Here is a 40630-nt window from a genome sequence, read left to right on the forward strand (position 1 = left end):
GCGTTAGTGCCATCTGGGTTGTCTGCACTAGTAAAGCTCCCTGCTTTTGCAAAGATATGAAGCACCCCATCTTTAACAAAGGAGTTCACTCTACGCTTGGTGTAACGCAACTGTTCATTGTTACCACCACCGCAACAGTTTTCTAGCGGCGTTTCTGTTGGATCAAACAACTCTTCAGCCGTAAAGTTACGAGACTCGAAAGTCGAAGCACAACCAATTAACATCATCGCAATCACAGAAGACAGGCCAAGCGACGTCAATTTATCCATTATCATTTTTTCCCTTGAATTAAATTGCTAGCAAAACATAACTTCTCGAAACACCACCTGTTTAGAACGACATCAATCCCAACAATATGAAGACAAAAAAGTGAACAGAACAAAGCATTAAAACCACAAAAAGAAACCGGTTCCTTTTTGATGCCAAAAAAAATGCAACCTGTACATCTCTGTTAAAAACTAGACTAACCAATCAGGATTACATCATTTACGATTATCAATCTAAACACATTCATGTGGTTAATTCCTGAACAAACTGAAAGAATATGACTATGATCACGACGAATCTCACCAGAGAAATACATAGCTCACATTAAAATGCAATGAAATATTGGAAGGCTGCATGAACAAAGTTATTGCGTTGACAATGACGATTACTAATCCAATGTAAAACCTTGAACGGAATTTCGGCTATTCCCATTTATAAATCTGGTTTAACCAACAAACTTTGGAACCGGGTTCTTTTAATCTTGTGAACAGCCGCTCACTTAGTAGGAGTTAAGTAACTAAACATAATATCCACTAGTTTGATGGATGCTAGACTTGAAACTAATTGTCGCAAAAACCACTGATTCATCAATACTTGCATACTCTTGCCTACCACAACAATGATGATTGAGCCGATCAACACAGGCGTGATTAAAAATGCCCATCCCTGCCCGGATAACATAATCAGCATCGGGTTGGCCCCGGCAGGTGGATGAGTGGTTTTGGTGAGGAGCATGGCGCTAACGGCAATCCCAGTGGCCAGCGCCAGGGTTAGCGTCGACACACCGATATATTGGGTAAAAACCACCCCGACAAACGCCGTTAACAGATGGCCAAAAATAACATTTTTGGGCTGTGCCAGAGGGCTATCCGGTACACCAAACACTAGTACTGCCGTTGCGCCAAATGGTGCCATCAGCAGCGCAACATCAGTTAACGTCGAATCAAAAAACGAAAGCAACCCTATCGCCAAGAAGGCACCAACCCCGGCCAAGATAGACAAAATCTTATTATTCATATCATCTCCCTTTAAGTAGACCGATCTGTCTACAAATCCAAGGTAGACAATTTGGTCTACCTTTGTCAAGATAGATTTAGAGGAGAAAACTGATGAGCCCAAAACGCCAGTTACTGATCGATACCGCCCTGGACCTGTTTTACCAAAACGGTATTAACTCAATTGGAATCAATGAAATACTTAGCGTATCAGGCGTAGCAAAACGTACGCTCTATACCCATTTTCAAAGCAAAGACGCGCTGGTTATCGCCGCGCTCCAGCAACGGCACGACGTTTTTATTCAGTGGCTGGAACAGAAGCTGTCTGATACACAATCCGATAATGAGACCATCCATCGCCTATTTACAGCTTTAGAAAGCTGGTTTAGCGACAATGAGCCACAACTGGGTCACTTTAGAGGATGTTTTTTTATTAATACTTCGGCCGAATTCAGTGACTTGAACAGCGAAATTTTCCGTTATTGCAACTACCACAAAGATCAAGTCAGGCAAGTGATCGCCAGCCACCTGAGCAATACCGATGGCTCACTGCTCGATGCCATCTGTATTATGAAGGAAGGGGCGATTGTCACAGCACATTTGAGCGGAAACAGCCGTGAAGTGACGGTCAAATGCATTGAGTTACTAGACACCTTTGAGTTACAGAGCCGCTGATACAAGGGTGACTGCTAAGCATTAGCCAAGCTACTCTCCGAACAGAGTACACAGGTCACGCTACCCCAATTACCACAAAAAACCTATCAACATGAAAGATTTAGCCAATGAGTGCGGTCTACTACCATTCTTTAAGCGATCAACTGCGACAATTCTTTACCCGCGACTATGATTGATTAAAGACTAGGTATGGTAATGCTATGAATTTTTTATCAATTCTTACTAAAGAGAGCATGTTCAGTTACTATTTATATGCAGGAAAAGTTATATGCAGCGAAAGATGTCGAAGAACTTGATTTGGCGATTTTTCTGCTTGTTGTTCTCCATTCATATAGCAAACACGGATCGATTATGAAAAAGCTATTAAGCACGTTAGGAATTTTGGCTTCTGTGGTCACCACCCCAACCTTCGCCGACGACTGGCAAGCCATCGAAAAGGAAGCCAACGGCGAAACGGTTTACTTCCACGCCTGGGGTGGCAGCCAGGAGATCAACCGCTATATCCAGTGGGCGGGCCAGCAACTGCAATCACGCTATAACGTGACACTGAAACACGTCAAAGTCACCGATATCGCAGAAACCACCACTCGTCTTATCGCGGAAAAAGCCGCCGGTAAAAACAGTGGCGGTAGCGTTGATATGGTTTGGATCAACGGCGAAAACTTCAAATCAATGAAAGACAATGAGCTGCTGTTTGGTCCGTTTGTAGATAAGTTGCCAAGCTGGCAATACGTTGATAAATCGCTGCCTGTGGACGTGGATTTCTCAGTACCCACAGAGGGGCTTGAAGCGCCTTGGGGTGTCGGACAACTGGTGTTTATTCACGACAGCAAATCTCTGAACAATCCTCCAAACTCTTTCATGGAGATGTTGAACTACGCCAAAGCCTATCCTAACCGATTGAGTTACCCTCGCCCGCCGGAATTTCATGGCACCAGCTTCCTGAAATCGCTGCTAATCGAACTGACGGACAATGATCCGGCACTGGCCAAACCGGTTGATGACGCCAATTTTCAGGCTGTCACCCAACCGCTGTGGAACTACCTGAATGAATTTCATGCCGTTGCATGGCGCGGTGGTAAACAGTTCCCGGCCGGTACCGCAGAGTCTATCCAGCTGCTGGACGACGGTCAGATTGATTTGGCGGTGACGTTTAACCCTAACGCCGTCTATTCAGCGCAGGTCAGTGGTAATCTGGCGGATAGCACATCAGCATATGCGCTGAACCAGGGTGCGCTGTCGAACATTCACTTCCTGGCGATCCCCTGGAATGCCAGTGCCAGTGCAGGTGCCCAGGTGGCGATCAACTTCCTGCTAAGTCCGGAAGCGCAATCCCGCAAAGGCGACATTAACGTCTGGGGCGATCCTTCGGTGTTAAGCAGCAAATACTTAACCGGCAGCGCCAAAAATACCAAGCAGTTTAAATCGATTGCTGAGCCACATCCAAGCTGGCAAGCTGCTCTTGAGAAAGAGTGGTTAAAACGTTACGGAAACTAGAAGCTCTAAATGTTACGCGCGCTATATTTGCTGATTATTGTCGTCTGTATCTTACCTACCGTCCCGGGGCTGCTCGGGGTGGTGGCGTCGGCATTCGGTTATGTTCCACCGATTGGCTTGTCTGAAGTATCCCTCTCTGGCTTTCAGGCCGTATTTGCATGGGAGGGGGTGTGGCAGTCGATCGGATTAACGCTCTACTCTGCAGTGCTGAGCAGTTATCTGGCTTGTTTGATGACCTTTGCGATTTTACAGGCAAGCTGGCAGCGTAAATTCTGGCGCAGAATTGAACTGACATTATCTCCACTGCTGGCGATGCCCCACGTCGCATTCGCGATCGGTTTTGCGTTTCTGTTCGCCCCCACCGGAATGGCAGCCCGCGCGCTGTATCAACTATTTGGCTACGATCCCAATGCACAAACGGTCAACGACCTCGCTCTGCTGATTAAAGACCCGTATGCACTAGGGTTGATCATCATGCTGGCGCTAAAAGAAGTGCCCTTTCTGCTGCTGATGAGTATCCCCATATTACAGCAACTTAAAGTCGACCAGATTGAAAAAGTGAGTCATTCACTGGGATACAATTCCGCCCAGGCCTGGTGGAAAGCCATTTTCCCACAGTGGCTGGCGAAACTGCGTTTCCCGATGCTGGCCGTTATCGCGTATAGCCTGTCGGTTGTCGATGTCGCCTTAATTATTGGCCCGACCAATCCGCCTACCTTTGCGGTACTGGTGTGGCAGTGGTTTAACGACCCGGATCTGTCCCTTCTGCCAAGAGCCGCCGCAGGTGCGGTGATATTGTTTGCGCTGGCGAGCCTGTTGATCGCCTTCGCCCGCTTGGTGGAATGGGGCGTGACCAAAGGTTACAGACGCTGGCAATACGCCGGCCGTTCTGGCATCGCTCTGCCGGGCAGAAGCCTGTTCTCGCTTATCGCTATTCTGGCGGCGCTGATGATACCGCTGATGATCGTATGGAGCGTAGCACAGCGCTGGCGGTTCCCGGATCTGCTGCCAAGCCAGTACAGCGCGCGCTTTTGGCAATATGAATGGCACAGCATTCTGGGGACACTAGCCCAGAGCATTGTCATTGCCGTCATCTGCGCATCTATTGCGTTGGTCCTCGCGCTGATCGCCCATGAGTACCGCTTACGCTACCGCCTCCAGGTGCCGGGTTATATCATCGCGATTCCGATGCTCATCCCACAGCTTTCGGTGTTGTTTGGTATGCAGGTGGCGACGTTATACATCAATAGCAACGCCTATCTGTTTTGGGTCTGCTGGGCGCACGTGTTCTTTGCCTTCCCTTATGTGTATCTGTCGCTGGATGGTCCCTGGCGCAGTTTTGATAACGGTCTGACCAGGGTTGCGCTCAGCCTGGGTAAATCTCCGTTGCAGGTCTGGCTGAAGATCAAACTGCCGATCCTGTTGCCTGCGGTCACCTTTGCCTGGGCAGTCGGCATCAGCGTGAGTCTGGCCCAGTACCTGCCGACGCTGATGCTCGGCGCCGGCCGGATCAGCACCATCACCACAGAGGCGGTTGCGCTTTCCAGCGGTTTCGATCGCCGTGTCACCGCCATTTACGCCATCTGGCAGGCGCTGCTGCCGTTGCTGTTCTTCTCGCTTGCGATTTTGCTTAGTCGCCTGCACGGCAGAAATCGCCGGATATCCATTAAAGGTCTGTTGCCTAATGAGTCTTTGTCTCGAAAACCTCACCATCCATAAAACCGATGGCGAGGCTCTGTTTAACGCTTTTAGTCTCACTGTAGAAAAAGGCGAAATCGTCACCCTGATGGGGCCAAGTGGTTGCGGCAAATCCACCCTGCTGGATGCAATAGCCGGTCACCTGTCTGCCGAATTTCGCTATTCGGGCACAATTACCCTCGATGGCCAACCGCTGGATGACATGCCAGCCCATCGCCGCCAGGTAGGGATCCTGTTTCAGGATGACTTACTATTTCCTCACCTTACGGTGTGGGAAAACCTTGCCTTTGCGCTGCCAGAAACGGTAAAAGGCGCCGAGCGAAAACAGCAGGCGATGAACGCACTGAAACACATTTCACTGACTAAGCTGGCCGAATCTTTCCCCGACCAGATTTCCGGAGGTCAGCGGGCTCGTATCGCCCTAACCCGCATGCTGCTCGCCAAACCGAAACTGGCATTGCTGGACGAACCCTACAGCAAGCTGGACAAAGACTTGCGCGCTCAGTTTCGCAGCTGGGTGGTAGAGCAACTGAAAAACGCCAACATTCCCGCCCTGATGGTCACCCATGATGAAGCGGATATTCCAGCGGGCAGCCGCTGCATTTCCTGGCCATGGGAGAATCATCATGCTGGATAGCTTAAGTATCAAAGTGATTCGCTGGCCGGTCAGCCAGGCGGCCAGACTGCTGAATAAGACCGGCATTAGCGCTAATCAGACCACCTTATTTGGCTTTGCCATCGGTTGTTTGGCTCTGCCGGCGCTTAGCTTTCAGCAATATGACTGGGCGCTGCTGCTGATCATAATTAACCGAATCTGCGATGGCCTGGACGGAGCGCTGGCCCGAATTCAGGGCATTACCGATGCGGGCGGCTTTTTGGACATCAGTCTGGATTTTCTGTTTTACTCACTGGTCCCGTTTGGCTTTGTGCTGGCCAACCCGGAAGCCAACGCCGTCGCCGGCGCGTTTCTGATTTTCGCATTTATCGGTACTGGCTCGAGCTTTCTGGCCTTTGCGGTAATGGCCAGCAAACAGGGGATTGAAAACCCGGTTTATCGAAATAAGTCGCTGTATTACATGGGGGGATTAACAGAAGGCACAGAGACCATTCTCTGCTTTATCGCGATTTGCCTGTTGCCAAACCACTTTGCGCTGATCGCTTACCTGTTTGGCGCGGCATGCTGGATTACCACCCTGACGCGGATTTACTCGGGTTTCCAGACGTTAAAGTAACGCTCAGCGAATGTTCCCGGTCAGGTCCGCATCCGCTTGATCATCGGAGTTCAGTAACACCGCGCCTTGATGATTGCGGCCATGGATATCTTGCGGGTTGCGCAAACTGCAGTGCTCCAGCGAGAGGCAGCCACAGCCAATACAGTCGCCCAGGCTGGTCTGCAGTTGGCGTAACTGTTGGATCCGCTCCTCCAGCAGCTGATGCCACTGGCTGGCCATATGTTCCCACTCTTGTTTAGTAGGCGCATGATTCATCGGCAGGTGCGCCAGTGCTGTGGTGATCTCGTCTAAGCTCAAGCCTACCTGCTGCGCCGCTTTGATCACCGCAATACGGCGTAACACGCTTCGGTCATAGCGACGCTGATTACCAGCATTGCGCCAACTGGTGATTAGCCCCTTCTGCTCATAAAAATGCAACGCAGATACTGCCACGCCGGCCCGTTTGGCGACTTCACCCACTGTCATTTCCATTTCCCGCACTCCAAAATAATGGCAAAAAAGCGCTTTACCTAAAGTTAACTTGAGGTATTAGAGTATAAGCCAATAAAGTAAACGTCACGGAAAATAACAATGAAAAACAAAACACTGCCTTACTTATCCGGAAGATTTTTCGACGGTATCAGCTCTGGCTTATTTATGATGGCGCTGCCCTGGATCATGCTGAAAGAAGCTGACATGGGCACCTTCGTCGCGCTGACGGCGCTAACCTGCACGGCCGTGTCGTTTTTGCTAACGCCCTTTTTCTCCACCCTTATCGACCGGCATTCTCGCAAAACCATGCTGATACTCTGCCAGGTGGTTCAGTCCGCCACTGCCGCTCTGGTCTTAATCGCGTATCAGCTTGAGCTTGGCTCACACTGGTTACTGGCACTGTCTCAATTAATATTTTGGGTATCGAGCAACATAGCCTGGACCTCCAACCTAGCGTTCACTCAAGAAAACTACCAAAAGCACGAGTACGCCAAGATTTCCGGCTATCAGGAAGTAGTGATGCAGGGCACCACCTTGGGCGCAGGCGCACTGGGCATCATCCTGCTGGAACACTGGGGTATGACTGAATTTGCCTTGTTTGCAGCCGTGGCCTCCGCCCTTGCCGCCATCAGCTATGTTTTGACCCCTTATAGCCAAAGACTTCGTAATTCAGTCGAGAGCCCATTCTGGCAACAGCTCAGTGAAATCAGGGCAATATTCAGTCGCCAACCGGTATTCTATGCCTTTCTGTTGGTCTCCTGCCTGTCATACCCAGTGCTGACCTACCTTGGCAAACTGGTACCGATCTGGTTTGCAGAGCAGAATATCTCCGGCGATTGGGTCGCCTGGTACAACATTGCCTTTGGCCTGGGCTCACTGCTGTCCGGCTTGCTGGTCGCGAGAATCTTACAAATCGCTTCGGCTCAGCTGATTATGCAGGGGGCGATGTTGATACTCGCAGCCATTCTGCTCAGCATGAGTGGCCTGCTTACTCCACTGGCCATTGTCGGGCTGACACTGGTGATGGGCTTTTTCAATGCCCTGAACCGTATTGCCCGAACCAACTGGATGCACCATACCATTGCCGTTTCTCAGCGCGGCCGGGTTGATGGTTTACTGGTGATGTTTTCCACCCTGGTACAAAGTTTAAGCTATGTGTTGATTGCAGCACTGTCGCACTATCAGATGACCGCTTACGGGTTTGTGATTGTCGGTGTGGTGGTGCTACTGGCCAGCCTGTTGATGCTGTCACTGGGAACCAGGCTTAACAGCCACCCGGATGTTGTCGTGGAGGAACCTGCCTAATCATAGTGTTGGACTTTAACTGCAACCGATTCAGCCTCGTCGGTTCCGCCACCACTTGTGGATTTCTTCCACCACCAGCAGGCTAAGTGCAATGAGCAGAAGCTGGGTCCACTGGCCGAACGATATCGGCTGAATTTGCAGAATATCGCTCAGGCCTGGGGTGTACATCGCCGCGATATGCACCAATTGCGCCACTGGCACGGCGCACATCAGGAACAGGTTGGTTTTGACTGACTGAGCGAACAGCGAGCGTGTTTCTGAGCGGCTGTTCAGCGCGTGGATATTGCCGAAAAGTACCATCAGCATCAGGGTAAGATTTCTGACCTGTTCAACGCTTTCACCGGACTGCAGCGCCAAGTAGTAGTTAAGAAATGCCAGACCGCCCATGACGGTGCCGGAGATCAATACATGTTCAATCAGCCGTTTATCAAATACCGGTTCACTGGGATTACGCGGCTTATAAGTCAGCTCATTACCCTCCTTGGGTTCAAAGGCGAGCGCCACGTCCTGCAGGCCATTGGCCACCAGGTTGAGCCACAGCAACTGAACCGCAATCATCGGCATCGGCAGGCCGGCTACCACGGTGAGGAAAAATAGCAAAATGGCAGAAAAGCCAGTCGCAATCAGCAGCGCGATCACTTTGCGGATATTGTTGTACACCACCCGCCCCTGCTCGATACCGGAAACAATCGAGGCAAAATTATCGTCGGTAATGATCAGGTCGGCGGTCTCCTTGGCGACGTCTGTACCCCGTTTACCCATCGCGACGCCAATATTGGCCCGCCGCATCGCCGGGGCATCATTGACACCATCACCGGTAACCGCAACAAAGTGGTTCTGGCGCATGAAGCTGTCTACGATCAGCTCTTTCTGCTGCGGCTCTATGCGGGCAAATACCCGTACCGGACGGATAAGTTCATCAAACGTGCTCTGCCCTTTCACTATCGCCTGGCTGATCATACTGCCGGTCACTACCTGGGCGCCTTGCCCACATAGCCCAAGTTCAATGGCGATCGATTTGGCCGTCGCCGGGTGATCGCCGGTAACCATTGCTACTTCAATCCCCGCGCTGCGGCAGTGCTCCAGGGCCGCCACCGCTTCCTTGCGCACCGGGTCAATCATCGCCACCATACCGAGAAAACACATCTGCTCCAGCTTGTGATTGCCATGTTCGACGATCTCCCGCTTCGCCAACGCGATTAGCCGGTATCCCTGAGTCGCCAGGCCTTCAAACTGCGCTTCAAGCAGGTTGCGATCAATCTCTACCGGCCCATGCTCAGTTTCCATCTGGTCGCACATGGCGAGCATTTTTTCCGGGCTGCCTTTGGCGTACAGCCAGGCGGTATCGCCGTCAAAATTGACGCTGCCGGAGTAGGCTTTTTCCGGTTCATAAGGGATCAGTTCCAGCTGAGTTTGCTGACGGCGCAAATCTTTGATCGACATACCCAGTTTCTTCGCCAGCACCAGAAACGCAATATCCACGATGTCGCCGTCTGACACCCATTCCCCTCCGGCGTAATCGAGATGGCTTTCATTGGCCAGCACACCGGCGATGCAAAGTTGACGCAAATGCTGTTTATCCGTATCACCGCAGATCTCGCCACCCGGCGAGACACCTTCTCCGGTCACCGAGTAGGTTTTATCATCGGGCAGCACCACCTGGTGGATAGTCAGTTCATTCACCGTCAAAGTGCCGGTTTTGTCAGAGCAGATAAAGGTGCAGGACCCCAGTCCTTCAACAGCTACCAGTTTACGTATGATCACATTGGCCTGGGCCATGCGGCGCATCCCGATAGCGAGAGCGACCGTCAGGGCCGCAGGCAAGCCTTCCGGAATCACCGAAACCGCTAAACCTATCGTCATCAGAATAATCGCTTCCCTGTCATAGCCGCCTTTCATCAGCATCATCAGCGTTAGGGCTAAGATGGCGATGAATATGCCGCCGGCGACCTGATAGGTAAAGCTACGGATACGGATCATCAGTGGCGGTTCGGAGACCCGCTCCTGGGTGACGTGGCTGGCGATTTTGCCAATTTCCGTATCTGTTGCCGTGGAGAGAACAACGGCCTGAGCGCGACCATGGGTGATAATGCTGCTGGCAAAACACTGGTCGAACCGCTCTGACAATGGCGCATCATCCGCCACTTCTGCCTGAGCATTTTTGCTCACCGCAAGAGATTCACCGGTCAGCATTGATTCATCCACCGCAAGGTTCTGGCTGGATAACAGCTGCACATCTGCTGGCACCTTATCACCGGAGGAAAGTATCACCAGGTCGCCTGGCACCACTTCCTCGACATTGATCGTCCGTCCAATGCCATCACGAATCACATGGGTTTCTCCCTTGACCATATTGCGAAGCGCAGCCGCGGATCGTTGGGCAGAATATTCCTGTATGGTGCCAATAATGGCATTGAGGAAAAGCACCACCAGAATAAAGGTGCCGCTGGGGTTCTGGCCGAGTACAAAAGACACCACGGCAGCGATCACCAGAATATAGATAAACGGACTGAGAAACTGGCGCAGGAATATCAACAGTGGCCCCGCCATTGGTCGAACCGGTAAGCGATTAGGCCCGAACTGTTGCAGTTTCTGTTCGGCGGCTTGCTGGGTTAAACCGGTTAACGGCTCCGGTTGGTTGCCATCGACCAGATCGGATTGGTGGGTTGCGATTTTGCCGGACTGAGATGCCATTTTTTGCTCCCGTCACACGACAGCTTGTTATGCACTTTTATTAATAATAGATAGCCGACACAAAAATGGGCGGGGAAATAGCAGCAGCAAAAAGTGAGCGGGTGTGATCGCTGGCGCAGCCTGTCAATTTCTCAGCCTACAAACATTAGCATTATCTTAACTATGCGATGGACAAACCCCACCCATAAACCATACTTCTAGCATGGTTATCGATTTCATATGCACACGCGTTTGTACCGTGCAAGGCGCCAACTATGGTCAAAACTATTTTTCATCAATCGCTGGCCGATAATGCCAATCTCAATGCGGCCTCCCCTCCCGCCATCACCGGGTTAGTTGGTGGTGGGATCAATATCGGATACGAAGCTCTCGACGGCCACCTCAATCATTCCCTGCGAGATAAACTGGCACTGCGTTGGATCGGCAAAGATGACACTATCGTCGATTTCAGCTATCTAGAACTAAGCCAGCAGACCAGCCGCTTTGCAGATCTGCTTTCACAGCTGGATCTTCCTAGCGGCAGCCGGGTGTTTAGCCTGTCAGGTAGACGGCCTGAACTTTACGTGGCAGCACTCGGCACTTTAAAAGCGGGGGGCGTGTTTACCCCGCTTTTTTCCGCTTTTGGCCCCGAGCCAATCCGCTCGCGAATGGAGATCGGCAGCGCGAATCTGGTGATCACCACTCGCAGCCTATACCGCAAGAAACTGAAAAACTGGTGGCGCGAGCTACCGCACCTGAAAGCGGTTGTGCTGATCGATGGTAACCCGGACGATGAACCCGGCTGCTACGATTACGCGACCTTAATGGCAAACGCCAGCCCTGAGCACCCGTGCGCCGAAACTCAAGCTGAAGATATGGCGCTGCTGCACTTTACCAGCGGAACGACAGGTAAACCCAAGGGGGTTATCCATGTTCATGATGCGGTCAAACATCACATCCGTTCCGCTTACTATGCGCTGGACCTGAAACCCGATGACATCTATTGGTGTACCGCCGACCCCGGCTGGGTAACCGGCACCACTTACGGCATTATTGCGCCGCTTTGTCTGGGCGTGACTACGATTGTCGATGAAGCCGAATTTGATGCTGAGCGCTGGTATCGAATTTTGCAAGATCAGCAAGTGAGCGTGTGGTACACCGCCCCGACCGCGATCCGAATGCTGATGAAAAATGGCGACGCGTTGCCAAAACAGTATGATCTTTCCCGCCTGCGCTATATGGCCAGTGTTGGTGAACCGCTCAACCCGGAAGCGGTGGAATGGAGTGAAAAGGTACTGGGTATGCCATTTCATGACAACTGGTGGCAAACCGAAACCGGCGGCATCATGATTGCCAATGTCCCCAGCTTACCGATCAAACCCGGCTCGATGGGTAAACCCCTGCCGGGTATTGTGGCCAATATTATCACCGCCACCAGCGACGGCGAATTTGAGATTGAAAGCGAGCCGATGCAAGTGGGGGAACTGGCGCTTCAAATCGGTTGGCCCTCGATGTTTCGCGGTTATCTGAATCAACCGGAGAAATACCAGTCCTGTTTTGCCGGCGAATGGTATCTCAGTGGCGATCTGGCAATGAAAGATGAAGACGGCTATTTCTGGTTCGTCGGTCGCAAAGACGACCTGATCAAATCGTCCGGCCATTTGATCGGCCCGTTCGAAGTCGAAAGCGTACTGATGGAACACCCCGCAGTGAGCGAAGTCGGCGTTATCGGCGTGCCTGACCCGGTCGCCGGGCAGATAGTCAAAGCCTATGTGGCCCTGAAACCTAATTTTTCAGCCGATGAAACGCTGCAACAGGACTTGCTTGCCTTAGCGCGCAAACGCCTGGGCGCAGCGGTGGCACCAAAAGAAATCGCCTTTCGTCAGAACCTGCCCAAAACCCGCAGTGGCAAAATTATGCGCCGCTTACTGAAAGCAAGAGAACTGGGCCTGCCGGAAGGCGACATTTCGACCTTGGAGAGCGATGAACAATGAACCCTAGACTCCATATCAACCGACAACACTTACTCGGCCAGCTCGAGCAGATGCTGCGTATCCGCCGTTTTGAAGAGAAATGCGCAGAGCTGTATACGATGGAAAAAATCCGTGGCTTTCTTCACCTCTACATCGGTGAGGAGGCGATTGCAACCGGAGTGATGGCGGCGTTAAGTGAACAGGATCAGGTCGTAGCGACTTATCGGGAGCACGGCCATGCATTGGCCCGCGGTATGAGCATGGGCAGCGTACTGGCTGAAATGTTTGGCCGCAGTAATGGCTGCAGCCGCGGCCGCGGCGGCTCTATGCACCTGTTCGATAAAAACCTCAATTTTTTCGGTGGTAACGCCATTGTCGGTGGTGGCTTACCGCTGGCCACCGGACTGGCGATGGCCAACAAGAAAATGCAGCGCGACGCCATTGCCGTCTGCTTCTTTGGTGAAGGCGCGGTAGCTGAAGGTGAGTTTCATGAAAGCCTGAACTTAGCCGCGCTGTGGCAACTGCCGGTGCTGTTCGTCTGTGAAAACAACCGCTATGCGATGGGCACCGCCCTGGCGCTGTCGGAATCAGAAACCAATATTGCCAACAAAGCCCGTAGCTACGGCATCGAAAGCGCCCAGGTCGATGGCATGAATGTGGTCGATGTCGAAGCCGCTGCCTGCAATGCAGTCGATTACATACGCGAACATCAGCGGCCATTCTTTATTGAATGCCAGACCTACCGTTTCCGCGGTCACTCCAGTTTCGACCCTCAGCTTTATCGTGACAAAGAAGAAATTGCCCAGTGGGAAGAGAAAGGTCCGGTCAAGCTGCTGATCCAGTGGCTGCAGAAAAACAGCCACTTCCAGGATCAGGAACTCTCCGCCATTGAAGCCAAAGTGGCCCAGGAAATTGCCGATGCCGAGGCCTTTGCCGAAGCGGGAGAATGGGAACCGGTCGAACAGCTGACCCGGTTTGTCTACAGCCCGGGCACAGAGCCGCCGCCAGCGACTGTCCCTACCAGCCAGACACCGGCCACGCTCACTTACCGCGCGGCACTGCGAGAAGGGCTGCGGGATGCGCTGCAAAGCGATTCACGTATATTCCTGATGGGTGAAGATGTCGGCCACTACGGCGGCTGTTACGCCGTTAGCAAAGGCTTGCTGGATGAGTTTGGCAAACAGCAAATCATCGATACCCCGCTGTGCGAATCTGGCTTTGTCGGCGTCGGCATTGGCGCAGCTCTTGGTGGTATGCGGCCAATTATCGAAGTGATGACGGTCAACTTCAGCCTGCTCGCGATGGATCAAATCGTCAATAGCGCCGCGACCCTGCTGCATATGTCCGGCGGCCAGTTTAACGTACCGGTGGTGATCCGGATGGCCTGCGGCGCCGGCAAACAGCTCGCCGCCCAGCACTCGCACAGCTGGGAGAACTTGTACGCCCACGTACCCGGGCTAAAAGTGCTCAGCCCGGCAACCCATAACGATGCCCGATATATGCTTAGCCAGGCATTAGCCGATCCGGATCCGGTGCTGATCTTTGAACACGTGATGCTGCTTAATGAAGACGGCCCCGTTAGTGATACCCCTGACGCACCAATGGACAAAGCACTGGTTCGCCGCGCCGGCAATGACATCACCCTGATCACCTACGGCGGCAACCTGGCCAAAACCCTGCAAGCGGCCAAGCAGCTGGAAGTGAACGGCATCGATGCAGAAGTGATTGACCTTCGCTCGCTGAGACCACTCGATACCGAAACCATTGTCGCCAGCATCGCCAAAACCCACCGGGCGGTAGTGATTGATGAAGGCTGGTATAGCGGCAGCCTGGCCGGTGAAGTCAGCGCGGTCATTATGGAGCAAGCCTTCTGGCATCTGGATGCGCCGGTCGCCCGGGTTTGCAGCGAGGAAGTGCCTATTCCATACCCGCAGCACCTTGAGCAAGCCGCCATTCCTCAGAGTGACAAAATCGTCCGCGCCGCTAAGGCCACATTAATGACACCCGATTGGCAAAGCGAGGGAGGAAAATCGGCTCATGGCTAACAGTAATCGCACTCTCATCGATATCACCATGCCGTCACTCGGCGCGGATATGAGTGACGGTACACTGCTCGAGTGGCGGGTAAAACCCGGCGATCGGGTGGAAAAAGGCGATATTATTGCGGTGATCGAAACCAACAAAGGTGCGATAGAGATGGAATCTTTCCATCAGGGTGTGATCTCAGAATTGCTGGTTGAGCCTGAGATCAAACTGCCTGTCGGCAGCGTGTTGGCGCGAATGGAATCCGATAGCCCGGTTACTGCAACGCTGGATTCAACCGGATCCGTTACACCAATCCGGCAACCCACCCCTGAGTCTGCCGCGCCACCTCAGCCTAGCGCCGAGGTAGCAGCCAAAGAGGCAAGTCCGGTTATCACGCCAAGCCAGCAGACAACTTACACCGCACCACCAAAATCTGACCGGCAATGGGCCTCTCCGATGGCGCGCAAAAACGCTTACTTAGCCGGCATCGATCTCACTGCCCTGTCCGGCAGTGGACCACAGGGTGCAGTGTTACTGCGTGATTTGGACGGCAAAGTCAGTTCGCGCCCTAAAGAAGCGATTACTGAGGTGGACTCAGCCAAGCCGGGTATGTCACCAATGCGCCAGGCGATCAGCGATGCGATGAGTCGCTCAAAGCGGGAGATCCCCCATTACTATCTCTCATTGGAGATCAACCTGACCAAAGCTCAGCAATGGCTCAGCGAACAAAACCAGACGCGTGAGCCTGAGCAGCGTCTATTGCTGCCCGCCCTGCTGCTCCGCGCCATCGCAGATCAGCTAACCCGTTTTGCCGACCTGAACGGTTTTTACCATGACGGCCATTTCAGCCCTGCCGCTGAAGTCAATATCGGCAATACCATCAGCCTGCGCGAGGGCGGGCTGGTTATCCCGGCCATTCTTGATGCCGATCAGTTAACGCTGGACCAAATTATGGATGCCCTGCGCGACTTGGCCGAACGCGGCCGGCGCGGTCGACTGCGCAGCACCGAAGTCAGCGCCGGTACGATTACCGTCACCAGTATTGGCGAGCGCGGCGCAGACAGCATTACCGGCGTCATCTATCCGCCGCAAGTGGCCATCATCGGCTTAGGACGGCTGCGCCAGGTGCCGGTGGTTAACGACGGAGAAATTGCAATAGGCGAAGTGATGACAGTAACCCTGGCCGCCGACCACAGAGTCAGTGACGGTATTACCGGCGCGCGCTTTCTGCATGCTGTGGCCAAACAACTGCAACGTCCGGAGGATCTATGAACAACAATAATATTCCCGCCATTATCGCCGATGCGATCAAGCACATTGCCCCGGAAGTTGAGATGGACGAAATCGATCTGGACGAAGATCTGCGCGAAGAGTGCGACCTCGACTCGATGGACTTTTTAAACCTGCTCGCCTCGCTAAAAAAAACCACCGGCGTCAGCATCCCGGAAAGCGACTACCCCAAAGTGCGCAGCTACAACCAGCTGCAGGCTTATTTGCAACAGCATGGTCAGTAGTGTTTATCAGTAGCTGGTGACTAGTCACTTACCTTCTACTCAGCTGCGGAAAATCGCCGGCGAAATTCTACCGGTGTTAATCCCATCACTTTAACAAATACCTTACGACACGCGCTGGCATCCTGATAACCAACCTGTATCGCGATTTGCTCAAACGACTGGCGACTGGTCTCCAGCAACTCACACGCTTTCTGAATCCTTACCCGCTGAAGATAATGGTTGGGATTAAACCCGGTCGCTTTGATGAATCTGCGCTGCAACGTGCGCTCGGTGGTGTTCACTCTTTTCGCCAGCGCAGTTACCGAGATCGGCTGGGCGTACGATTGGTTAATCCACTGCTGGAGTTCAATGATGCCCTGATCGCCGTGCAGATAAGAGGGCTGAAACTGTTGATAATAACGCTGCTCGCGTGGCGCAGTATCAATCACCAGCATTTTGCCCAGTTGACGCATCACCGCAGCAGAGGTGTATCTGGCCACTAGCTCCAGGGCAAGATCCAGCCAGGACATCATGCCCCCCGCGCTTAACACGTCGCCATAGTCAATTAGTAGCTTATTGGTATCTAACGTTTGTACCGGGAAACGGCCTCGAAAGCTGTCTGCCAATCCCCAGTGCGTAGTCAATGTTCGTCCACCAGCAATACCTGAGGCGGCCAGAATAAACGCCCCGGCACACGCGGAAGCAATAACGCCACCTTGCTGATACTGCCGGCGTAACCCCTCCAGCGCTGTTGCATCAGGCGCAAGATAAAACCCGCTGTTGATCGCTGGCGGCAGCAACACCACTTTGAAGCAAGGTTGTGGCTCAGAGAAGTGCTCAAATATGGTCGGGACAAATTGCACTTCAACCGACAGTTCCATACAGACCCGGTTGGCCATCAGAAACAGCTCTTCCAGCCCATACACAGCAGACTTTAACGAATAAGGATAACGGTAGATTCCAATGGTGATGGAATGCATATTGAATGTCGGATTTAGACTGAATTATGTCATTTTAGACTCTGATATCAATTAGGCAAGCGGCGCATACTGGACACATCCAATCGCAATCCGGAGAAATAACATGAGCCACAAAGCACTACTTATCATCGATCTGCAAAACGACTACTTCCCCAACGGAAAATTTCCGCTCTGGAATACAGCCGTGACTCTCAACAACATTAAAGCGGCGATTAGTAACGCCAATGCCCAAGGCATCCCGGTGATCCACGTGCAGCACCTTGCCAATCCGGCGGCAGGTATCGCGCCATTTTTTAATCGGGGAACATCAGGGGCAGAGATTCACGCCGACATCATGGCCGCGGCGCCAAGCGGAGAAATAGTGGTGAAAACCTTTGCCGATGCATTTGAACAAACCAACCTGAACGAAGTACTGGAAAAACATGGTATTGACGAGTTACTCATCTGCGGCATGATGACCCAGAACTGCGTCACCCACACGGCGATTTCAAAAGCAGCCGAAAAATATCATGTGTCCGTCTTAACGGATTGCTGCACCACCGTAGACGAAATGATTCACAACATTGCGTTGAACGCCCTGGGCACTCGGGTTTCGCTGGTCAGTTCTGATCAAGCGCTTTAACCATAAAACTAAAGGCTTGCTGATATCAGCAAGCCTTGAGATTTCCATAGAAACAAATGAACTGTACTCCAAATTTGGAGAAATATTTCAATGCTGTTAATAATCGTAACTCACACTAAGTACATATATGGTTAGTATCAATTATTGGCATATTTGAATCAAAACATTCTACAAAGTAACTTACCTGTATATCAATGAAATTAAATGTGTCTTGATACGCATGGTAATTATTCGTTACTAATCATCCCTCTCAATTTTATATAAGCTTCCCAGCAATAGAATTTGGGTACTCGCAAAAACAAAGTACTTCATATCGAACTGTTCAATTAACAAAGTAGAATAAAGAAGCATTTCTGCATTCATATTGGTAAAAGAAACTTCGCCGTTCTAAAAATTATAAGCCCACTGAAAAACCGATCTCTCACATTACAATCTAAAAACTTCTATATTTAAGGAACACAATGAAAAATTTTACACTCCTCTTACTATTTTCGGCTATTACATTGATATCCAGTCATACTCGTGCAACAGAAAAATGGTCAAGCATCGAAGCTTACCGTTCTGGACATATTGTTGAATGGAATGGAAATACCTATATAGCATCACACTGGAGCCAGGGAACGGAACCTGAGCCCAATGATATCAATTGGGATGGATGGATTCTAATTGACGAAAATAATTTGCAAGAGTGGCTTCCTAATAAAACATATCAAGGTGGCACTATCGTTAACATCAATGAACAATATTTTTTAGCTAAGTGGTGGAACCAAAACCAATACCCGGAGAACTCGGACGCATGGCAACACCTAAATGATATACAGCTCTCTAATGAGGAAGATCCCGAACCACGTGAGAACGATACTGTTGCTGGAATTGATAAAAACAACAATGGGATTCGTGATGATTACGAGAGAAACATTTTTAAGAATTACGCCTCTCCTGAAATGCAACAAATTGCTATTTCAGCAGGACATGAATGGCAAAAGCTTATCGAGAGACCTACAGATAAAACTGAAGTAACCAAAGGTGAGGCTAGCCGCACTTTTAGTAACTTGATCTCATTGCGCCGTTGCTTCACTGAACTGCGAAGAAAAGATCCGACCTTTGAGACTCCAACACAATTTTACTTCAATACACTTGAGCGAGCAGCGGCAAAACGAAATGCTGAAGCATCACTCGCGCGCGTGTTAGGCGACGACTATTCCAAAATTGATTTTCCTGAAAAACCGTGTGGTACCTTAGCTACGAGGGCGCTGAAATGAAAAAGTTACTTGCCCTAGCATTAACATTTGGTGCTCCTTTTAATGCCAATGCTACACAGTGGTGTGAGCAAAACGTTGATAAATTGCAGCTGTTCTATGTAAACGGTATATACACCACAGCTAGCTCTTTTTTCGAAAACCTAAAATCATTAGAAAAGGTTCCAAGAAGGATATCTTAACTCGTATGTGAGCAACGGCGCTGTCAGAGGCTCTTTGAATACATTAGAATTTCCTACAGACCAACTTATTGAAGTCGCAAAGCATAAATATGAGGATATGGATAACTATGGCAAGGAATACCAGCTAATCACAAGTATTATTGGTGGGTATATCACGGAGCTTTCATCAGAACAGTACTCAGTTATCACACCAGTTTTACAAGATATTATTTCGATAATGCCAAACGAAGGAGTTGCTAGTGAACAAGATTATAAATTTGCTCGAGATCTTCTTGAATCTACATTAAGAAGTTGTGCTCGAACAATATTAGTCGGCCACTCTCAAGGCAACTTTTACGCAAATTCACTATTAAACGACGTCACTACCTCATTCAAATACTATGACGGTATATCTTTGAAAGACTTCCAAATGTTGGGTTACATGGGAATAGCAAGCCCATCAAGTTCGGTTGGTGGTCAGTTTGGCGATGAAAATCCCGAGTTGGTGGGTGTACTTACCAATGACAATGATGTCGTAATGGCAGCAGTAAGAAACCTCTTTGGAGCTTTACCTGCAAACTATTCAGCAATCGAAAACTATGTCGATTCATCGGGTCACAGATTAATCGATTCATATCTAGAGTCGCAAGGTCAAGCAAATGTAATAGCAAATGGCATGCTGGACATTGCTAAAAACCGAACACCAAGGCCTATGTTTGAACAGCACCCTTAGTCTTCATCAGCCATTTCTCACATTGGCTACTCAGCCGTAAGTAGGTTATTAGATATTCGTTTTGAAAACGGCGGAGGCTATCGTTATTCAGGAGTGAATAATTCAATATGGAATAGTTTCTACTACTCGACATCACATGGTACTTACTTCAACAAATACATTCGCGGGAAATACGCTTCCGCGAAGATTGAATATTAGATCACGGGTGATGATTCATACCACTTCACTAGATGAACTTTGGTATCATAAGCCCATTAAGGTTCGTTCTATGATAAAGTGCTATGTGAAAGCGGCGACTATTAAAGAATTAATACCACCCTCAACGGCATATTTATAGCACGACATTAAGTTTGTCTGATAACTCCCCCTTGTTATCAGACAAACGCATAAATTACCTAGGCGGATCGATTCTATTGTCTATTGAAGTATTCACCCGGAACCAGCCGGCTACTGAATATCTGTCTCTGGTTGCGGGTAATACCTCGTGGGGGAATTCTTCACTGAGAAACACCACTACGGTACCGTACAAAGGCACGACTTTGATACCTTCACGATCTTGGTCATCTTTATATAATACGATTTCACCACCATCACTGTTTCCCCAGGAAGGATTCAAATAGGTAACGACAGACAAAACCCGGTTTGCCTCACCCCGAAACGCATCATAATGCCTTTTGTAGTAAGCGCCTGGCGCATAGTGTGCAAAATGGCTTTCAAAAGAAAACAGCCCCAGAAAAAGCCTTTGGTTTAAAAAACGCTGCAATCTGGATGTCCAATCTATCCACTTGCTGCCGGCTTCCGATTCGCCCGTAATCCAACAGATTTCATCGGTTCTGACAAACTCGGTTTTCAGGAAGTCTTCACCACGTCCAATTCCGGCATCAGCGTATTTATTTGCATTTAAATTTTGCTGATGCGAATACAAGGAAAATGTTATGTCCTCTGGCAGCGCACAGGGCTGAATGCTATACCCTTGCTTTACTAAATCATCAGCGATTTTTCCAAATAGCGTTTCATCAACTGAATCTCCACCATTAGTTTTGAGATAACTTTTTATAGCCATCGACTATTGTTTTCAACCTTTTCAAATATAATGCAACGCAATAGAACTGCTTAACGCTGCATTAAGGTGCGAGCTATGCTACCACCATACCTAAACGAGTAAGCCTTATCCTCAAAAGCCAACCTTGATATCAGAGTGTCAGGGGTTGAAATTCACTTATAAGTGCTTTGTTGTGTTGAAACTATTTGTTTGTATTGACTAAATTCTAAAGCTGATGGAACTGCTTTTTTGTTCAATTCTCCCGTTAAAAAATGGTAATTGCACCAAATTGTAGTGGGGCAGAATTTACTCCTTAAGCATAACCCTGTCCATAAAAAGAAGCGCTATATTTTGTTCGTATCAAATCTGGCCCAAAGAATATCTTTATTATTAAATTTCAATATCTTAATAATATATAGGTGCAATAAGCATGCAAAGATCACCGAAAAATGCTGCACTATGCTTGAACCCCAAGGCAGAAGGTATTCTCTGTGCTGCCCATTATCGAAGCTCATCGTTAGGGAGAAGATTGGGGGATACCGCGAGCTAGTCTGGTAACGATTAGCTTGAGTCGAGTGTGTGGCCGTCTCTTCTCGGCACTACTGTTGCTAGTTAAACGCCGACTGCCACTGTACGGTATCGATAAACCAACGCTCTTCGTATATTTTGTTGCCTTTAAACTTGAACAGGATAGCCAGTTGTGAAGCATCAATCGTTGCTGACTTCCAATCGACCAACGAAACCACTTCATTTTGTCCTTCAAGTTGTCTGACTTGGGTGATTTCGAAACCCGGAGGCAACATCACTGCAAGATTATCTAGCACCGAACGGAATTCATGTCGCCCATTCAAAGCATCGTTTTGCCCGGGCATGATGAACACCATATCATCGGTATAATCTGATACCAAAGCATCAAAATCACCTCGGCCGAGGCTATCCCAACCGCGGCTTACTATCTCAGATAAGCTCATTGCTGTTACTCCAAAGTTTATTCATACCAATTAACTATAGGAGTGCAGGCAATAAACCGGTAACTATCAGGGTGAGCTCTTTTCGCTAGCGGTTTTCAAACCGGTTGTAATCCAACAGGCCGAACTCTATCGGCTGATCCTGTTGGTACCATTGATGCACTTTGTCGCTAAATGACCAAAAGTCAGGGGAGCTGCGGCGAACTGCGAACCGATCAAGGAGCTTAACGTAGGATTCCTCCCCATCTAGATTACTTAAGCGCTGGACCAGTTCTGGGATTTCCGACTCTTTAAGGCTCAGATAGGCTGCCGGGTAGCTTCCTAGCACCCCTCGTACGATGGTGAGCGTGTCTTTTTCAGGGACGCGATTTTGCTCTTCATCAAACAGGCTGTAGATATTTTTGTGGGCAGCGTTATGGATTAAGGTAAATAGCTGCGGCTGAACTGAATTAGATTCAATCATCAACATCATGATCTCGGGTATCGGCAGTATCCCAGCCCCCTGAATGGTATTGATGCTATTTAGTAGCTGTTCATTTTCACGGCTAAAACCGGTATCGACGATGTCGTAACGTGAACTGAGGATGGGCTTCACCCTCTCCCTGAGTTGATCGAACAGCTCCGATTTAGGATCATCGCTGCTGTACTCTACGTTGCTCGGCTCATCAAAAGGCTCAACGTTGCGCAGCAAAAATTCGGTGAAGTAGGCGGTCTGATCCTGATACCAGCTGGATAATTCCTGATGGCGCATATCCCGAGGTAATAATGCGACAAAGTTACTTTCTCCCTCCAAACGCAAGAAGTCCATAAACATACGGGTGACCAACTGATGACCAAAATTGCCATAAACATCGAAGCCCGCAACCAACAGATAGTGGATGCGTTCCAGCAGCGGGTAGTCGATAACCCAGGCCGTTTTCGGCTTATCGCCGACTAACCCCTGAGCCACCGATGCACTGTCAAAATGACGGAAGATCGTCAGGGCAGCATTAGGGTTTGTCCCCTCTCCCGACCAGATCAGATTGGTGGTCAGGTAATGGCCGTTTTTGAACTGACGTTGTACAAATTCAGACTTAGCCTGTAAATAATTGGCCTGATGGGACGCGTAGCTCACCCAAGTGGAAATTGGGCGTATGGTATCTTCCCGCTCGGCCGGCAGTTTTAAATTATCTGTCTGTGAGCGATAAAACTCATTCACCTCTGGCAGGTCACTTTCATCCGGGTCGAGGAAAAACACCCAGAAATGATCGTTGATCACATTCAGCGCCAACTGCCCGCGACATACCGGGCCTTTGATAAAGGCCATAATGGTATTTTGCGCGTTATCCAGCATGAACTTGTATCGGGCTTTTACCGGCAAATCAAAAAATGCGCTCATAGGGTTGGCAGCCACTTCAGGTTGGTAACTCGGCAACTGTTCAACCTGGTAATCGGCGTCAATAAACCAGGCTTTCCAGGACTTAAGACGGTTGTCATTCAGCGCATACGGCATATGGGTTTTATCGACAATCGTGGCTTGTTCGGGAATTAAACGATAGTAAACGCGGTCAACTTCTGGGTCATCATAAGGACGGCGGGTGCTGATACGTTGCACCGGCTGCCCCGGAGGAGTGGCGGACCGTACCAGAGTAAAAAACCTTGGTGTTTCATTCAGTTCAGAAAAGAAGAGATGGGCGAGAAACAGGTGCTCGTAAATGTAGCGCGCGGCCAACTGGTTCTTAAGGCTATTATGATTCAGCAGCGCTTCATATTTGTTGACCATCCGCTGCTGCACATAGCTCAGCGGAATGTGCTCATTCATCTTTGCGCCGCCTTCCAGCCAGGTCATCAGCGTGTTGTATTCGCGGCTGTTTAAGTTCGGCATACCAAATGGCATTCCCCAGTCGGGATACTTGGCTTCATACGCTTGATGCTCTTCAACCGTCGGGCACTGCTGATCCCGGTAGATTGAGAAATCAAATCCTTCCAGTTGAGTTTGATCTGGCAATGGATGGCGTTCTTTCTGCCTTAACAGTCTTGCAACCAAACCGGCGTCTAGATTGGCCAAATAGGTTTGATCGCGTTCGTTGAGCACCGGATGAAAGCCCAAATCACGCCACTGCTGAGTGGTCTGCGCATCTTCAAACAGACGAGTGGGCGTGGCGGCAGTGAGCCGGGTACCTTCATAAATTTTGTTTTTGCTTGCCCCGCGGTCGATGCCTTCAGCTGAGGATAATTTTAACTGACAGGGTGCATCATAGCAGGCATGGCAAACCACACAGCGGTTGTCGATAATTGGCCGGACTTTATCCATATAAAACTGGCTTTGCGGCAAATCCCGTGACACCTGACGTTCCTGCACCCGGGAGACGCCAAACAGTTGATCGTAGTTAAAACCAGCGTACACCGTGCAGCCTGAAACCACAGTGACCAGGCAAGCGAATATTAGCGTGCGCAGATTCATATTCATATTCATATAATTTTTAATGTGACCAGCTTTAATTAAAGTTGAAAGTTCAATAAGTTCAATGACAAGTTTGGCCATCTAAGCATGAGAAGAACGGCTTAATCAATACTAACAATCGGGTTACAGACTGGCTAATCTCGGACGTCTGCCAAAAAAATCACCTTGGTGTGGAATGCTATATCCAGCCGTTGGCCATCTGCAATACTATTGGTTTCAGTTTTCATTGTCCGTTTATAGCACCAGTTTATTGGGCATGATTTGAACAGTCGGTATGTCTCGGGAGAGAAAAGACTAACCTAGTGAGTGGTCAATTTAGTATCAGCGTTTACCCAGGAGGTGTAGCTGTCAGAATGGTAAAATACAGATAGTTACGCTTTCAGCATCAGCTATTGTCCTCCCCCTTACCGGTGAAAGTTCAAGAGCGCAATAGACATAGAAAAGAGAGGCTTCAGGAGTATAATTATCAGTCGATCTTCAACTAAGAAAATTGAAACTCTCTCTTAGAATCACACGATTTAGGCGACTTCAGCTACTTCAAGCAACTGATATTTCAATCGGTATTGAACCAAATCTGAAATCAATCCAAGCTTCAATTCGTGTTTCTTAGCAAACACTTCAAGGTCAGGACGCCTTGCCATTGTGCCGTCTTCATTCATGATCTCGACAATCACACTCGCCGGTTCGAAACCAGCTAAATACGCTAGGTCACAACCAGCTTCTGTGTGACCTTCGCGAACCAACACTCCACCATCACGGGCTTTCAAAGGGAAAATGTGCCCCGGGCGAGTTAGATCGGAAGGTTTGGCACCCTTACGAACTGCCGTTTGAACCGTATGGGCACGATCATGGGCAGAAATGCCGGTAGTTACACCCTCGGCAGCTTCAATGGTAATAGTGAAGCCTGTCCCTTGCGGATCGGTGCTGTTCTCGACCATCATAGGTAACTCTAGCTGCTCACAGCGCTCTGCCGTTAACGTTAAGCAGATCAAACCACAGGCATTACGAGCCATAAAGTTAATGTGTTCAGGTGTTACACACTCAGCTGCCATGACTAGATCGCCTTCGTTTTCCCGACCTTCATCATCCATCAGGATCACCATTTTACCCAGGCGGATATCTGCAATGATATCTTCGATGTTACTGATTGCCATTTTATGTCCTCGGTACCGTGAGATTATCTCTTTTTGTTTCAATTACTTAATTCAAGCAAGGATTAACATTGCCAAGTGGGTGAACCAGACCTTGCTCGTAAGACCCTATATACAGACCAAATTGACCATGATCCTCTTCATTTATATAGCGTGTCAGGATTTGGCCTATAGCTGGGTATGTTAACTGGTTCCATGGCAAATCTTCTTTATGTACGAATGACACTTCGGAAGTTTCATCACCAAATGGCTGTACAAAACTAACAAAACGAGCGCGGAAGATGATATAAACCTGATTCATATGGGGAACGCTAAATATCGAATATGGACCCAGCACTTCCACCGATGCTCCGGTTTCTTCTAACACTTCACGAACTGCGGCTTGTTCAGCCGTCTCGCCATTCTCCATAAATCCTGCAGGAAAACTCCACCTACCCAACATCGGCTCAATCGCTCGCTTACCCAGCAGAAACTTGCCTTCATTTTCGATAATACAACCAGCAATAACGGTCGGATTTTGATAGACGATATGCCCACACTTTTGACATACCGGCCTCTCATGGGTATCGCCAGAAGGAACCTGCATAAGGACCTCATTTCCCCCACATTGTGAGCAAAAGTGTATTTTTTTATGTAGCATACCTAACTCCTACCCAATTAACCGTACCTGGTCCTATCGATATTTTTGGTTAAACAGCCTGGCTTGAACGTTCGTACTCATCAATCACTTCCTTCGCAGTTCGGAAAGCATCAATAGCAGCAGGAACCCCACAATATATCGCCGTTTGCAGTAAAACTTCTCGGATCTCCTCCTTACTACAACCGTTATTCAGTGCTCCACGTACGTGAAGCTTCAGCTCATGTGGACGATTTAATGCGGTGATCATCGCAAGGTTAATAATACTGCGTGTTTTTAATGGCAATGTATCCCGACCCCATACCTCACCCCAACAGTACTTAGTGACCAACTCTTGCATCGGCATATTAAAGTCAGTGGCATTATTGATTGAAGCATCAACATAATCTGCACCTAATACCTGACGGCGAATAGCTAAACCTTGCTCAAACTTATCGCTCATAATTCTATCCTTACTAATTAAACTGTTTTCAGAGTCCAAGTATTCAATTTAACGATGTTCCATTTGGTAGACTTAAGCGACCTACAAGCCACCCATCATCACATATTTCGTTTCCAAATAATCGTCAATGCCCTGGCGTGCTCCTTCACGGCCTAAACCCGACTCCTTCACCCCGCCAAATGGGGCGACCTCGGTAGAAATCAGTCCTTCATTAATCCCAACCATGCCTGATTCTAATTCCTCGCTAACACGCCAAGCACGCTGTAAAGATCGAGTGTAAGCATAAGCGGCAAGCCCAGAATCGGTATCGTTAGCGCGGGCAATGACCTCTTCATCGGAACTGAAGCGGAATAGTGCGGCTAGAGGACCAAAAGTTTCCTCCGTTGCTACTCGCATCTCATCCGTCATTTCAGTAAGGATCTGTGGTGGAAAAAAGTTAGTGTCTAGCGTTCGCTCAGCGCCAAATATACGCTTCGCGCCTTTGGCTAAAGCGTCATCAACATGGCTTTGTACTTTGTCCACTGCAGCCTGATTAATCAGTGGGCCAATTGTCGCTCCTGGCTCAAAGCCGTCTGCCATTTTCAATTCTGCTACGCGAGCCACCAGCTTTTGAGCAAACTGATCATAAACAGCATCTTGGACATATAAGCGGTTGGCACACACACAGGTTTGTCCCGCGTTACGGAACTTGGCAATCATGACCCCTTCCACAGCGGCATCCAAATCAGCATCATCAAAGATAATGAATGGCGCGTTGCCCCCTAGCTCGAGTGACATCTTTTTCACCGAGGAAGAAGATTGCTCCATCAACAATTTGCCAATGTTAGTTGAGCCTGTGAAAGAGATTTTCTTTACGATCTTGCTACTGGTTAACGCACCACCAATTTCTACCGCATTACCCGTGATAACACTAAAGAGGCCAGCAGGTAAGCCCGCACGTTCAGCCAATTCTGCTAAAGCCAATGCCGTGAGAGGTGTCTCTGGTGCCGGCTTCAAAACCACAGCGCAGCCAGCAGCAAATGCCGGACCACACTTACGGGTGATCATCGCAGCGGGAAAGTTCCACGGGGTAATAGCACCGACAACTCCGATGGATTCCTTACTCACAACAAGCCGGGAGTTTGGTTTATGGCTAGGGATCACTTCACCATAGGTACGTTTAGCCTCTTCAGCGAACCATTCGATAAAGCTGGCAGCATAAACAATCTCACCTTTTGCTTCCGTAAACGGCTTGCCCTGTTCCGCAGTCAAGATCGTGGCCAGATCGTCTGTGTTTTCGATAATTAACTGATACCAGTTTCGCAATATGGTTGATCGTTCTTTCGCTGTCGTTTTCTTCCAACACTTATGTGCTTTTTCAGCAGCTTCAATGGCAGCGAGCGTGGCTTCCTTTCCCAAGTCAGGCACTGTTGCGATCACATCGCGAGTTGATGGGTTGATAACCGGCACTGTTGCGCCATTTTCGTGATTAACCCATTGGCCTGCGATGTAACATGACTGCTTTAGTAAACTCGAATCCATTAATTTCACGAGTGCTTCCTTATCAAGTTATATTTGACTGTGCCAAGCTACTGCATATCACCCACTGATCTGCCCGCTTAACATGCTTAGTTGTGATGGAGATTATCCCATCTCTGGCAAGCAACCCATCTTGCTTCGGCAGTAAAGAAGTGGGTGTTGTAAGTCAGTATTAGCCAGCTGAGCATTAACCACCTCACCCACTAATATCGCATGGTCACCACCAGGGTAATCATTCCATAACTCGCATTCCAAAACCGCCAGTGCACCTTCAATCACAGGGAGACCGTATTCGCTTTTATTAACCAACAAACCTTCTGCTTTATCGATACCTTTCTTAGCAAACTGATAAGCAACAGCCTGCTGATCGTCAGCCAAAATATGGATAGCAAATTTCTTAGTATCGCGGATTACTGGGTATGAATCCGAGCTAAGGCTTGGGCAGACCAATACCAAAGCAGGATCCATTGACAATGCACTAAACGCGCTGGCGGTAAAACCAACGACATCACCCAAATCGTTGAAGGCCGTAATCACTGTCACGCCTGTCGGGAACTGTCCCATGATGTTTTTGTAGAGGTCAGGTGAGACTGCATTTTTCACTTGTTGTGTAGTCATGATGTTCCCTTATTAACGCATGATAAATGGGTCGGCCATCGGCTCAGATGACGTATTGATCCAAACTGTTTTCAATTGGGTAAATTCATTAATGGCATCGCTGCCACATTCGCGGCCATAACCACTTTGACCATAACCACCAATCGGAGCAGAGGCTGATACCGCTCGGTAGGTATTCACCCATACGATGCCCGAACGTATGCCTTTGATCATGCGGTGTGCCTTGGCTAAATTTTGGGTCCAGATTCCAGCGGCAAGGCCATACTTACTATCGTTTGCCAAAGACAACGCTTCTGCTTCATCAAAAAACGGAATTACCGTCGCGACAGGGCCAAATATTTCTTCCTGAACCACAGTAGCGCTGTGATCATTGCACTCGAGAATAGTTGGTGTGTAATACCATCCCGATTCGATATCTGCGCGTTTACCGCCGGTACGTAACTTTGCTCCCTCTTTTAGAGCGATGTCTACGAAACGCTCAACGGTCTCAAGTTGGGCTTGTGTGGCCATCGGGCCCATTTCTGTCTCTGGGTGTGAGGGATCACCAATAACGATTTTCTCGGCACGAGCTGTTAACTTCCTAACGAACTCCTCGTAAATGTCATGCTGAACCAATAGGCGAGATCCTGAAACACAACTTTGGCCTGCAGCCGCAAAAATCCCAGCCACGGCACCATTTACTGCACTGTCAATATCCGCATCATTGAAAATGATATTGGGAGACTTACCACCCAGTTCTAATGATAATTTTGCATAGTTTTCAGCCGAGTTGCGGATAACATGCTTAGAACTTTCACTACCACCAGTAAAAGCAATCTTACGTACTAGTGGATGACGGGTTAGCGCTGCGCCGCATGGAAGGCCATAACCAGTAATAACGTTTACTGCACCTGAAGGGAAGCCCGCTTCAAGCACCAAACGCCCTAATTCCAGTAGAGTCGCAGAGGCGTGCTCAGATGGTTTGAGTACTACGGTATTGCCCGCAGCCAGTGCTGGAGCTATTTTGATTGCCGTTAAGTAAAGCGGTGAGTTCCAAGGGATAATACCGGCTATTACCCCGAGAGGTTCCCGTACGGTGTAACCGAACATATCTTGCTTATCAAGCGCAAGAGTCTCACCTTCCACTTTGTCAGCCAAACCTGCAAAGTAATAGAAAAACTCAGGTAGATACCCAACCTGGCCACGAGTCTCACGGATTAACTTACCATTGTCCCGACTTTCAAGTTGAGCTAATTGCTCTTTGTTTTCAGCAATCAGATCTCCCAGGCGACGTAGCAACTTGCCACGTTGTGCTGGAGTGGTTGTCGACCATTCTGTTGAAAGGAATGTACTGTGTGCTGACTGAACTGCCCTCTCAACATCTTCTTCATCGGCGTAAGGAAAAATTGCCCATGCTAACTCTGTCGCAGGGTTCAAACTTTCAAACGTTTTTCCGCTTGCAGATTCTACCCACTCACCGTGAATGAGCATCTTAAATTGTTCAAGTGCCATTGACGACCTCCTGTAGTTTCGGTTGACCTTGCTGAGCCTTCTTTGATTTTTCTTGCTGTGGCTGATCTTGAATGAACGCCAACAGCATTTCATTTACTAAATGTGGGGCTTCAACTGGCATCATGTGACGTTGCTGTTCCAATACCACAACCTGTGAATTAGGCAGATACTGAGCTAGCCTATAGGCCATTTCGGGCGTAGACCCTACGTCAAGCTCACCTGTCGCCAGCAACACCGGTAAGTGCAATCTGTTCAATTGCTGCTTACCATAATTGTCATTCTCACCAAACAGTTGATAGGTTTGTAAATAACCCTGTTTGCTGTTAGTGACAATACGTTCTTTAAACGCACTGATTTGAGCAGGACTTGCACCGCGATACTCTTTACTGAACCAACGCTCAATTGCCGCTTCCACATTGGCTCCAGGGCCAAGTTTTTTTACTTCCTGACAGCGAGACAGTACATTATTGCGCTGATCTTCAGTACGGTTAAAAACGCTGTTTAAAATCACTAATCGATCAATACGATGCGTATATTTCAAAGCAAAAGCACGTGCAACCAAGCCACCCATCGAGAAACCCACTACGGTAATCGGCTTTGCCAGATTTAGCTCAGAGATCAAACTTTCCAACTGATCAGCATATGCTTCAATCGTGGAATCTTCTTGAGGGTCAGGACTTTCACCGTGCCCCAGCATGTCATACCCAATAATGTGGAAGTGTTGCTGAAGACCGGCTACTTGACCTCCCCACATGGATTTATCCAAACCTACGCCATGAATGAAGATGACGGTTTCGCCATCTCCACATGAAAAGTAGCTGGTTCCATCAACTAATTTCATGCTCTCCATACAATTCCTTATTGTTGCTGACCGGCTTTCTCTTTCGCTATTTCTTCAAGATCAATATAGCGATTACCAATACGAGGATGTACTCGACCGCCGTCGGATGCACCTAACACCACAACAATTTCATTGGCTGCTGGCGCATCTTCAATTTTCATTTCCAATGTGATGTAGTGCGAACGAAGTCCTTCATCGTCCTTGTGCATCATTGGTACTTGAATGGATGTACCGCCTGATCCACGCTTATTGGTAAAACTTAAGTAACTTTTCGCATCGACGGCTTCACGGTAGTGGTTGCCAAAACGCAGGGTATGAATCACTGCTGAAGCATGTTCAATTTCACCTTCCATGCCAACAACAGCCGCTTTTCCATAAGCCTCAATGTTTTCCGCACCACCCATTACACCTGTAAGCTTATCTACGATTAATGCACCCAAGTCTGAACAATGCTCCGTAATCTCAGGACGCAGGTTTTCAACAAACCCTCTACCGTGCCAAGGGTTTTCAATGACAGCGGCAACTGCAGCCATAGTGACAGGACTGTCACCTTCTTTACCGCCTTCAATACGAGTTTCTTCGATATAGGTACAGATCTTACGAATATTAAAAGCCATTTCGTTTTCCTTTCATATGCACTTTTTGGCAATAACATCTTTGCCATTCTCCATTTGGTATTATGGTATACCAAACAAACAAAAATGGAAGTAGATGATTTATTAGCCACTCACAAGTCAACATTAAAACAAACACTTCAATATCAGTAAGTTAAAATTATTTTCGGATATTTCATGGAAAATAAATTTTTCAATAAATCACATATTGATCACATTTTGTTAATTTAATTAACTTTGTACACAGTATTGAAAACAAGGTTGGCTTTTATATTAATCAAATTAAAACAATAAGTTATATCTACAAGATGGTTAGCTTGTTGTTAAAATCGCATCTTGATACGCCAATTTTTGGTGTTATGGTATACCAAGAAACACCATACAATATCAGCTCAACATGTGCTGATAACATAAAAAGGGGTGTCTATGGATGAAGTAAGTATAAAGACTTCGATTGTTCAGCCAAAGACACGATCATACAGTGTATAAAGGAGCAATCCTGCTATGATTTCCAATAACAACATGGTTAACAAACAAGGGATTTTTCAAGGGGTTAACCAAACTATGACCATCGCCTCATTGGTGATGGTTTCAGCATTTGTTCTCTTTTCAGTTCTTCAAATTGACTTGGCAAATACTGTCTATAAAGGCATCAAACAATGGATCACCAGCAATTTGGGGTGGTATTACATTGCAGCCGTAGCCGTCATATTTGTCTTTTCAGTTTGGGTAACATTCAGTAAATTCGGCAGTATTCGACTCGGTAAAGACAGTGACCGTCCTGAGTTTAATAACTTTACTTGGTTTGCAATGCTATTCAGTGCAGCCGTTGGTACAGGTCTAATGTTTTGGAGCATCGCCGAACCGCTCACCTATATTCAGGGCAACCCATTTGCTGACATGGCGCACATTCAGCCTAACACAGCCGAAGCTGCACAGATCGGCATGCGTATTACAATCTTCCACTGGGGTATGAACGCCTGGAGCGTATACGTGTTAGTCGGGTTGATTCTCGCTTACTTTGCTTATAGAAAAGGCTTGCCGCTTACAATCCGTTCTGCTTTATACCCCGTTCTTGGTGAGCGTATCTATGGTCCTATTGGCCATGCTGTCGACCTGCTGGCGATTTTCAGTACTCTTTTCGGTACTGCAACTACGCTGGGGCTTGGTGTTTCTCAAATGAATGCTGGTCTCAACTATCTATTTGATATTGAGATAAATTCAGTCAACCAGTTAATCCTTATTGTTGTTGTAGGTTCAATCGCAACATTTTCAGCAGTTTCAGGACTGCAAAAGGGTATTAAATTATTAAGCCAATGGAACGTCCGTATCAGTTCGATTCTCTTTGCTTTTTTCCTGATCGCAGGTCCAACCGCGTACCTGTTTGGTAGTTTTTTCACCAATATCGGGGATTATCTCAACAATTTTGTCGCTATGTCATTGTGGGTGGAATCTAACCCAACGAGCCAGTGGCAGGGTTGGTGGACAATTTTCTATTGGGCATGGTGGCTAAGTTGGGGTCCATACGTAGGTATCTTCATCGCACGGATTTCAAAAGGCCGTACCATTCGCGAATTGATGTTAGGCGGTATTTTAAGCAGTACCCTAGGCGCGTTTACCTGGATCACCATTATGGGTGGCACTGCAAACTACATTGAGCTTTACGGCGCAGGTGGTCTAACGGAAGTAGTAAATGAGAATCTAACCATGGTGCTGTACAGCACGATCGAGGCACTGAATGTGAACTGGCTAACCTGGCCAATGGCCGCACTTGCCACTTTAATGATCATTTCTTGGTTTGTGACCTCAGCGGACTCTGCCACGCTGGTTATCTGCACCATTCTTTCTATGGGCGGAAATCACCCACCAATCAGCATGCGCATTGTTTGGGGGGCAGGTTTAGGTTTAGTGGCAGGTATTTTACTGATGGCAGGTGGCCTACAAGGGCTGCAAGCCGCCTCTATCGCCGCTGCTTTACCGTTCTCGATGGTGCTAATTGTCATGGGTTACTGTTTTATGAAAGACCTACACAGAAACACAAAATATCAAGAATCACCGCAACCTTTAATTAAGCCCAAAAAACAAACGTTAAAGCCTGCGTCAGCTTTGTCTAAATAAGAAAACATTGAGGCTGGCCACCAGCCTCAACATTATAGAAAGGATACTGATATGAAGTTCTCTCTTTTCCTACATATGGAACGTTACGATGATAACAAAACCCACCAAGAGTCATTAGCTGAGCTGACTGAATTGGTCCAAATTGCTGAGCGAGGTGGGTTTGAGATGGCGTGGGTTGGCGAACACCATTCAATGGAATTCACCATTGCGCCAAACCCAATTAACTATATTACTTACCTTGCCAATAAAACCAGCTCTATTCGCTTAGGCGCGGGGACTTTTATCGCACCTTTCTGGCATCCGGTAAAATTAGCAGGAGAAGCCGCACTTGCAGATATCATGTGTGATGGCCGCTTGGAATTCGGCATTGCTCGCGGTGCTTACCAAGCCGAATTTGACCGTTTGATGAACGGTATGCCAGCGGCTGACGGTGGAAAATACCTGCGTGAAATGGTCCCGGCTTTGCAGAAACTCTGGACAGGCGACTACGCGCACGAAGGTGAACTATTCCAGTTCCCCACCACCACAAGTGTACCGAAACCCTTGCAGTACCCGCACCCGCCAATGTGGATTGCAGCACGCGATCCTGACTCTCACAACTTTGCGATCAGTAACGGTTGCAATGTCATGGTGACTCCACTGCAAAAAAATGACGAAGAAGTTCAAGATTTGATGAACAAGTTTAACGATGCCTGCGCAAATAACCCACAGGTTGCTCGACCAGAGCTCATGTTACTTCGTCATACCTTTGTAGGTGAAACAGAACAAGAACTAACAGCTGGTACTGAGGCCCTACAACACTGGTATTCAATGTTCATGGCGTGGGCTCGTAACAACCAAACGCCGGAAAACGGTTTCGTCAACCGCCTCAGTAGCGAAGACCTTGGTGAAAGTTTCAGTAAGGAAGAGTTGCGTAACAACCTAGCAGTAGGCACACCAGAAGAAATTGTTAAACGCTTAAAATATTATGAAACACTGGGTGTTAGCCAGTACAGCTACTGGGCTGATAATAGCCTAAGCTTCGAAGAGAAAAAGAAATCACTACAGTTGTTCATTGACCGGGTAATACCGGCATTTCAATAAGCATAAGATTCTATAGATTTATAATTATCTCTTTTCCCTACCTTGCCCCATTCACGTGGGGCTCTTTTTCTTAGTCCACATAATAACTTAAACCGAACATAGGAGAATATAATGAAAGGATACTGGCTCGCACATGTTACAGTTCATGATACAAAACAATACTCGAAATACACAGATCTAGCACCTCAGGCGTTTGAAGCATTCAACGGCAAGTTTCTCGCCCGTGGCGGACGTTGCCAACAACTGGAAGGTGATGATCGTCAGCGTCATGTTGTCATTGAATTTGCTTCATTTGATGATGCCCTTGCTTGCTACCACTCAGAGGCTTACCAACAAGCTGCGACAGAGCGTAAAGGAGTCGCGACAGCGGAAATTGTACTCGTAGAAGGCGTATAACATTCTTTGAATAGCCATTCGCCTATGCAAAGAACAAAAGAAAAATAAAACAACAATTGAATTAACAATTGCTTATAATTGCCTGCGTAAGACAACAGATGATCAAAAAGATACACAAAAAGGGGCATAACGCTTAGAGCACTCCATTGGCTTGCCAATAAATGCTCACCCGAAGTCGAAGTGAGAATACAGCATGATGAGACAACCTTCCCAGATTACTAAGATAGACAACAGCCGCATCCCTTTGCGTGAAAAAGTTTTAGCAACCCTCAGGTCTGCTATCATCAATTTTCAGCTCATGCCCGGAGATCGTCTGGTGGAGCGTGATTTATGCGACATGCTGGGAGTCAGTCGTACATCCGTTCGAGAAGCTTTGCGCCACCTTGAGTCAGAAGGTCTAGTTGACTATTTGGAGAACAAAGGACCAATTGTGACTCGCCTAACTCTTGAAACTGCGCGAGAAATCTATGAGCTACGTGCCAGCTTAGAAAGCCTGATTGTCCAGCTCTATACCGTCAATGCTACTGACAAGCAATTACAGATGCTAGAGACCAGTTTGGATCTGCTTACCCGCCGACTGACCCAAGGTAATGTTGCGAATATTCTTGAAAGCGTCAATGATTTCTACGAACTACTTTATGAAGGATGTGGTAACCAAACCGCCGCTAAGCTACTTCGCCAACAACAAGCAAGAGTCAACCTGCTTCGGGCTACCTCCATTTCCCAAGAGAACCGCTATATGCAGAGCATAGAGGAAATGAGAGCCATTGTAGAAGCCATCAAGAAACGTGATTGCACCGCGGCGCACTATGCCTGCGTCGAACATGTAAGACGTGCCTCTGAAGTGGCCCTTTCCGCGTTAGCCGAAAAGGAACAAGTAACGGATATACCAGTTATATTTGTCTCAGACCAATCACTTATTTAGATGACTCAGTACGTTAATTTCAATGTGCATAGTGATTAGGCATCATAAGCTCTGGGGTATGTGTATTTAATTAGCCTGTAATGTGACTAACCGTTGCAAAGTATGTGGTCAGGTGAGGACGAGATTCGCTTTATGAGTTAGAGACCTACTATTCACGCTTGATTTCTACCCCGATAAGATATTTTTAAACTTCTTGGACTACTTTATTTTGTCCAAATTCGCCGTTAAACGGCGCTACACATAATTCACTACTTGTTTATAAAACCAGGGGAAACTACATGCGTTAAATACGCAATGACCTTGCGAACATTCTGCATTACCTTTACAGTCATTCGTTAATTCCTGCTAGAATGTTTTTCCTTCACCTTTAGATAGTTACATGCAAACAGTTACGTTCTGGTAGCTGATTTCAATCGTGATGGCATTTTGGTTTATTCAGCGCATTCATCACCTCTGCGCGCTGCTTTTCAACGGCATTTTTACGGACAATTAATGAGCAACGGAATTCGCTACAAAGTCATACTCCTCGCCTGCCTTATCATCAGTATCGGCCAACTCAGTATGGGGCTGGTTTTTCCCTCGTTACCCTGGATAGCCGCAGATTTCGACATTACTCTGGACCAGGCGCAGCTGCTGGTCAGTATCTATCTGCTCGGCTTTGGCCCTTCGCAGTTTTTGTACGGGCCGGTTTCAGATGCAGTAGGCAGGAAGAAAGTTCTGCTCAGCGGGCTAATCATCGCCTTGCTGGGGCTGGTGATGATCCTCACCCTGCAGAGTTCATTTGAAGGCATGGTCATGGGGCGGTTTCTGCAGGGTGTGGGCACAGGTTGCTGCGCGGTACTCGCCCGGGCTTCCACCAGAGACCAGTTCAGCGGTGCCGATCTGCCCGTTGCGCTCTCTTACATTGCGATGGCCGCATCCATTACGCCTGTGCTGGCTCCGGTACTGGGCGGGTTTATCAACTTCCACTTTGGCTGGAGTATGGTTTTTATCTCCCTGTTCAGCTATGTGGCCCTGGCCTGGGTAGTGCTCGCGATTCTGTTTAACGAAACCATCGCCGAGAAGTCGACGATACCTTCCCCGCGCCAGATGATGGCGCAATACTGGCAGCTGATTCGTTCCACTTACTTTATCAGCTTCGCCAGCATCAGCTGGCTCAACTTCAGCCTGATGATCACTACCGTGTCGGTGATGCCGTTTATCATGCAAAACCAAATCGGCATGAATTCCGATGAGTACGCCCTATGGGCGCTGATCCCGGCGCTGGGGATGATTTTGGGTACCACGATTTGCAACCGGGTCAGGCCCAAAATCGGCACCAAAAACATGCTATTGGTAACCCCTGCGCTGCACGCCATTTCAGCATTGTGGCTGTTCCTCTGCCCGCTGGAACCGTTGTATTTAATGCTTGGCCAGTGGCTGCTGATCATGGGCAATGGCATTGCCCTGCCGTGTTCTCAGGCGATGGTGATGCTGCCGTATCATAAACGTGCCGGCGCCGCGGCGGCGTTGTCCGGTGGGGGGCAGATGGTGGTGTCGTCTTTGGTTAGTATGTTTCTGGTGCAGTTAGGCCTTAGCCAGCCGTGGCACCTGGCGCTGGTCATCGCCGCTTTTGCTCTTATCACGCTCAGCAACATCATCCGTGGATTTAACTCACCAGAAGCGCAGGCTAGTAACGCTGAGCCCGTTCATCCTCAGTAGCCAATAACAGCAGCCACTACAGCGTTTCGCCGTAGAAGAATTTGGTTGCCAGACTGATGACCTTTTTGGTTGCGGTCAGTTCGGGGTTGTGAATCCGCTCCAGCAACTGCTCTGCGGCAATTTTACCGATCTCTTCCCTTGGGGTGATCACTGTCGCCAGAGTCGGACTGATTGCGGAATGGATATTCTGGCCATGAAAGCCAACAATGGAGAGTTGCTCCGGCACCTTAATACCTTGGCGCAAGCATTCATAGAGCGCCCCGATAGCGATGTCGTCGTTAGTGCAGCATACCGCATCCAAATCCGGGTATTGGTCGAAGGCACGTTTCATTAACTCCGCCCCCAAGGTGTAAGTGGAAGACTCCAGGGTAGTGATTACTCTCGGTGTCATTTGCGCCGCTACGGCAGCCAGTTCATAACCCTGAATTTTCTGCTTGGTGCGCTCGTCCATACGGGCGGCGAGATAGACGATCCGCGTGCGTCCTTTCGCCAGCAACACCTCGGTTGCCTCTTTACTTGCAGTGACATTATCAAACCCCACCGCCTGTTGCAGTGGCGTTGAAAGTGAATCCATGATTTCGACAATCGGAATGCCGGAGGCGGCCAGAATCCGTTTCGAACGTTCGGTATGGACACTTTCAGACAGGATAATGCCGTCGACGTGGTAGCCGAGGAATGACTCGATGCGTTTTTCTTCGGTATGCTTGCCGTAACCGTAGTGGGCCAGCATCGCCTGGTAACCCTGCGGTTCAATCACCCCTTCAATGCCTCTTAACACCTGGTCGAACACCTGGTTGGTCAGGGAGGGCAGTAGCACCCCGATAGAGTGACTCTTGGCTTTAGACAGGATATCGGGCACGCGGTTAGGCACATAGCCAAGCTCTTTGACCGCCTGCTCCACTTTTAGCCCAACGGACTGGGAAACCTTGGTCGGGTCCCTCAGATACCGGCTCACCGTCATTTTGGTCACACCGACCAGATCAGCGATGTCCTGTAATGTCGGTCGGTTCTTTTTTACTGCCATACAGCCACTCTAACTTGCTGTGCTAAATATTGTTGTGTTGAGGCTACGTCGACATGTCATCGGCTGCAGCCTCAACTGACTGGCTCAGTCCAGTCCGCCAAGCGCTTATTGTCCCTGGCTGGCCAGCGCGATCGCTTCCCGGGTCAGTTCGGTGATGCGCGACCAGTCTTTGGCTGCTATCGCATCGGCCGGAATCATCCAGGTGCCACCGACGGTTTTTACACAAGCCAGTGATTGGTATTCCGCCAGATTGGCAGCGTTGATCCCACCGGTCGGGCAAAAGCTTACCTGTGGCAGCGGCGCCGAGATCGCTTTCAGCGCTTTGGCACCACCGTTGGCTTCGGCCGGGAAGAACTTAAGATGATCATAGCCCAAGTCCATCGCCGTCATGATCTCGGTCGGCGTCGAGACGCCGGGAATCAAGGCGACAGACTGGCTTGCCGCGTGTTGCAGCAGGCGCGCTGGTGCTCCCGGTGAAATGATAAACTTCGCTCCGGCGGCCACGGCCGCATCATACTGCTCTGGTGTCAGTATCGTGCCGGCGCCAACCAGAGAGTCTGGCATTGCTTCGGCGATCAGTTCAATCGCGTCCAGCGCCGCTTCCGTGCGCAGGGTAATTTCAAATACGTTAATGCCACCTTCAGCAAGCGCTTTGGCCAGCGGGACAGCATCATCACGGTGTTGGATAACCATGACCGGAACTATCGGTGAAGCTGCAAAAATGTGTTGCGGTGAGTGTGTCCAATTCATTGTCTAGTCCTGATTAGATTGCTAGCGGGTTATAGGTTAAATAGTTGTTGAATACAGTATACTTGCGCCTTGTTCGGCGGTGGAAATCGATTGTCGGAAAACGTTGAACAGCTCTCGGCCACTGCCGATTAAACTGCACGCCAGATCCGGCTGGTGTAGTGCTCTGTCAGCCACACAAACCAGTACGTTGACCGTTCCTGAAATGCCATCCACTTCGATCATGTCGCCATCTTGCAGCTTGGCCAGCAGGCCACCGCGATTGGCTTCCGGAGTAATGTGGATCACCGCCGGAACTTTGCCTGATGCGCCAGATAGCCTGCCGTCTGTCACCAGTGCCACGTTGAGGCCAGATTTCATCAGGTTGCCCATAATCGGCATCAGTTTATGTAGCTCTGGCATACCGTTGGCAGATGGCCCGTTAAAGCGCACCACTATCACGGTATCCTGGGTAAACTGGCCGCGTTTGTAGGCTGCTTCCACATCGTGCTGGGAGTCAAACACTCTGGCCGGGGCAACCACTTTGCGGTGCTGCTCGGCGACCGCGCTGACTTTCATCACCCCGCGCCCCAGGTTGCCGGACAGCACTTTCAAGCCGCCACTGGTACTGAAACAGCCCTGGCTATCGGCTAATACGCTGGTATCTCTGCTTTCAGAAACGCGCTCAAAAATCAGATTCTGCTCATCGTCCAGGTATGGGGTGGTCAGATAGTCTTCCATTGAGCCATACACGGGGTTGGCATCCATAAAGATTAAGCCACGCTGGGCGAGGTTGGCCATTAAGACCGGCACGCCACCAGCGCGGTGGAAGG

37 protein-coding genes and 2 pseudogenes are annotated in these 40630 nt (G+C 48.9%); 20 read left to right on the forward strand and 19 right to left on the reverse strand.

Features of this window, described 5'->3' with window-relative positions:
• Positions 1–269: pseudogene (locus ACQY6F_RS09400) on the reverse strand (hypothetical protein); the annotation flags it as partial.
• 493 nt (positions 270–762) lie between these two features.
• On the reverse strand, positions 763–1284 hold the full coding sequence (locus tag ACQY6F_RS09405; protein ID WP_428773899.1) for an HPP family protein: 522 nt from the start codon (positions 1282–1284) through the stop codon (positions 763–765).
• A gap of 92 nt (positions 1285–1376) precedes the next feature.
• On the opposite strand from ACQY6F_RS09405, the gene ACQY6F_RS09410 reads away from it, so the two are divergent.
• The 5 genes from ACQY6F_RS09410 to ACQY6F_RS09430 all read left to right on the forward strand — a co-directional run bounded on the left by ACQY6F_RS09410 (position 1377) and on the right by ACQY6F_RS09430 (position 6364).
• Positions 1377–1937, forward strand: a complete 561-nt coding sequence (locus ACQY6F_RS09410; RefSeq protein ID WP_428773901.1) for a TetR/AcrR family transcriptional regulator — start codon at positions 1377–1379, stop codon at positions 1935–1937.
• Positions 1938–2288: 351 nt separating this feature from the next.
• Positions 2289–3434, forward strand: a complete 1146-nt coding sequence (locus tag ACQY6F_RS09415) for an ABC transporter substrate-binding protein (protein ID WP_428773903.1) — start codon at positions 2289–2291, stop codon at positions 3432–3434.
• A gap of 9 nt (positions 3435–3443) precedes the next feature.
• Positions 3444–5153 (forward strand): ABC transporter permease, encoded by a 1710-nt coding sequence (locus tag ACQY6F_RS09420; RefSeq protein WP_428773905.1) that lies wholly within the window; start codon positions 3444–3446, stop codon positions 5151–5153.
• Positions 5119–5769, forward strand: a complete 651-nt coding sequence (locus tag ACQY6F_RS09425; protein WP_428773906.1) for an ATP-binding cassette domain-containing protein — start codon at positions 5119–5121, stop codon at positions 5767–5769. Before ACQY6F_RS09420 ends, ACQY6F_RS09425 begins: the two co-directional genes overlap by 35 nt.
• A complete protein-coding gene (locus ACQY6F_RS09430; RefSeq protein WP_428773907.1) occupies positions 5759–6364 on the forward strand; it encodes a CDP-alcohol phosphatidyltransferase family protein in 606 nt (201 codons plus the stop codon). Before ACQY6F_RS09425 ends, ACQY6F_RS09430 begins: the two co-directional genes overlap by 11 nt.
• Before the next feature lie 3 nt (positions 6365–6367).
• On the opposite strand, the gene soxR is transcribed toward ACQY6F_RS09430, so the two are convergent.
• Entirely contained in the window at positions 6368–6835 is a 468-nt protein-coding gene (soxR, locus tag ACQY6F_RS09435) for a redox-sensitive transcriptional activator SoxR (protein ID WP_428773908.1), read from the reverse strand.
• A gap of 99 nt (positions 6836–6934) precedes the next feature.
• Between soxR and ACQY6F_RS09440 the strand changes: the two genes are divergently transcribed.
• A complete protein-coding gene (locus tag ACQY6F_RS09440; RefSeq protein WP_428773909.1) occupies positions 6935–8140 on the forward strand; it encodes an MFS transporter in 1206 nt (401 codons plus the stop codon).
• A gap of 30 nt (positions 8141–8170) precedes the next feature.
• Here the strand turns inward: ACQY6F_RS09440 and ACQY6F_RS09445 are convergent, their stop codons facing one another.
• On the reverse strand, positions 8171–10834 hold the full coding sequence (locus ACQY6F_RS09445) for a cation-translocating P-type ATPase (protein WP_428773910.1): 2664 nt from the start codon (positions 10832–10834) through the stop codon (positions 8171–8173).
• Between the two features lie 254 nt (positions 10835–11088).
• On the opposite strand from ACQY6F_RS09445, the gene acsA reads away from it, so the two are divergent.
• The 4 genes from acsA to ACQY6F_RS09465 are packed head-to-tail and all read left to right on the forward strand — an operon-like array spanning position 11089 to position 16325.
• Positions 11089–12807, forward strand: coding sequence for an acetate--CoA ligase (gene acsA, locus ACQY6F_RS09450; RefSeq protein ID WP_428773911.1), 1719 nt, complete (start codon positions 11089–11091; stop codon positions 12805–12807).
• A complete protein-coding gene (gene pdhA / locus ACQY6F_RS09455; RefSeq protein WP_428773912.1) occupies positions 12804–14831 on the forward strand; it encodes a pyruvate dehydrogenase (acetyl-transferring) E1 component subunit alpha in 2028 nt (675 codons plus the stop codon). Before acsA ends, pdhA begins: the two co-directional genes overlap by 4 nt.
• Positions 14824–16083 (forward strand): dihydrolipoamide acetyltransferase family protein, encoded by a 1260-nt coding sequence (locus ACQY6F_RS09460; protein WP_428773914.1) that lies wholly within the window; start codon positions 14824–14826, stop codon positions 16081–16083. Before pdhA ends, ACQY6F_RS09460 begins: the two co-directional genes overlap by 8 nt.
• The gene (locus ACQY6F_RS09465; RefSeq protein WP_428773916.1) at positions 16080–16325 is read left to right on the forward strand and encodes an acyl carrier protein; all 246 of its coding nucleotides are present in this window, start codon (positions 16080–16082) and stop codon (positions 16323–16325) included. Before ACQY6F_RS09460 ends, ACQY6F_RS09465 begins: the two co-directional genes overlap by 4 nt.
• A gap of 35 nt (positions 16326–16360) precedes the next feature.
• Here ACQY6F_RS09465 and ACQY6F_RS09470 read toward each other — a convergent pair whose 3' ends face one another.
• Entirely contained in the window at positions 16361–17284 is a 924-nt protein-coding gene (locus tag ACQY6F_RS09470) for a GlxA family transcriptional regulator (protein WP_428773917.1), read from the reverse strand.
• A 103-nt stretch (positions 17285–17387) separates the two neighbouring features.
• On the opposite strand from ACQY6F_RS09470, the gene ACQY6F_RS09475 reads away from it, so the two are divergent.
• From ACQY6F_RS09475 to ACQY6F_RS09495, 5 genes are all read left to right on the forward strand, one after another.
• Entirely contained in the window at positions 17388–17906 is a 519-nt protein-coding gene (locus ACQY6F_RS09475; protein ID WP_428773918.1) for a cysteine hydrolase family protein, read from the forward strand.
• A gap of 461 nt (positions 17907–18367) precedes the next feature.
• Positions 18368–19168 (forward strand): hypothetical protein, encoded by an 801-nt coding sequence (locus ACQY6F_RS09480; RefSeq protein ID WP_428773919.1) that lies wholly within the window; start codon positions 18368–18370, stop codon positions 19166–19168.
• Positions 19165–19347 carry a hypothetical protein gene (locus ACQY6F_RS09485; protein ID WP_428773920.1) on the forward strand — a complete coding sequence of 61 codons (183 nt, stop codon included), beginning with the start codon at positions 19165–19167 and terminating at the stop codon, positions 19345–19347. Before ACQY6F_RS09480 ends, ACQY6F_RS09485 begins: the two co-directional genes overlap by 4 nt.
• 34 nt (positions 19348–19381) lie before the next feature.
• Positions 19382–20059 carry a hypothetical protein gene (locus tag ACQY6F_RS09490; RefSeq protein WP_428773921.1) on the forward strand — a complete coding sequence of 226 codons (678 nt, stop codon included), beginning with the start codon at positions 19382–19384 and terminating at the stop codon, positions 20057–20059.
• A 12-nt stretch (positions 20060–20071) separates the two neighbouring features.
• Complete coding sequence (locus ACQY6F_RS09495) at positions 20072–20257, forward strand: KTSC domain-containing protein (RefSeq protein ID WP_428773947.1); 186 nt, start codon at positions 20072–20074, stop codon at positions 20255–20257.
• A 193-nt stretch (positions 20258–20450) separates the two neighbouring features.
• Here ACQY6F_RS09495 and ACQY6F_RS09500 read toward each other — a convergent pair whose 3' ends face one another.
• The 11 genes and pseudogenes from ACQY6F_RS09500 to ACQY6F_RS09550 form a co-directional block, all read right to left on the reverse strand.
• The gene (locus ACQY6F_RS09500) at positions 20451–21122 is read right to left on the reverse strand and encodes a 2OG-Fe(II) oxygenase (protein WP_428773922.1); all 672 of its coding nucleotides are present in this window, start codon (positions 21120–21122) and stop codon (positions 20451–20453) included.
• 587 nt (positions 21123–21709) lie between these two features.
• Positions 21710–22072 (reverse strand): nuclear transport factor 2 family protein, encoded by a 363-nt coding sequence (locus ACQY6F_RS09505; RefSeq protein ID WP_428773923.1) that lies wholly within the window; start codon positions 22070–22072, stop codon positions 21710–21712.
• Positions 22073–22157: 85 nt separating this feature from the next.
• A complete protein-coding gene (locus tag ACQY6F_RS09510) occupies positions 22158–24512 on the reverse strand; it encodes a fatty acid cis/trans isomerase (protein ID WP_428773925.1) in 2355 nt (784 codons plus the stop codon).
• Between the two features lie 557 nt (positions 24513–25069).
• Positions 25070–25666 (reverse strand): annotated as a pseudogene (gene ribB, locus ACQY6F_RS09515) (3,4-dihydroxy-2-butanone-4-phosphate synthase); the annotation flags it as partial.
• Between the two features lie 46 nt (positions 25667–25712).
• Complete coding sequence (locus tag ACQY6F_RS09520) at positions 25713–26303, reverse strand: NUDIX hydrolase (protein ID WP_428773926.1); 591 nt, start codon at positions 26301–26303, stop codon at positions 25713–25715.
• Between the two features lie 49 nt (positions 26304–26352).
• The gene (gene pcaC / locus ACQY6F_RS09525; RefSeq protein WP_428773928.1) at positions 26353–26742 is read right to left on the reverse strand and encodes a 4-carboxymuconolactone decarboxylase; all 390 of its coding nucleotides are present in this window, start codon (positions 26740–26742) and stop codon (positions 26353–26355) included.
• Positions 26743–26823: 81 nt separating this feature from the next.
• Positions 26824–28272: an NAD-dependent succinate-semialdehyde dehydrogenase gene (locus ACQY6F_RS09530; protein ID WP_428773929.1), complete on the reverse strand. Its 1449-nt coding sequence runs from the start codon at positions 28270–28272 to the stop codon at positions 26824–26826.
• 93 nt (positions 28273–28365) lie between these two features.
• A complete protein-coding gene (locus ACQY6F_RS09535; protein WP_428773930.1) occupies positions 28366–28878 on the reverse strand; it encodes a flavin reductase family protein in 513 nt (170 codons plus the stop codon).
• 12 nt (positions 28879–28890) lie between these two features.
• Positions 28891–30369 (reverse strand): aldehyde dehydrogenase, encoded by a 1479-nt coding sequence (locus ACQY6F_RS09540; RefSeq protein ID WP_428773932.1) that lies wholly within the window; start codon positions 30367–30369, stop codon positions 28891–28893.
• Positions 30359–31219, reverse strand: coding sequence for an alpha/beta fold hydrolase (locus tag ACQY6F_RS09545; RefSeq protein WP_428773933.1), 861 nt, complete (start codon positions 31217–31219; stop codon positions 30359–30361). The genes ACQY6F_RS09540 and ACQY6F_RS09545 overlap by 11 nt, the downstream gene beginning before the upstream one ends.
• Before the next feature lie 8 nt (positions 31220–31227).
• Positions 31228–31827, reverse strand: a complete 600-nt coding sequence (locus ACQY6F_RS09550) for an amino acid synthesis family protein (RefSeq protein ID WP_428773934.1) — start codon at positions 31825–31827, stop codon at positions 31228–31230.
• 501 nt (positions 31828–32328) lie between these two features.
• Between ACQY6F_RS09550 and ACQY6F_RS09555 the strand changes: the two genes are divergently transcribed.
• The 5 genes from ACQY6F_RS09555 (at position 32329) to ACQY6F_RS09575 (ending at position 38047) form a co-directional block, all read left to right on the forward strand.
• Positions 32329–33942: a BCCT family transporter gene (locus ACQY6F_RS09555; protein ID WP_428773936.1), complete on the forward strand. Its 1614-nt coding sequence runs from the start codon at positions 32329–32331 to the stop codon at positions 33940–33942.
• Between the two features lie 51 nt (positions 33943–33993).
• Positions 33994–35025, forward strand: coding sequence for an LLM class flavin-dependent oxidoreductase (locus ACQY6F_RS09560; RefSeq protein WP_428773938.1), 1032 nt, complete (start codon positions 33994–33996; stop codon positions 35023–35025).
• A 111-nt stretch (positions 35026–35136) separates the two neighbouring features.
• Positions 35137–35421 carry a DUF1330 domain-containing protein gene (locus ACQY6F_RS09565; RefSeq protein WP_428773939.1) on the forward strand — a complete coding sequence of 95 codons (285 nt, stop codon included), beginning with the start codon at positions 35137–35139 and terminating at the stop codon, positions 35419–35421.
• 193 nt (positions 35422–35614) lie between these two features.
• A complete protein-coding gene (locus ACQY6F_RS09570; protein ID WP_428773940.1) occupies positions 35615–36346 on the forward strand; it encodes a GntR family transcriptional regulator in 732 nt (243 codons plus the stop codon).
• A gap of 492 nt (positions 36347–36838) precedes the next feature.
• Complete coding sequence (locus ACQY6F_RS09575) at positions 36839–38047, forward strand: multidrug effflux MFS transporter (RefSeq protein ID WP_428773942.1); 1209 nt, start codon at positions 36839–36841, stop codon at positions 38045–38047.
• Positions 38048–38063: 16 nt separating this feature from the next.
• Here ACQY6F_RS09575 and ACQY6F_RS09580 read toward each other — a convergent pair whose 3' ends face one another.
• The 3 genes from ACQY6F_RS09580 to ACQY6F_RS09590 form a co-directional block, all read right to left on the reverse strand.
• A complete protein-coding gene (locus ACQY6F_RS09580) occupies positions 38064–39071 on the reverse strand; it encodes a substrate-binding domain-containing protein (protein ID WP_428773943.1) in 1008 nt (335 codons plus the stop codon).
• A gap of 105 nt (positions 39072–39176) precedes the next feature.
• Positions 39177–39821 carry a bifunctional 4-hydroxy-2-oxoglutarate aldolase/2-dehydro-3-deoxy-phosphogluconate aldolase gene (locus ACQY6F_RS09585; RefSeq protein WP_428773944.1) on the reverse strand — a complete coding sequence of 215 codons (645 nt, stop codon included), beginning with the start codon at positions 39819–39821 and terminating at the stop codon, positions 39177–39179.
• A gap of 36 nt (positions 39822–39857) precedes the next feature.
• Positions 39858–40630: dihydroxy-acid dehydratase (locus tag ACQY6F_RS09590; protein WP_428773946.1), on the reverse strand; the 773-nt coding region annotated here is incomplete at its 5' end.

Origin of the sequence: Vibrio sp. (genome assembly GCF_050299255.1) — a bacterium.
In the GTDB taxonomy this organism is placed as follows: domain Bacteria; phylum Pseudomonadota; class Gammaproteobacteria; order Enterobacterales; family Vibrionaceae; genus Vibrio.

Coding starts and splice junctions, on each gene's coding strand:
- ACQY6F_RS09500 (WP_428773922.1), bottom strand. CDS start 21,122: ATGGCTATAAAAAGTTATCTCAAAACTAATGGTGGAGATTCAGTTGAT.
- ACQY6F_RS09510 (WP_428773925.1), bottom strand. CDS start 24,512: ATGAATCTGCGCACGCTAATATTCGCTTGCCTGGTCACTGTGGTTTCA.
- ACQY6F_RS09585 (WP_428773944.1), bottom strand. CDS start 39,821: ATGAATTGGACACACTCACCGCAACACATTTTTGCAGCTTCACCGATA.
- ACQY6F_RS09445 (WP_428773910.1), bottom strand. CDS start 10,834: ATGGCATCTCAGTCCGGCAAAATCGCAACCCACCAATCCGATCTGGTC.
- ACQY6F_RS09475 (WP_428773918.1), top strand. CDS start 17,388: ATGAGCCACAAAGCACTACTTATCATCGATCTGCAAAACGACTACTTC.
- ACQY6F_RS09460 (WP_428773914.1), top strand. CDS start 14,824: ATGGCTAACAGTAATCGCACTCTCATCGATATCACCATGCCGTCACTC.
- ACQY6F_RS09415 (WP_428773903.1), top strand. CDS start 2,289: ATGAAAAAGCTATTAAGCACGTTAGGAATTTTGGCTTCTGTGGTCACC.
- ACQY6F_RS09540 (WP_428773932.1), bottom strand. CDS start 30,369: ATGGCACTTGAACAATTTAAGATGCTCATTCACGGTGAGTGGGTAGAA.
- soxR (WP_428773908.1), bottom strand. CDS start 6,835: ATGGAAATGACAGTGGGTGAAGTCGCCAAACGGGCCGGCGTGGCAGTA.
- ACQY6F_RS09405 (WP_428773899.1), bottom strand. CDS start 1,284: ATGAATAATAAGATTTTGTCTATCTTGGCCGGGGTTGGTGCCTTCTTG.
- ACQY6F_RS09465 (WP_428773916.1), top strand. CDS start 16,080: ATGAACAACAATAATATTCCCGCCATTATCGCCGATGCGATCAAGCAC.
- ACQY6F_RS09430 (WP_428773907.1), top strand. CDS start 5,759: ATGCTGGATAGCTTAAGTATCAAAGTGATTCGCTGGCCGGTCAGCCAG.
- ACQY6F_RS09485 (WP_428773920.1), top strand. CDS start 19,165: ATGAAAAAGTTACTTGCCCTAGCATTAACATTTGGTGCTCCTTTTAAT.
- ACQY6F_RS09575 (WP_428773942.1), top strand. CDS start 36,839: ATGAGCAACGGAATTCGCTACAAAGTCATACTCCTCGCCTGCCTTATC.
- ACQY6F_RS09480 (WP_428773919.1), top strand. CDS start 18,368: ATGAAAAATTTTACACTCCTCTTACTATTTTCGGCTATTACATTGATA.
- ACQY6F_RS09550 (WP_428773934.1), bottom strand. CDS start 31,827: ATGGCTTTTAATATTCGTAAGATCTGTACCTATATCGAAGAAACTCGT.
- ACQY6F_RS09580 (WP_428773943.1), bottom strand. CDS start 39,071: ATGGCAGTAAAAAAGAACCGACCGACATTACAGGACATCGCTGATCTG.
- ACQY6F_RS09560 (WP_428773938.1), top strand. CDS start 33,994: ATGAAGTTCTCTCTTTTCCTACATATGGAACGTTACGATGATAACAAA.
- ACQY6F_RS09505 (WP_428773923.1), bottom strand. CDS start 22,072: ATGAGCTTATCTGAGATAGTAAGCCGCGGTTGGGATAGCCTCGGCCGA.
- ACQY6F_RS09555 (WP_428773936.1), top strand. CDS start 32,329: ATGATTTCCAATAACAACATGGTTAACAAACAAGGGATTTTTCAAGGG.
- ACQY6F_RS09535 (WP_428773930.1), bottom strand. CDS start 28,878: ATGACTACACAACAAGTGAAAAATGCAGTCTCACCTGACCTCTACAAA.
- ACQY6F_RS09410 (WP_428773901.1), top strand. CDS start 1,377: ATGAGCCCAAAACGCCAGTTACTGATCGATACCGCCCTGGACCTGTTT.
- ACQY6F_RS09420 (WP_428773905.1), top strand. CDS start 3,444: ATGTTACGCGCGCTATATTTGCTGATTATTGTCGTCTGTATCTTACCT.
- pcaC (WP_428773928.1), bottom strand. CDS start 26,742: ATGAGCGATAAGTTTGAGCAAGGTTTAGCTATTCGCCGTCAGGTATTA.
- ACQY6F_RS09520 (WP_428773926.1), bottom strand. CDS start 26,303: ATGCTACATAAAAAAATACACTTTTGCTCACAATGTGGGGGAAATGAG.
- ACQY6F_RS09440 (WP_428773909.1), top strand. CDS start 6,935: ATGAAAAACAAAACACTGCCTTACTTATCCGGAAGATTTTTCGACGGT.
- ACQY6F_RS09425 (WP_428773906.1), top strand. CDS start 5,119: ATGAGTCTTTGTCTCGAAAACCTCACCATCCATAAAACCGATGGCGAG.
- ACQY6F_RS09545 (WP_428773933.1), bottom strand. CDS start 31,219: ATGGAGAGCATGAAATTAGTTGATGGAACCAGCTACTTTTCATGTGGA.
- acsA (WP_428773911.1), top strand. CDS start 11,089: ATGGTCAAAACTATTTTTCATCAATCGCTGGCCGATAATGCCAATCTC.
- pdhA (WP_428773912.1), top strand. CDS start 12,804: ATGAACCCTAGACTCCATATCAACCGACAACACTTACTCGGCCAGCTC.
- ACQY6F_RS09570 (WP_428773940.1), top strand. CDS start 35,615: ATGATGAGACAACCTTCCCAGATTACTAAGATAGACAACAGCCGCATC.
- ACQY6F_RS09470 (WP_428773917.1), bottom strand. CDS start 17,284: ATGCATTCCATCACCATTGGAATCTACCGTTATCCTTATTCGTTAAAG.
- ACQY6F_RS09565 (WP_428773939.1), top strand. CDS start 35,137: ATGAAAGGATACTGGCTCGCACATGTTACAGTTCATGATACAAAACAA.